This is a genomic window from Escherichia sp. KTE159, assembly GCF_000408805.1.
Classification (GTDB): Bacteria; Pseudomonadota; Gammaproteobacteria; order Enterobacterales; family Enterobacteriaceae; genus Escherichia; species Escherichia marmotae.
In genome coordinates, this window is sequence record NZ_KE137292.1 from 356,556 (window position 1) to 414,226 (window position 57,671).

Here is a 57,671-nt window from a genome sequence, read left to right on the forward strand (position 1 = left end):
GCCGCATCCGGTAGCTGTGCACTGATGCCTGATGCGACGCTTTGCGCGTCTTATCAGGCCTACGGTCTACGGGCAAAATGTAGGCCGGATAAGGCGTTTACGCCGCATCCGGCATGAACAACGCGCACAGAATGCCGCCCATCACTGCGCCTTCACCCACTCCATCACTTCCGCCCACTCACCGCGAAAGACAACTTTTTCCGCTTTTTTCTCAAGCTGATAGCGATACATCGGGTCGTAATACTCTTCAAGCAGCGGCACCAGCCAGGCCATATGACCGTCGGTGCTGCCGGTTGCGAGTTGCGTTGTCAGCGCCGCATCCAGCCGTGCTGCCAGTTCGTTATAGCGCTGTAATCCCAGCCGACGTTTAATTGCTGAAAGCCCATGATGCAGGTACTCGCAATACTCTTGCCAGCCCTGTTCTTCACCATATGCATGGGTAAAATCATGATGCATACGCAGGAAATACTCTTCGTTCAGGCGTTCAAGACGGATCTCAAACGGGTCTTCCACCACCGCAATCGCCGCCTGGGTCATTCGCTCGCGCAGACATTCCGGAAGGTGATTTGAACCAATCATCCGGCTTTCATCTTCCAGCACCCACAGGTGCAGATCCTGACGGGCGTCGGTTTTTAGCATTTCGGCGGCCAGCAGGTTTTCAAAACTCGCCTGGCTAAGTTGTGGTTGTAACGTGCGACCAAAAGCAGAACCACGATGGCGCGCCAGCCCTTCCAGATCAACACCGTTCGGTTGCTGTTGCACTAACAGCGTTTTGCCGCTGCCGGTACAACCGCCAATCAGCACTATCGGTTTTTTTGACAGTTCAATGGTCGCCTGAATCGCGGTTTGGCGCAGTGCCTTATAACCGCCTTCCACCAGCGGATAATCAATCCCTGCGTCATGCAGCCAGCGTTGCACAATATGTGAACGTTGACCGCCGCGGGCGCAGCAGAGAATACCTTGTGGATTTTGCAGGCACGCTGCCCGCCAGGCGTCCATGCGATGCTGACGAATTTCACCCGCCACCAGTTTATGCCCCAACGCCAGCGCCGCCTCTGATCCTTGCTGTTTATAGCAGGTGCCAACGGCGGCGCGTTCATCGTTATTCATTAACGGCAGGTTGATAGCGGCGGGCATTGCGCCTTGCTCAAACTCGATGGGGGCACGAACATCAATAATTGGCGTATCAGCAATCAGCAGGGCACGATAGTCCTGTTCCGTGTATCTCTCTTGCATAGTAAAAAGTGAACCTCAAATCAGCTTGCGCGCTATTTTACGCGCCAACGCGCAAGGAAACTTGATTTTTAACTACGTGGGTTGCCGAAAATTTCTAAAAAACCGCTGATTTCCGGCCTGCGCTGGGTAAACAAGGTCACAATATCTTCCACCGCTTTGCCGCTGCCAAACTTGCGCCATGCCAGACTTAATGGCGAAGGAGGGCGCATCGTCGGGATGACCCGGCTGACCAGTTGTTGATTATCAATCATCGACTGGCAAAGTGATTTTGGCAAAAAACCAATGCCAACGCCCGCCAGATGGGCGGCGATTTTCGTTTCCATATCAGGAACAATAATTTCCTTTTGTCCCGGCAAACGCCAGGCGACGCGTTTGGTTAAGGTTCGGGCGCTGTCTTCAATATTGACCGCCGGAAAGCGCCGTAACTGCGCTTCTGTTAGCGGCTCTTCAACGTTCGCCAGCGGATGATCCGCCGCGATAACAAAGCGCCATTGCACCGAACCTAAAGGATCAAGGCTAAAAGTATTTGCCAGTGCTTCGGTCCCCGTGACGCCGATAGCCAGGGAAAAGCCTTCGTACAATAGCGAATCCCAGACACCCATATAGATTTGTCGGGAGATGTGAAACTGGGTAAAGGGATAACGTTCATTCAGCCACGCCAGCAGTTGGGCGACGGCCTGGGGATTGTAGAGCAGGTTGTTGATGACGATATTCACCTGGCGTTCCACGCCATCATTCACCTGTTGCAGCTCGCTGGGCATACTTTCCAGCCAGCTCAGCCAGTCTCTGGCCTGACAAAGCAGATGCTCGCCTGCCGCTGTCAACGTCACGCTGCGAGTCGTGCGGAAAAACAACGCCACCCCGGTATTCTCTTCCAGAAGTTTAATGCGATAACTGATAGTCGCCGTGGTTTTACATAATCGTTCAGCCGCTTTTGAAAAACTTCCTGTTTCAGCAACAGCAATAAAAGTTCGCAAGGTTTCTGGATCAAACATCTTCAGGTATCCCATTTTAAATCAGCAAGTTGCATGATTTTCTTGTCCTTTGATTTACCTGTATTTTCACATGATAACCCTGCGTGATTTGTGGACTAAATCTTGTTTTGGAAAAATATTCCAACTTTTGTATTGATGTTGTTCTCTTAAGGTTTTAGATTGCCTGTTATTGAAACCTGGCTGACCGGTCGGCGGTGGTTGAACGGAATTATGTTACAAGGACAAAAAGATGAAACTTCAGGTATTACCGTTAAGTCAGGAAGCCTTCAGTGCTTATGGCGACGTTATCGAAACGCAGCAACGGGATTTTTTCCATATAAACAATGGACTGGTGGAGCGTTATCACGATTTGGCGCTCGTTGAGATTCTTGAGCAAGACCGGACGCTTATCAGCATTAACCGCGCGCAACCGGCGAATCTGCCGCTGACCATCCACGAACTCGAACGCCATCCGTTGGGCACCCAGGCATTTATTCCGTTGAAAGGGGAAGCGTTTGTGGTGGTCGTGGCGTCAGGTGATGAAACCCCAGATCTGTCAACGCTGCGGGCGTTTATCACCAACGGTGAGCAGGGGGTGAATTACCATCGTAATGTCTGGCACCATCCGCTTTTCGCCTGGCAGCAGGTTACCGATTTTCTGACCATCGATCGCGGCGGCAGTGACAACTGTGATGTCGAAAGTATTCCTGAACAGGAACTCTGTTTTGCGTGACGCCTGGAACCGACTTGCATAAGATAAACTAATTGTTCATTGTTTATGCTCACTTGTAGGTCGGAGTTAACGTAGGTATGACGGAAGTTAGACGGCGCGGCAGGCCAGGACAGGCAGAGCCTGTGGCACAGAAGGGCGCACAGGCGTTAGAACGGGGAATTGCGATCCTGCAATATCTGGAAAAAAGTGGGGGAAGTTCATCGGTTAGCGATATTTCTCTCAATCTGGATTTGCCGCTCTCAACGACCTTTCGCTTGCTGAAGGTTTTACAGGCAGCGGATTTTGTCTATCAGGACAGTCAGTTAGGCTGGTGGCATATAGGATTAGGTGTCTTTAACGTCGGCGCGGCGTATATCCATAACCGCGATGTCCTCTCCGTTGCCGGGCCGTTTATGCGCCGCCTGATGTTGCTTTCCGGCGAGACGGTCAATGTCGCAATTCGTAACGGCAATGAAGCGGTTTTAATTGGTCAGTTAGAGTGTAAATCGATGGTCAGGATGTGCGCGCCGCTGGGCAGTCGTCTGCCGTTACATGCTTCCGGCGCAGGCAAGGCGCTGCTTTATCCGCTGGCGGAAGAGGAGCTGATGAGCATCATCCTGCAAACCGGTTTGCAGCAGTTTACGCCAACGACGCTTGTGGATATGCCCACCTTGCTGAAGGACCTGGAACAAGCGCGTGAACTGGGCTATACCGTAGATAAAGAAGAGCATGTTGTAGGCCTGAATTGCATAGCTTCAGCAATTTACGACGATGTAGGTAGTGTTGTTGCCGCTATCTCTATCTCCGGGCCTTCATCACGACTGACAGAAGATCGTTTTGTCAGCCAGGGTGAGCTGGTCAGAGACACCGCCCGCGATATTAGTACGGCGTTGGGACTGAAAGCACATCCATAGTGTCTGTCGCATCCCGCTCTGCGGAGCGGGTTTTTTTGACAAAAAATGAAAGTTGGAAAATTTTTCCAATTAATAGAGGTAGGAATAAAATGGCAAAAATGAGAGCCGTTGACGCGGCAATGTATGTGCTGGAGAAAGAAGGTATCACCACCGCCTTCGGCGTTCCGGGAGCAGCAATCAACCCTTTCTATTCAGCGATGCGTAAGCACGGCGGTATTCGTCACATCCTGGCGCGTCACGTAGAAGGTGCGTCGCACATGGCTGAAGGCTATACCCGCGCAACGGCAGGGAATATCGGCGTTTGTTTGGGGACTTCCGGTCCGGCGGGCACTGATATGATCACCGCGCTCTATTCTGCTTCTGCTGATTCCATTCCTATTTTGTGCATTACCGGTCAGGCTCCGCGCGCTCGTCTGCATAAAGAAGATTTCCAGGCGGTGGATATCGAAGCTATCGCCAAACCGGTCAGTAAAATGGCGGTTACTGTACGTGAAGCGGCGCTGGTGCCTCGTGTGCTGCAACAGGCATTTCACCTGATGCGTTCTGGTCGTCCGGGTCCGGTACTGGTGGATTTACCGTTCGACGTTCAGGTTGCGGAAATCGAGTTTGATCCTGACATGTACGAACCGCTGCCGGCCTACAAACCTGCTGCCAGCCGTATGCAGATCGAAAAAGCGGTAGAAATGTTAATTCAGGCCGAACGTCCGGTGATTGTTGCCGGGGGCGGGGTAATCAACGCCGATGCCGCGGCGCTGTTACAACAGTTTGCTGAACTGACCAGTGTTCCGGTGATCCCAACGCTGATGGGCTGGGGCTGTATTCCGGACGATCACGAACTGATGGCCGGGATGGTGGGGCTGCAAACCGCGCATCGCTACGGTAACGCAACGTTGCTGGCGTCCGACATGGTGTTTGGTATTGGTAACCGTTTTGCCAACCGTCATACCGGTTCGGTAGAGAAATACACCGAAGGGCGCAAAATCGTCCACATCGATATTGAGCCGACACAAATTGGCCGCGTGCTGTGTCCGGATCTGGGTATTGTCTCTGACGCTAAAGCGGCGCTGATGCTGCTGGTTGAAGTGGCGCAGGAGATGCAAAAAGCCGGGCGTCTGCCTTGTCGTAAAGAGTGGGTTGCAGAGTGCCAGCAGCGCAAACGCACTCTGCTGCGCAAAACCCACTTCGACAACGTGCCGGTGAAACCGCAGCGCGTGTATGAAGAGATGAACAAAGCCTTTGGACGCGATGTTTGCTATGTCACCACTATTGGTCTGTCGCAAATTGCCGCTGCACAAATGCTGCATGTCTTTAAAGACCGTCACTGGATCAACTGTGGTCAGGCAGGCCCGCTGGGCTGGACCATTCCGGCGGCGCTGGGCGTGTGTGCGGCTGATCCAGAGCGTAATGTGGTGGCGATTTCCGGTGACTTCGACTTCCAGTTCCTGATTGAAGAGTTAGCCGTTGGCGCACAGTTCAACATTCCGTACATCCATGTGCTGGTCAATAACGCCTATCTCGGTCTGATTCGCCAGTCGCAGCGTGCATTTGATATGGATTACTGCGTACAGCTCGCGTTCGAAAATATTAACTCCAGTGATGTGAACGGTTATGGCGTTGACCACGTGAAAGTAGCGGAAGGTTTAGGTTGTAAAGCCATTCGCGTCTTCAAACCGGAAGATATTGCTCCGGCCTTTGAACAGGCGAAAGCCTTAATGAATCAGTACCGTGTTCCGGTGGTAGTGGAAATTATGCTGGAGCGTGTGACTAATATTTCGATGGGCAGTGAACTGGATAACGTCATGGAATTTGAAGATATTGCGGATAACGCAGTGGACGCACCGACGGAAACCTGTTTCATGCACTATGAATAAGGGAGATAAATAATGTTACGTTTCTCTGCTAATTTATCGATGTTATTTGGCGAATATGATTTTCTCAGCCGTTTTGAGAAAGCCGCTCAGTGTGGTTTTCGCGGTGTTGAATTTATGTTTCCTTATGACTACGACATTGAAGAATTAAAACAGGTACTGGCGAGTAATAAACTTGAACATACGCTGCATAATTTACCGGCGGGTGACTGGGCGGCAGGCGAGCGGGGTATTGCCTGTATTCCAGGACGTGAAGAAGAGTTTCGTGATGGCGTAGCAGCAGCGATTCGTTATGCCCGTGCGCTGGGTAATAAAAAAGTTAACTGTCTGGTCGGGAAAACACCAGCAGGCTTCAGCAGTGAACAGATTCACGCAACGCTTGTGGAAAATCTGCGTTATGCCGCGAATATGCTGATGAAAGAAGATATTTTATTATTGATTGAGCCAATCAACCATTTCGATATTCCTGGTTTTCATCTCACCGGAACTCAGCAGGCACTGAAACTGATTGAAGATGTTGGCTGCTGCAATGTAAAAATCCAGTATGACATTTATCATATGCAACGGATGGAAGGTGAATTAACCAATACCATAACCCAATGGGCCGATAAAATTGGTCATCTGCAAATCGCTGATAATCCACATCGCGGCGAACCAGGAACCGGAGAAATTAATTACGATTATCTCTTTACGGTAATTGAAAATTCTGACTACAACGGTTGGGTTGGGTGTGAATATAAACCCCAAACCACTACGGAAGCCGGTTTACGCTGGATGGAACCGTACCGTTAAAACGTAACGCTGTTCAGACAATGCTTTTTTAGGCCGCAACATCGGCAGGGGATCGTGTTGTCTGAATTCAGGAATGGCGACATTTAAAAGAGGTTAATTATGAAACTGGGATTTATTGGCTTAGGCATTATGGGCACCCCGATGGCCATTAATCTGGCGCGTGCCGGTCATCAATTACATGTCACAACCATTGGACCGGTTGCTGATGAATTACTGTCACTCGGTGCCGTTAATGTCGAAACCGCGCGCCAGGTAACGGACGCTGCCGACATCATTTTTATTATGGTGCCGGATACGCCGCACGTTGAAGAGGTTCTGTTTGGTGACAATGGCTGTACTAAAGCTGCGCTGAAGGGCAAAACCATTGTTGATATGAGTTCTATTTCACCGATTGAAACTAAACGTTTTGCTCGTCAGGTAAATGAACTGGGTGGTGATTATCTCGATGCGCCCGTTTCCGGCGGTGAAATTGGCGCGCGTGAAGGGACGTTGTCAATTATGGTTGGCGGTGACGAAGCGGTATTTGAACGCGTGAAACCGCTGTTTGAACTGCTCGGTAAAAATATCACCCTCGTGGGCGGTAACGGCGACGGTCAAACCTGCAAAGTGGCGAACCAGATTATCGTGGCGCTCAATATTGAAGCGGTTTCTGAAGCCCTGTTGTTTGCTTCGAAAGCCGGTGCTGATCCTGTGCGTGTGCGTCAGGCGTTGATGGGCGGCTTTGCCTCCTCGCGCATTCTGGAAGTTCACGGAGAGCGTATGATTAAACGCACCTTTAATCCGGGCTTCAAAATCGCTCTGCACCAGAAAGATCTCAACCTGGCGCTACAAAGTGCGAAAGCGCTGGCGCTGAATCTGCCAAACACCGCGACCTGCCAGGAATTATTTAATACCTGTGCAGCAAACGGCGGCAGCCAGTTGGATCACTCTGCGTTAGTGCAGGCGCTGGAATTAATGGCGAATCATAAACTGGCCTGATAAATGAGCATCATGGCTGATGAAGCTACGATGCCCGCAATAAATAATGGCCGATATCAAATAATTGATTCGGCCTGCAGTAAAAAAGAAAGCAGCCAACGATGTTGCTTCAGTATTAAATCTATTTTTTATTTTATTAGTTCCTCATAGCTAGATTAAAACAGCGTTATTCAATACGTGAAATTAAGAGGGATTTATGGAACATCAGAGAAAACTATTCCAGCAACGTGGCTATAGCGAAGATCTATTACCGAAAACGCAAAACCAGCGGACCTGGAAAACATTTAACTATTTTACCTTATGGATGGGGTCGGTACATAACGTTCCCAACTACGTAATGGTAGGTGGCTTTTTTATTCTCGGCTTGTCTACCTTTAGTATTATGCTGGCAATTATCCTTAGTGCCTTTTTTATTGCAGCGGTAATGGTATTAAACGGTGCGGCGGGCAGTAAATACGGCGTACCATTTGCCATGATCCTGCGTGCTTCTTACGGTGTACGTGGCGCACTGTTTCCCGGATTATTAAGAGGTGGTATTGCCGCTATCATGTGGTTTGGCCTGCAATGCTACGCGGGGTCACTGGCCTGCTTGATCCTGATTGGCAAAATCTGGCCGGGGTTTTTAACTCTCGGTGGTGATTTCACTCTGTTAGGACTTTCTCTACCCGGCCTGATTACCTTCTTGTTTTTTTGGCTGGTTAACGTTGGAATTGGCTTCGGTGGCGGCAAAGTTTTAAATAAATTCACCGCCATTCTTAACCCGTGCATCTATATCGTTTTCGGTGGCATGGCGATTTGGGCGATTTCGTTGGTTGGGATCGGTCCAATCCTCGACTACATCCCCAGTGGTGTACAGAAAGCAGAAAACAGTGGTTTCCTGTTCCTGGTGGTGATAAACGCGGTGGTTGCGGTCTGGGCAGCACCGGCGGTAAGCGCATCTGACTTTACGCAAAACGCCCACTCGTTTCGTGAGCAGGCGCTGGGGCAAACGCTGGGTCTGGTCGTGGCCTATATTCTGTTTGCGGTTGCTGGGGTAAGTATTATTGCCGGAGCCAGTATTCATTACGGCGCTGATACCTGGAACGTGCTGGATATTGTTCAACGTTGGGACAGCCTGTTCGCCTCATTCTTTGCGGTACTGGTTATTCTGATGACGACCATTTCGACTAACGCCACCGGTAATATTATTCCGGCCGGTTATCAGATTGCTGCTATTGCACCGACGAAACTGACCTATAAAAACGGCGTACTGATTGCCAGTATTATCAGCCTGCTGATCTGCCCGTGGAAATTAATGGAAAATCAGGACAGTATTTATCTGTTCCTCGATATTATCGGCGGAATGCTGGGGCCGGTAATTGGTGTGATGATGGCTCACTATTTCGTGGTCATGCGTGGGCAAATTAATCTTGATGAATTGTATACCGCATCCGGTGATTTTAAATACTACGATAACGGCTTTAACCTTACCGCGTTCTCAGTAACTCTGGTGGCGGTTATTTTATCTCTCGGCGGTAAATTTATTCCGCTCATGGAACCATTATCTCGAATTTCATGGTTTGTCGGCGTTATCGTCGCCTTTGCGGCTTACGCTTTATTAAAAAAACGCACAGCAATAGAAAAAACAGGAGAACAAAAAGTCACAGGTTAATTAATCCCGATATTGAACATTGAGTTAAAAAACCAATCTGTATTTCACAAGGAGTTTGTTATGTCTTTTGATTTAATTATTAAAAACGGCACTGTCATTTTAGAAAATGAAGCTCGCGTTGTAGATATCGCCGTTAAAGGCGGAAAAATTGCCGCTATCGGTCAGGAGCTGGGCGATGCAAAAGAAATTATGGATGCGTCTGGTCTGGTGGTCTCTCCGGGCATGGTTGATGCGCACACCCATATTTCTGAGCCAGGTCGCAGCCACTGGGAAGGTTATGAAACCGGCACTCGCGCAGCGGCAAAAGGCGGTATTACCACCATGATCGAAATGCCGCTCAACCAGTTGCCAGCTACCGTTGACCGCGCTTCTATTGAACTGAAGTTTGATGCCGCTAAAGGCAAGCTGACTATCGATGCGGCACAACTCGGTGGCCTGGTGTCTTACAACATCGACCGTCTGCATGAGCTGGATGAAGTGGGCGTTGTCGGCTTCAAATGCTTCGTCGCAACCTGTGGCGATCGCGGTATCGACAATGACTTCCGTGACGTCAATGACTGGCAGTTCTTCAAAGGCGCGCAGAAGCTGGGCGAACTGGGTCAGCCGGTGCTGGTGCACTGCGAAAACGCGCTGATCTGTGACGAACTGGGCGAAGAAGCGAAGCGTGAAGGCCGCGTAACCGCGCATGACTATGTCGCTTCGCGCCCGGTATTTACGGAAGTGGAAGCGATTCGCCGCGTACTGTATCTGGCAAAAGTTGCCGGTTGCCGTCTGCACGTTTGCCACATCAGCAGCCCGGAAGGTGTTGAAGAAGTGACTCGTGCGCGTCAGGAAGGTCAGGACGTTACCTGTGAATCCTGCCCGCATTACTTTGTGCTGGATACCGATCAGTTTGAAGAAATAGGCACTCTGGCGAAGTGTTCACCGCCGATCCGCGATTTGGAAAACCAGAACGGCATGTGGGAAAAACTGTTCAACGGTGAAATCGACTGCCTGGTTTCTGACCACTCTCCATGCCCTCCTGAAATGAAAGCCGGTAACATCATGAAAGCATGGGGCGGTATCGCTGGTCTGCAAAGCTGCATGGACGTGATGTTCGATGAAGCGGTACAGAAACGTGGTATGTCTCTGGCCATGTTCGGCAAATTAATGGCCACCAATGCGGCGGATATTTTCGGTTTGCAGCAAAAAGGTCGTATCGCCCCAGGAAAAGATGCCGACTTCGTCTTCATTCAGCCGAATAGCAGCTATGTTCTTACCAATGACGATTTGGAATATCGCCACAAAGTCAGCCCGTATGTTGGCCGTACCATTGGCGCGCGTATCACGAAAACCATCTTACGTGGTGATGTGATTTACGACATCGAACAGGGCTTCCCTGTTGCGCCTAAAGGTCAATTTATCCTTAAACATCAGCAGTAATCTGGCCCCTGCAATGCCCGCCGCGTGCGGGCATTCTCCGGTTAAGGTGTGTTTATGTTCAATTTTGTAGTCAGCCGCGAAAGCCTGTTATCAGGGTTTCAGTGGTTTTTCTTTATTTTTTGCAACACCGTTGTGGTTCCTCCTACGTTGCTTTCGGCTTTTCAGTTGCCGCAAAGTAGCCTGCTTACGCTCACCCAATATGCTTTTCTCTCTACCGCGCTGGCCTGCTTTGCTCAGGCATTCTGCGGTCATCGTCGCGCAATTATGGAAGGGCCGGGGGGCCTGTGGTGGGGAACCATCCTCACCATCACCCTCGGAGAAGCGTCGCGCGGTACACCGATCAACGATATCGCCACCAGTCTGGCGGTGGGAATTGCGCTCTCCGGCGTACTGACAATAATGATTGGTGTTAGTGGCTTAGGTCATCGCCTGGCGCGGTTATTTACCCCGACGGTGATGGTGCTGTTTATGCTGATGCTTGGCGCACAACTGACCAGCATCTTTTTTAAAGGTATGCTCGGGCTGCCGTTTGGCATAGCCGATCCTGATTTTAAAATTCAGTTACCGCCGTTCGCGCTCTCGGTGGCGGTAATGTGCCTGGTGTTGGCGATGATTATCTTTCTGCCGCAACGTTTTTCCCGTTACGGCTTGCTGGTCGGCACGATAACCGGGTGGTTGTTATGGCATTTTTGCTTTTCGTCCTCGCATTCGCTTTCCGGTGAGTTGCACTGGCAGTGGTTCCCGCTCGGCAGTGGTGGCACGTTGTCACCGGGAATTATTCTGACGGCGGTGATTACCGGTCTGGTTAATATCAGTAATACCTACGGTGCGATTCGCGGTACAGATGTTTTTTATCCGCAACAGGGCGCGGGGAATGCGCGTTATCGTCGCAGCTTTGTGGTGACCGGATTTATGACCTTGATAACCGTACCGTTGTCGGTAATTCCATTCTCGCCGTTTGTTTCATCAATTGGTTTATTAACCCAGACTGGCGATTACTCGCGACGCTCGTTTATTTATGGCAGCGTTATTTGTCTGCTGGTGGCGCTGATTCCTGCACTTACACGACTGTTCTGTAGTATTCCATTACCGGTGAGTAGCGCGGTTATGCTGGTTTCTTATCTACCGCTGCTCTTTTCTGCTCTGGTATTTAGCCAGCAAATAACTTTTACCGCTCGCAATATTTATCGCCTCGCATTGCCGTTATTTATCGGCATATTTTTAATGGCATTACCGCCTGTGTATCTGCAAGATCTTCCATTAACGCTTCGTCCTCTACTCAGTAACGGCCTACTGGTCGGAATTTTACTGGCTGTTCTTATGGATAATCTAATTCCGTGGGAACGCATCGAATAATTTGTTGAAAAAGGATTAATAATGAAAATTGTCATTGCGCCAGACTCTTTTAAAGAGAGCTTAAGTGCAGAAAAATGTTGTCAGGCAATTAAAGCTGGATTTTCGACCCTCTTTCCCGATGCGCACTATATCTGTTTGCCGATAGCGGATGGTGGAGAGGGGACGGTTGATGCGATGGTTGCTGCGACGGGCGGCAAAATCGTGACGCATGAAGTCTGTGGACCGATGGGCGAAAAAGTGAATGCTTTTTATGGCATTACTGGGGATGGGAAAACGGCGGTGATCGAGATGGCGGCGGCAAGTGGCCTGATGCTGGTCGCACCTGAAAAGCGTAATCCGCTACTGGCGTCAAGTTATGGCACCGGTGAGTTAATTCGCCATGCGCTTGATAACAGCATTCGTCATATTATTCTCGGCATTGGCGGCAGCGCGACGGTAGACGGCGGCATGGGCATGGCGCAGGCACTCGGTGTGCGTTTTCTCGATGCTGATGGTCTGGTGCTGGCGGCAAATGGCGGTAATTTAGCCCGTGTGGCAAGCATTGAGATAGAGGAGCGCGATCCGCGTCTGGTGAGCTGCCATATCGAAGTCGCGTGCGATGTCGATAACCCGCTGGTAGGGGCACGCGGTGCGGCTACGGTGTTTGGCCCACAAAAGGGGGCAACGCCGGAAATGGTCGAAGAGCTGGTGCAGGGGCTGCAAAATTACGCCCGTGTTTTACAACAGCAAACTGAAATTAACGTCTGCCAGATGGCAGGTGGCGGCGCAGCGGGCGGAATGGGCATTGCGGCGGCAGTGTTTCTCAATGCGGATATCAAACCGGGTATTGATATTGTGTTAAATGCGGTCAATCTTGCGCAGGCGGTGCAAGGTGCGGCGCTGGTGATCACCGGTGAGGGGCGCATTGACTCACAAACGGCAGGCGGTAAAGCGCCGCTGGGTGTGGCGTCAGTGGCGAAGAAATTAAATGTCCCGGTGATTGGGATTGCTGGCGTATTGGGTGATGGCGTGGAAGTGGTGCATCAATATGGTATCGATGCTGTTTTCAGTATACTGCCGCGGCTGGCACCTTTAGCCGAAGTGCTCGCCAGTGGTGAAACCAATCTCTTTAACAGCGCGCGGAATATTGCCTGTGCCATTAAAATAGGTCAGGGAATTAAACTCTGATTTTTACCTTAATAAAGTGGATGCGGTTCATATCGCATCCGTTCAGATTACTGACAACGTGCGTGTTGTGTATGCCGGTTCCGTCCTGGAAATCGCGAAAATTATCATGTAGGCCTGATAAGTGAAGCGCATCAGGTAATGTTGCGAAAAAAAAAAGCCACGGTATAAACCGTGGCGAAATCCAACATAGCTAAAATAAAAATCTCAGCGAGAGTGGTATTAATTAAATCTCAACGTCGCGGTTGCAATCTTTCGAATAAATATAACTAAACGCTTCACCGCGCCCTACGCCATAACCGGCTTGCAAGGAATATGCGCCCATAAAGATGTAATCGCCTTTTTTCACTGGGATCCAGTTATTGTCGAGGTTATAAACCCCCTGACCGGAAAGAATATAGGCACCGTGTTCCTGAACGTGGGTTTCGATATAACCGTGGCTGGCACCTGGCGCAAAAGAGAGGATATGCATGTTCATATCAAAGCCTAACTCTTTTGGCAGGAAGTCCAGCAGGATCACATCGTCCATACCTTCATAGTGAATACGTTCCAGTTCATTTGCATTGCCAGAAACCAGCCACGGCGCATGGCCTTCTACCGGAATATAACGGCGCTTATATAAGAAGATTTGGCTGTCTTCGGTCTGGGAATTAACAAACGTCATTAAGGAACCTGGGGGGCAATACAGATACCCACCTTCGCTTAAGTCAAATTTTTTCCCTTCAGCTTCGGCAGTGATATTTCCAGAAATCACATACAGGAAAGTTTCTATCCCATCGCCGCCGAAACCCTGCTGATTACCGCCGTTTTGATGCAGCGTGACCAGATAATCGACAAACGTAGCGCCCAGCTTTGGTGTAGACAGGATCGTCGAGTCACAATTTTCAAAGCCCGGAATAATATTTTTCACCAGGCCGTCTGGGGTTAACAGTGCGAAATTACCGTGTTTCACAATCGCGCGGTTAGCCAGTAAATCATCGCGGTAACCCGTGACGTTATTTAAATATCCCATTTATGACTCCTTATTTCTGCCAGGCAAGTTGATAAAGCATGAGTGCCAACGTTTTGACCCCTTCGGCAAGGTCGTTAATATTGGTGCGTTCCGCCGGGTTATGGCTGATCCCGTTAATGCTGGGAATGAAAATCATGCAGGTCGGCACGCGAGGCGCGAAAATTTGCGCGTCGTGTCCGGCACCGCTGTGCATTACCCGATAGTTCAGGGCTTCCTTCTTGCACAGCTCCGTCAGGGTGGCGACCAGTTCTTTGTTCATTGGCACGGGTTCTTCATCCATCCATAAATCGATATCAATACCGATATCCATTTCATCGCAAATCGCCCGCATGTCGTTTTCTAACCGTTGGGTGAAATCACGCAACACGGCGGCGTCAGTATGGCGACAATCAATAGTGAAAGTGGTTTTCCCCGGCACCACATTCACCGTATTCGGGCGCGGCTCCACCTTGCCAAAGGTGAGCACCAGCGGATCGCCCATCTTTTTCGCTTTTTCAACCGCTTGATTGCAAATGCGACTGAACGCGTAGACCGTATCACGACGATAGCCCATCGGCGTGGTGCCTGCATGGTTTGATTCGCCGTTCAGCGTCACCGTGTAGCGACGTTGCCCGACAATTGCATTCACGATGCCAATTGATTGACCATTACTTTCCAGCACACAGCCTTGTTCAATATGCAGTTCGACAAAGGCTTTGATGTCCTCGCGTGGTGGTAGCGGCGCGTTCGGCAGGGCAAATCCGCAGGCGAGCATCGCATCAAGGAAGCTGTTGCCTTTGGCATCACAGATATTCCGCACATCGTCAGGATTCGCCAGACCGAAAATGTTTTTACTGCCCCAGAAGACATATGGGAAGCGGCTGCCTTCTTCTTCTGCCATCGCCACCACTTCGACTGTACGCAGCGGCGCGCCGTATTGCGTTTTCAGCCAGTCAATTGCCAGCCACGCCGCCAGTGCGCCGAATTGCCCGTCAAGGTTACCGCCGTTAACAACGGTATCGATATGCGAACCGCTCAGAACCACTTCCTGTGGGTATTCGGTGCCGCTCAGGCGGCCGTATAAATTCCCCACTTTGTCGAAATGTGTTTCCAGCCCGCTGACGGCCATTCTTTTTTTGAATTGTTGCTGGGTTTCCAGCCATTCCGGCGAATAAAGTAAACGGGTCATTCCACCCGTTGGGTCTGCGCCAAAAGAGGAAAGCCAGGGCAGCGTTTCTTCTATGGCCTGGCGAAAATGTGTGATCATAGGAAAGTCCTGTCTCAATTATTATTGTGCAAAGGGATTTTTCGTTTCATATGACGTGTTATAAAGCGCGTCGGAAATTAAATACTGGTAAATATCATCAACAATCTCGATACCTTCGACGGCGGCTTTGCGTTGTTTAATATCTTGATCCTGTCCGGGATAATAAACCTGGCTAAAACCGGGCGCGGGGGTAATGGCATTTAATTCGCACATGGTCTGGCTAAGATGTTGTCGGAATAATTCGCTGGAGGAGAAAAAGTCAGGATTAATTACCAGATGTAATTGCCCCAAATTACGTCCGGCGTGTAAATCGTCATACATTGAACTGACCTGACGCCCGAACGGTAAACCGAGTAACACGCCTGAAAGCAGATCAATCATCATCATCAGGCCATAACCTTTCGGTCCGGCAGCGGGCAGCAGGGCGTTAACCGAGAATGGATCGGCTGTTGGTGCTCCGTTTTTATCGACCGCCCAGGTCTCCGGAATAGACATATTGCGCGAGCGCGCGTCGAGTACTTTCCCCCATGCCTGTACGGTAGTCGCCATATCAAAGGTAAGGATCTCGTCACTTTCTCCCGGCGCGGCAAAGGCCAGTGGGTTAGTACCGTAGTAAATTTCCGCCCCACCAAATGGCACCACCATGGGATCGGACTGACACATCGAAATGCCAATTAATCCGGCGTGAGCTGCCTGCTGCACAAAATAAGAGATTGCACCGCTGTGCCCCATCCGGCTAATGCCGACCACGGCAACGCCATTTTGTTGGGCGGTTTTGATGGCATGTTCCATAGCCATTTTTGCGGCAACCTGCCCGGCGGCGTTGTCGGCATGTAAAATTGCCGAGCACGGCCCTGTCTCCTCAAGACGGAATGCCGGTTCGCGGTTAGTGCCGCCTTTTGAAATGCGTTCTGCGTAGTATTCCACGCGTACCGCGCCATGAGAGTGGATCCCTCTGGCATCGGCGTAAACCAATACTTCAGCAACGGTTGCAGCGTGCTCACGTTTTAACCCAGCCAGGCAGAGTTTATTCTCAATTAGCTGGTGGAGTGTTTCCCGACTGATTTTCATCTGTCTTCCTTTTTAACGACGGTGTGAAGCATGACTGCAATTAACATACAGGGAAAATATCTGGATTATGTGATCCAGACAGGCAAAAAAATATAGTTAGAATTTATTTGATAATCCGCCTGTTTTTAATCTGATTTTTAAAATTACGTCGCTTGTTAAAAAATAACACGTAATGCTCTGGCGGTTATTTGATTTATTTTACTAATAATCTCTGTGTGATGTTTATCACCTTATTTACCATCGACCGACGATACCGTAATTGACACATTAATACTGCTCGTGCAATTGCCATGGGCGCAATTTTTAAGGAGTTGTTATGATCCACGCCTTTATTAAAAAAGGGTGTTTTCAGGATTCGGTCAGTTTAATGATTATTTCACGAAAACTCAGCGAATCAGAAAATGTTGATGATGTTTCCGTAATGATGGGTACGCCCGCTAATAAAGCGTTATTAGAGACTACAGGTTTCTGGCATGACGATTTTAATAACGCCACGCCGAACGATATTTGCGTGGCAATTCGTAGCGAAGCGGCGGATGCGGGGATCGCGCAGGCGATTATGCAGCAGCTTGAAGAGGCGTTAAAGCAACTGGCGCAGGGGACGGTCAGCAGCGAGGCGTTAACGCAGGTGCGCCGCTGGGATAGCGCCTGTCAGAAATTACCCGACGCTAATCTGGCGCTGATTTCAGTGGCGGGTGAGTACGCGGCGGAACTGGCTAATCAGGCGCTGGATCGCAACCTCAACGTGATGATGTTCTCCGATAACGTCACGCTGGAAGACGAAATCCAACTCAAAACTCATGCGCGGGAAAAAGACTTGCTGGTGATGGGGCCGGATTGCGGTACGTCGATGATTGCCTCTACGCCGCTGGCTTTCGCTAATGTGATGCCGGAAGGCAATATTGGTGTCATTGGCGCTTCTGGTACAGGGATCCAGGAATTGTGCTCGCAGATTGCGCTGGCAGGGGAGGGGATCTCCCACGCAATTGGTCTGGGCGGGCGCGATCTCAGCCGTGAAGTGGGCGGCATCAGTGCGCTGACGGCGCTGGAAATGCTCAGTGCAGACGAGAAAAGCGAAGTGCTGGCGTTTGTCTCAAAACCGCCAGCCGAAGCCGTGCGCCTGAAAATTGTTAATGCCATGAAAGTAACCGGCAAACCGACGGTGGCGCTGTTTTTAGGTTATACCCCGACGGCGACTCGTGACGAGAATGTGTGGTTTGCCTCCTCGCTGGATGATGCCGCGCGTCTGGCTTGCCTGCTTTCACGCGTTACAGCGCGACGTAACGCGATAGCTCCGGCCAGCAGTGGATTTATTTGCGGCTTGTATACCGGCGGTACGCTGGCAGCCGAAGCGGCGGGATTACTCGCCGGACATCTGGGCGTGCCAGCCGACGATGCCCATCATCACGGCATGATGCTGGACGCTGATGGTCACCAGATCCTCGATCTGGGCGATGATTTCTACACCGTCGGGCGTCCCCATCCGATGATCGACCCGACGTTACGTAATCTGTTGATTGCCGATCTCGGTGCTAAACCACAAGTGCGTGTATTGCTACTCGATGTGGTGATTGGTTTTGGTGCGACTGCCGATCCTGCCGCATCGCTGGTAAGCGCATGGCAACAAGCCTGTGACGCCCGTCCAGATAGTCAACCTCTGTATGCCATTGCCACGGTGACGGGTACTGAACGTGACCCGCAATGCCGTTCGCAACAAATTGCCACACTGGAAGATGCGGGGATCGCGGTGGTCAGTTCACTGCCTGAAGCCACGTTGCTGGCGGCGGCGCTGATTCATCCGCTTTCGCCAGCCACGCATAAATACACTCCATCATTACTGAAAAACGTCGCTGTGATTAACGCCGGGTTACGCAGTTTTGCGCTGGATCTTCAAAGTGCCAGCAAACCGGTAGTGCATTACCAATGGGTGCCAGTCGCTGGCGGCAATAAAAAACTGGCTCGTTTATTAGAACGTTTGCAATAAGGGGTTCCCATGTTTACATCAGTGGCGCAAGCCAATACTGCGGTTATCGAACAAATTCGTCGCGCTCGTCCACACTGGCTGGATGTGCAACCGGCTTCTTCACTCATTAGCGCGTTAAATCAGGGTAAAACACTGCTTCACGCCGGGCCACCGATGCGCTGGCAGGAGATGACCGGGCCAATGAAAGGAGCGTGCGTGGGCGCATGTCTGTTTGAAGGCTGGGCAAAAGATGAAGCGCAGGCTTTGGCGATGCTGGAGCAGGGGGAAGTGAACTTCATTCCTTGCCACCATGTGAATGCTGTCGGGCCAATGGGCGGTATTACCTCTGCCAGTATGCCGATGCTGGTGGTTGAGAATGTGACCGACGGTAACCGGGCGTATTGCAACCTCAACGAAGGTATCGGCAAAGTGATGCGTTTCGGTGCCTATGGCGAAGATGTTCTGACTCGCCATCGCTGGATGCGCGATGTGTTGATGCCAGTATTAAGCGCCGCGCTGGGGCGCATAGAGCATGGTATCGATCTCACCACGATGATGGCGCAGGGCATTACGATGGGCGATGAGTTCCATCAACGCAACATTGCTTCCTCAGCACTGTTGATGCGTGCGCTGGCACCGCAAATCGCCCGTCTCGATCACGATAAACAGCAAATCGCGGAGGTGATGGACTTCCTTAGCGTGACCGATCAGTTCTTCCTCAATCTCGCGATGGCCTATTGCAAGGTGGCGATGGATGCAGGTGCGATGATCCGCGCGGGCAGCATCGTTACGGCAATGACCCGCAACGGCAATATGTTTGGGATTCGGGTAAGCGGTCTGGGCGATCGCTGGTTTACTGCGCCAGTTAACACTCCACAAGGTCTGTTTTTCTCCGGCTTCTCGCAGGAGCAGGCGAATCCGGATATGGGCGATAGCGCGATTACCGAAACCTTTGGTATCGGTGGAGCGGCAATGATCGCCGCCCCAGGCGTAACGCGTTTTGTCGGTGCGGGTGGCGTGGAGGCTGCAAGAACGGTATCTGAAGAGATGGCGGAAATCTTCCTTGAACGCAATATGCAGTTGCCGATCCCCGGCTGGGATTTCCAGGGCGCATGTCTGGGGCTGGATATTCGTCGCGTTGTGGAAACCGGCATTACGCCGCTCATCAATACTGGTATCGCCCATAAAGAAGCGGGGATCGGGCAGATAGGGGCAGGCACTGTACGGGCACCGCTGGCCTGCTTTGAACAGGCGCTGGAAGCCCTGGCTGAAAGTATGGGTATTGGTTGAGGAACGCGCGATGACGATCATCCATCCTCTGCTTGCCAGTCGTAGCGCACCAGACTATCGCCAGTCCTGGCGGTTAGCGGGCGTCTGGCGGCGGGCGATTAATCTGCTGACGGAAAGCGGCGAACTGTTAACGCTGCATCGTCAGGGAAGTGGTTTCGGCCCCGGAGGATGGGTGCTTCGCCGCGCGCAATTCGATGCGTTATGCGGTGGATTACGTGGCAATGAACGACCGCAAGTTGTGGCTCAAGGGATTTGCCTCGGGCGTTTTACGGTTAAACAGCCACAGCGTTATTGTTTGCTACGTATTACGCCGCCTGCGCATCCTCAACCGCTTGCCGCTGCATGGATGCAACGCGCGGAGGAAACCGGGCTTTTTGGGCCACTGGTGTTGGCGCTAAGCGATCCGCTACCCGCTGAATTGCGCCAGTTTCGTCACTGTTTTCAGACCGCACTCAATGGCGTTAAGACCGACTGGCGGCACTGGCTGGGCAAAGGTCCGGGATTAACGCCAAGTCATGATGACACGCTGAGCGGAATGCTGCTGGCGGCCTGGTATTATGGCGCTTTAGATGCGCGCTCCGGTCGCCCGTTTTTTGCCTGTTCCGACAATCTTCAACGCGTTACCACGGCGGTGAGCGTTAGTTATTTGCGTTACGCCGCCCAAGGCTATTTCGCCTCGCCACTCCTGCACTTTGTTCATGCTCTGAGTTGCCCGAAACGTATCGAAGCAGCAATTGATTCGCTGTTGGCGCTGGGGCATACGTCAGGGGCAGATACGCTGCTGGGGTTCTGGCTTGGTCAACAATTATTACAAGGAACACCATGAAAACACTGGTTGTAGCTCTTGGGGGCAACGCCTTACTCCAGCGCGGTGAGGCGCTGACGGCAGAAAATCAATATCGCAATATTGCCAGTGCTGTACCCGCGCTGGCACGTCTGGCGCGTTCTTATCGGCTGGCGATTGTTCACGGCAACGGGCCGCAGGTGGGGCTGCTGGCGTTACAGAATCTGGCGTGGAAAGAGGTGGAACCGTATCCGCTGGATGTGCTGGTGGCGGAAAGCCAGGGGATGATTGGCTATATGCTGGCGCAGAGTTTGAGCGCACAGCCGCAGATGCCACCGGTGACGACGGTGCTGACGCGCATTGAAGTTTCACCTGATGATCCGGCATTTTCGCAGCCAGAGAAGTTTATCGGTCCGGTTTATCAGCCGGAAGAGCAAGAGTCGCTGGAAACGGCATATGGCTGGCAGATGAAACGCGACGGTAAATACTTGCGCCGGGTGGTGGCATCTCCACAACCGCGTAAAATTCTCGACAGCGAAGCCATTGAGTTGTTGCTCAAAGAGGGGCATGTGGTGATTTGTAGTGGCGGCGGCGGTGTTCCGGTGACGGATGACGGAGCTGGGAGTGAAGCGGTGATTGATAAAGATCTCGCCGCTGCGTTGCTCGCCAGGCAGATTAATGCCGATGGGCTGGTGATCCTCACCGATGCTGATGCGGTATATGAAAACTGGGGAACGCCACAGCAACGCGCCATTCGCCATGCCACACCGGATGAGTTAGCGCCATTTGCCAAAGCCGATGGTTCGATGGGGCCGAAGGTGACGGCGGTGAGTGGTTATGTCAGAAGCCGTGGTAAACCCGCGTGGATTGGTGCGTTATCGCGAATTGAAGAGACGCTGGCGGGCGAGGCGGGAACCTGTATTTCGTTGTCGTCGTAGGCATTTGTGCCTGATGCGATGCTTGGCGCATCTTATCAGGCCTACAATTGGTGCCGGATCGGTAGGCCGGATAAGGCGTTCACGCCGCATCCGGCAAGAATATGAGCACCAGGTTAACTGAACTTACTCTGCGCCCAAATCACGCCGCTGGCATACTCCGGCGGCAGCAGTGGGATTAATGCTTCCAGCGTCGCGGTCAGACGCGATGTGTCGCTGTCGGTCAAATTCAGATGCCCCACTTTACGACCTGGGCGTACTTCTTTGTCGTACCAGTGCAGATGCACCAGCGGCAGTTTCAGCCAGTCATAGTTCACATCGCTACCAATCAGGTTGATCATCACCGACGGGCTATTAACCACCGGTTGCGGTAACGGCAGAGCGGTAATCGCCCGCAGGTGCAGCTCAAACTGGCTGATGCTGGCACCGTTTTGCGTCCAGTGACCGCTGTTATGCACACGCGGAGCCAGTTCGTTGATCAACAGACCTTGCGGGGTGACAAAACACTCCATCGCCATCACACCGACATAACCCAGTTCCTGCATAATCGCTGACAGCATTTCTTCGGCCTGCGCCTGCTGCGGTGCATTGGCCTGCGGGAAAGCCACGCTGGTGCGTAAAATACCGTCCTGATGCAGGTTGTGCGTCAGCGGATAAAACACTGTGCTGCCATCAAAGCCGCGCGCGCCAACCAGTGACACTTCGCCAGAGAAGTTAATGCCCTGCTCGACAATACATTCGCCGTAGCATTCAGCCGGTAACTGTTCAGTTTCATCGGCGCGTAAACGCCATTGACCGCGACCGTCATAGCCACCAATACGACGCTTAACAATCGCCAGCTCACCTAAACGATCAAACACCGCAGGCCACTCGCTGCGATCGGCAAGTAACTGCCACGGCGCGGTCGGTAGGTGAAGTTTGTCGAAAAGCTGCTTCTGAGTCAGGCGATCGGCAATAATCGGGAATACATCGCGGTTCACAAAGGCCGGATGGCGCGCCAGCTCGCGAGTTAATGCAGTTTCTGGCCAGCGTTCGATCTCAGCGGTAATCACGCTTTGTTGAAAGGGCACCGCCGCCGGTTCAGCGTCCAGCCCGACCGGCCAGACAGCAATGCCTAACGGTTCGCCTGCCTGGCGCAACATACGGCCTAACTGCCCGTTACCGAGGACGCAAACCTGTTTCATGCCGCACCTCGCGGGTCCGGGTTTTCCAGTACTTCGTCGGTCTGGGCTTTGCGCCAGTCATTCAGACGCTGGTGCAGTTCTTTATCATGAGTAGCAAGAATTTGTGCTGCCAGTAACGCCGCGTTTGCCGCGCCCGCTTTACCAATCGCCAGCGTACCCACCGGAATGCCGCGCGGCATTTGCACGATGGAGTAGAGGCTATCGACACCGCTCAGTGCGGCGCTCTGTACTGGTACGCCCAGCACCGGCACCAGCGTTTTTGCGGCAATCATGCCTGGCAGGTGCGCTGCGCCGCCAGCGCCCGCAATAATCACCTGATAACCGTTCTCTTCGGCGCTTTCAGCGAAGCTGAACAGTTTATCAGGGGTGCGGTGAGCAGATACCACTTCTACGTGGTGCGGGACATTCAGGATTTCGAAGATTTCGGCGGCGAACTGCATGGTAGCCCAGTCGCTTTTGGACCCCATCACGATGGCGACACGCGCCGGATTATTGCGGGAAGACATGCGTCTTAAAACTCCTGTGGTGCACAACTCTCGGCTTTAGAGGGCACAGAGAATAGCACGGAAAGAGAGCAAGGAAAACGGTTGCGTAGGCGGGATTAACCGTTATTTGTTGAGTTTTTAATCTGATCTGCGTGTTGATTATGCGCTCTGGATGAACTGGCAAAGAATGCCCATATCAGCACAATGCTCCACGGAAAAAAGCAAATACCGACAATCAATACAAATCTTTCGACAAAACGTTGGTTATGGGGGCGGGTGAGTACTAAGTAAATGAGCCAGAAATAGACTATCCACGAAATGACCGCTGCAACTACCAGTGACAATACGCCAAAATAGAAGCCGACAAGGCCAAACCAGCTAATACACAGAGGCGCTCCTGCCGTAAGGGCGATGCCAGAAATCAAAAATCCGTTGCAGCGTCGCATAATAATATTCCCTGTTGTTATTTCACTCAGGGACTTATTACCTTGCTGACTCAGAAAAAGATATACAGGTTGCGGTAGTCTGGCGCTTTTTCAGAATCTGTTCATTCGCGGTCAGAAAGGAAAATGGATTAGCTCAACGTCATCTGCCGTGACTTTCACCATCGAACCTTCGGTATGCCAGGCTCCCAGCACGACGCGGAAAGCAGGTTGCGCATTGGCGATGAGTTCATGCACCGCCGGGCGATGCGTATGCCCGTGGATCAGCCATTGCACCTGATGCTTTTCCATCGCACTGACCACCGCGTTTTGGTTAACGTCCATGATCGCCAGCGATTTACTGCTGTTGGCTTCTTTACTGTTTGCGCGCATTCGCGCAGCAATACGTTTACGTAAAAACAGCGGCAGGGCGAGGAATAGCGTTTGCAACCAGGGCTTGTGGACTTTGGCGCGAAAAGCCTGATAACCGACGTCATCGGTGCACAGCGTGTCGCCATGCATAATCAGCACCCGACGACCATAAAGTTCGAGCACTTTTTCTTCTGGCAATAACGTCATACCGCTTTCACGGGCAAAGCGTTTGCCGAGCAGAAAATCACGGTTGCCATGAATGAAATAACAGGGAACGCCGGAGTCGGATACCGCTTTGATCGCCGCCGCCATCTGGCGATGAAACGGGCTGGGATCATCGTCGCCAATCCATGCTTCAAACAGATCGCCAAGAATATACAGCGCGTCGGCCTTGCGGGCTTCTCCCGCTAAAAAACGCAGAAAACCGGCGGTGATCGCCGGTTCTTCCACGCAGAGATGAAGATCTGCAATAAAGAGTGTCGCCACGATTACTCGCTAACGGTCACGCTTTCAATGATAACGTCTTCTTTTGGCACGTCCTGGTGCATACCGCTACGACCGGTTGCGACACCTTTGATTTTGTCGACTACGTCCATGCCTTCAACCACTTCGGCAAATACGCAGTAACCCCAACCTTGCAGGCTCTCGCCGGAGAAGTTCAGGAAGTCGTTATCAACCACGTTGATGAAGAACTGGGCAGTTGCAGAGTGCGGAGCCTGAGTACGAGCCATTGCCAGCGTACCACGGGTGTTTTTCAGACCGTTGTTGGCTTCGTTTTTGATTGGCTCTTTGGTGGCTTTTTGCTTCATGCCCGGTTCAAAACCGCCGCCCTGAATCATAAAGCCGTTGATAACACGGTGGAAAATGGTGTTGTTGTAAAAACCTTCGCGGCAGTAGTCCAGGAAGTTTTTAACTGTTTCAGGTGCTTTATCGTCAAAAGTTTTGATGACAATATCGCCGTGATTGGTGTGGAAAGTAACCATTTTTGCATCCTGTTCCGTTTGATTGGTGCTTCAACCCGGTTCGGGTCATATATAGGGTGGTGTTATAGCATAACCGCACGATCGGATCATCTCGCAATGTATGCTGATTCGCGCGGGAAATATGGGTATTATACGCAACTCAATTACCCACACATGTCTAAACGGAATCTTCGATGCTAAAAATCTTCAATACTCTGACACGCCAAAAAGAGGAATTTAAGCCTATTCACGCCGGGGAAGTCGGCATGTACGTGTGTGGAATCACCGTTTACGATCTCTGTCATATTGGTCATGGGCGTACTTTTGTCGCCTTTGACGTAGTTGCGCGTTACCTGCGTTTCCTCGGTTATAAGCTGAAGTATGTGCGCAACATTACCGATATCGACGACAAAATCATCAAACGCGCCAATGAAAACGGCGAAAGCTTTGTGGCACTGGTGGATCGCATGATCGCTGAAATGCACAAAGATTTCGATGCTTTGAATATCCTGCGCCCGGACATGGAGCCGCGTGCAACGCACCATATCGCAGAAATTATTGAACTCACTGAACAACTGATTGCTAAAGGTCACGCCTATGTGGCGGACAACGGCGACGTGATGTTCGACGTACCGACCGATCCAACTTACGGCGTGCTCTCGCGTCAGGATCTCGACCAGTTGCAGGCAGGCGCGCGCGTTGACGTGGTCGATGACAAACGCAACCCGATGGACTTCGTGCTGTGGAAGATGTCGAAAGAGGGCGAACCGAGCTGGCCTTCTCCGTGGGGCGCGGGGCGTCCTGGCTGGCACATTGAATGTTCGGCAATGAACTGCAAACAGTTGGGTAATCACTTTGATATCCACGGCGGCGGTTCTGATCTGATGTTCCCGCACCACGAGAACGAAATTGCCCAGTCCACCTGTGCGCACGATGGTCAATACGTCAACTACTGGATGCACTCCGGCATGGTGATGGTTGACCGCGAGAAGATGTCCAAATCGCTGGGTAACTTCTTCACCGTGCGCGATGTGCTGAAATACTACGACGCCGAAACCGTGCGTTACTTCCTGATGTCGGGTCACTATCGCAGCCAGTTGAACTACAGTGAAGAGAACCTGAAACAGGCGCGTGCGGCGCTGGAACGTCTCTACACTGCGCTGCGTGGCACAGACAAAACCGTTGCTCCTGCGGGTGGCGAAGCGTTTGAAGCGCGCTTTATCGAGGCGATGAATGACGACTTCAACACGCCGGAAGCCTATTCCGTGTTGTTTGATATGGCGCGTGAAGTGAACCGTCTGAAAGCAGAAGATATGGCAGCGGCGAACGCAATGGCGTCTCACCTGCGTAAACTCTCTGCCGTGCTGGGTCTGCTGGAGCAAGAACCGGAGGTGTTCCTGCAAAGCGGCGCACAGGCAGACGACAGCGAAGTGGCTGAGATTGAAGCGTTAATTCAACAGCGTCTGGATGCTCGTAAAGCCAAAGACTGGGCGGCAGCGGATGCGGCGCGTGATCGTCTTAACGAGATGGGGATCGTGCTGGAAGATGGTCCGCAAGGAACCACCTGGCGTCGTAAGTAACACCCTCACTCTTATCCTCTCCCGCAAGGGAGAGGATACGCTCAGCGCAATTTACGCCTGCTCCACCACAATATTCCCATCACTATTATTCCTGGTAGCCATACCCACATTAGCTCTGAAATAATCACCTGATGCCCATATGGCGTGGTGTAACGCGATAACGCAAACGGCGCGACTTTAATCACCTGCCAGGGGGCGAAAAATCGTTCCTCTGACCACGGCCACAACCAGCCAACACCTTTGCCGCCAGTGGTTACCGAATCCAGCAAGCTGTGTGATAGCAGCGATACGGTTAAAAATAGCCAGCAGCGAATCAGCCCCGTCCTGAACCATCGATGCCCAATAAGCACGCATAACAGCGGGACAACAAACGCAAATACCAGCGAATGAGTAAAACCGCGATGGCCAAAAACATTGCCGTAGGCAACGCCAAATTTAAACGACAATACGTCGGCGTTTGGCAGCATCGCCAGGATGATTCCGGCAAATAACAGACGCGGCGGGATGATTTTCGACCCCAACCCTAAACCAATACAAAGGGGGACGGCGGCGTGGGTAATAACGGTTGGCATGATGATTGCTTCGGCAAAATGTTGATGCTAACAGCATGAATGAAAGCAACGAAGAGGGCAAAGGTCTGAAAAGAGAATCGGCCTGCATACAGGCAGGCCGGAATGGGGTCAGGCAACAACCTGTACGCTGTGACCTGCAAAACTCACTGTCTGACCGGCGACGATTTTGCAACGTTTGCGCGTTTCAACTGCGCCGTCGACTTTCACCTGGCCTTCAGCAATCGCGATTTTCGCCTGCGCGCCGCTTTCGCTCCAGCCTTCCAGTTTCAGCAAGTCGCACAGCTCAACGTGCGGATGTTTACCTAAAGAAAATGTCGCCATGTTACTCACCCTGTGGATCATGATATTCAACGCACGCCTGTAGCGTGTTTTCAATCAGCGTGGCAACCGTCATTGGGCCAACGCCGCCGGGAACAGGCGTAATGTATGAGGCGCGCTTAGCCGCTTCTTCAAACACGACGTCGCCCACAACTTTGCCATTTTCCAGACGGTTGATACCGACATCAATCACAATTGCGCCTTCTTTGATCCAGTCACCGGGAATAAAGCCTGGCTTGCCGACGGCGACGATCAACAAATCGGCGTTTTCCACATGATGACGCAGATTTTTGGTGAAGCGGTGAGTCACGGTGGTGGTGCAACCTGCCAGTAGCAGTTCCATGCTCATCGGGCGACCGACGATATTCGATGCACCAATCACCACAGCATTAAGGCCAAAGGTATCAATGTTGTAACGCTCAAGCAGCGTGACGATACCGCGCGGGGTGCAAGGACGCAGGCGCGGCGCACGCTGGCACAGACGACCAACGTTATAAGGATGGAAACCGTCTACGTCTTTGTCCGGGTGAATACGTTCCAGTACTTTTACGTAGTCAATTCCCGCCGGAAGCGGCAACTGCACCAGAATACCATCGATGGTATTGTCGGCATTCAGCGCATCGATAAGCTCAAGCAGTTCTGCTTCGCTGGTGGTTTCAGGAAGGTCATAGGAGCGGGAGACGAACCCGACTTCTTCGCAAGCTTTGCGTTTGCTTGCGACATAAATTTGCGATGCAGGGTTGCTGCCGACCAGCACAACGGCCAGTCCTGGCGCCCGCAGTCCGGCCGCAACGCGTGCCTGAACTTTTTGAGCAACTTCAGAGCGCACCTGCTGCGCAATCGTTTTACCGTCAATAATCTTTGCTGCCATCAGAGAGAGGATTCCATCTGTTACGTAGGTCGAAGGGGATGCGTCTATTTTGTCAGAAGCGTAGCGCGCTGTCAGTTTTCGTTTTCTGAAAAGTAAAACCTTCTGTACCAGGCAGATTAACGCCGATAATGATAACCGCCGTTGGTTTGCCGTCGTAGTGAGATAAATCAGACACGACCGTACACTTGTTCAGCAACCAGTTCAAAAGCCATTGACTCAGCAAGGGTTGACCGTATAATTCACGCGATTACAGCACATCGTGGTATCAATGCGCCCTTAGCTCAGTTGGATAGAGCAACGACCTTCTAAGTCGTGGGCCGCAGGTTCGAATCCTGCAGGGCGCGCCATTACAATTCAACCAGTTACACCTTCTTTACCACCTTCATAATTTCAGAGTGGACGTATTTGGGGCATCATTACCAAAAATATCGTCTATTTTCCTCGCGTGCTCTGTCAAATGATTAGACGTAAGGTGAGCATATCTACGCACCATTTCTATGGATCCCCATCCGCCCATTCCCTGAAGCACTGATGAAGAGCATCAATGAATGCACCAGGGGGAACCAGTGAGTTAAGTTCGAACTGTAGTACAATTCTCTCCGGTATTAACAGGAATGAATATGCTATGAACCCTTATATTTATCTTGGTGGTGCAATACTTGCAGAGGTTATTGGTACAACCTTAATGAAGTTTTCAGAGGGTTTTACACGGTTATGGCCCTCTGTTGGTACAATTATTTGTTACTGTACATCATTCTGGTTATTAGCTCAGACGCTGGCTTATATTCCTACAGGGATTGCTTATGCTATCTGGTCAGGAGTCGGTATCGTCCTGATTAGTTTACTGTCCTGGGGATTTTTCGGCCAACGGCTGGATCTTCCAGCCATTATAGGCATGATGTTGATTTGTGCCGGAGTGTTGGTAATTAACTTATTGTCACGAAGCGCACCACATTAAAAATAGTTTCGTTCGAGTTTAATGAAATACGTCAGCTCGTATGTTTATACGGGCTGCTTTTTTATACTGCAGGTAAATGTTTTTTGGCAAGTGGAGCAGGGGATTGCCATATTTGTGTTTTGAATAGCAATAACAAAGTTGTAGGCAAGAAATACTGTCGGCATTTTGTGATTAAATGGTTTATAGCAATATAACAAGAAACTCTTAAGTCTGTTTGTTTTTTAAACTTCATCCACATCGTGGATAAATATGAGAACCACCCGCTGAACGGGTGGTTTTACGTAAGTTAAATTTTATAATTTCAGTGAATGTTTACGCTACAATAATACAAATGATAGTGGACAAAAACACAATCAGGCGATGGATTCACCGTAGGATGCAACTGCCTGAGCGGTGAAACCCACGCTCAATTCCTGTCTGACCCCATCATTTTTAAGCCAATAATAAATATTATCTTCTTTATTAAAAGCGTAAATTCTACAAATGCCCGCACATTCACTATTTGTTTTCCATCCACTATTAGCTACATCGCCCCATTCCTGGTAAAGTCCTGCGTTAACTTCTCGCTTAATAATATGCCCTGAATCATGATCATTATAATCGTAACTATCGATATCCTGCGCTTCGGGAAATTCTCCGTTCATTTTTTTAACCCACGGTAAAATATCTTTAACTGAATCATAAGCTTCAATGCTGTATTTGAAAAAACGCTTCACGGTAAAAATATAAATACCGGCAGATTTGTTCGTTGATTTATCAGTAGCGAAAATGGCAAAAATATTCCCGATGCACTTTTCGTCAACGTCAGGAAAAGTTACTGTGCCATCCTGACTGATCGCCAGAACATTATTGTCTGCATCAGTGCTACAGCTCCATTTTACCTTGCCATTATTAACCGGGTCATTATCAATGACCATCTTAAAGGTGGCACCTGGAAACAAGCAGTTAGGGAAATGGTAACCATTCGTCATATCATTTTTAATATCATAGATATGGTTGTCAACTAAAACGCCTGTAATTTTACTCATCATTGACTCTCTTTGTTTATTAAATAAAAGGTTTTATTCCTGTGTAAAGGAATATGCTGATATTAATGCGCTTGATGAATAATTGTTCTTATTTAAAAGTTATATAGCGGTATAAATATGATTATATAATCCCTCTGAGTAGTGGTTACGCCGCTTATTTGTGTTATGTACGGGAATATCTGGAAAGTGCCAAATCGTCGCAAGCGTAATCCTGAGCCGAAGCATTGCAAGATCTGATGGCAACTATCATGTGGTGACAAATGGTAAAGCGGGTAATGATGTTTATTGTGAATATAATGGTGTAACCGCTGATAAGAATATTTGACTGGAGGGCAGATAATTAAAAGATAACGTATGAAAGAATGAGCTTTGAAGTTTCATGACAAACAGCAGTTTAAAACCTTCCGGTTATCTATTGACCGGTAGGAGAATGAAGACCTCCAGAACAAACAGTTAGTCGATGAAATTAGTTTCACCTATATTCTTCCTTTAACGCCTCCTCTTTCGCAAATTACACTATCACTTTTTGATCGCGGTTTGGTTAAATAATTGAAAAACGTCAGACGCATAAAATGCGTTGAAAACTGAGAATTAATACAGACAGGATTCTGATCAGGCAAGTGAAAAGGAAGGGAGCAAGCAAAGTTGCTCCCTTAAACAATTAATACTCGAGGATGCCACGCGCGACGGGCAAATAGCGCAGAGAGAAATAGAGTGCGTCTTTGCCACAGGCGGAACGTTTTGCTAGTAGCGAGGCGATCTCCGCATTCGGTTTTGGTTTAGCTGCAAACGTTTTACCTTTGCCCGCGACAAACAACTCATAAACAATGCCGCTGGCGGGTGAGGCAGTTTGGCAATCTGCGCTGGCTTGCAGATAACGGTCACGCTGTTCGGCGGTGAGTTTATCAACGCCGCCGCCATCCTGTACCCAGACATTAACGCCTGTCGCTCTAACTTGTTCCAGCAGTTGCCGATAGCCATCGGGCGACATATTGCCAGCGAAAAAGCTACTGATATAAACCGGTTTTGCTGAAACATCGCTAATCAGTCGCTGCGTATTGTTTAACCATTTTAGTAAAGGTTGTCGGGCGGCTTCACTGCGCCAGTTCAGATCGTCAATTTCCGCACTGATGTACCAGCCATCCGGCGTTACGCCAGGCGTGGCACGCCATAATCTGGCTTGCTGGAGATCGGCGGCCAGCAGGCGATTAAGGTAGCTTTCCAGCGCTGCAGATGACTGCTTCTGATGCAGAAAAAATTCCGGATCGGCGTTCAGACCAACAATCAGCTTCAGACCAGCCTGTTGCGCTGCTGCGGCACGCTTAAACAATAACGCGCGCTGTTCTGGCTGGGTGAATGCATCGCCATAACGAGTCCATTGCAGAATCAGGGTGTCGAAGCCCTGGAGACGCAACTGACTCATCAGTCCCTGCCACTGGGCGTCGGTGACCTGACTGTCACGGTTTTGCGGTTGCCAGATAATACCTTTCATTGCAAAGGAAAAAGGGCTGACCAGGAGCAGTGTCAGCAATACGAAAATGAACTTACGCATTTACCAGTGCACTCCAATGGTGAGAAACGCGTTGTTGCGCTCCCCGCTACGTTGATTAATCACCTTAAAGGTATGCTGATATTCGACGCCGAGACTGACTTTGTGCGGCCAGGCATCGTAATGCGTCTCGCCGGTCCAGATATTCCAGCGCACGCCGACGCCACCAAGCTGTGCGCCCTGAGTGCCTTTATCACGATAGCCGTTATCCTGTATGTGAGCGTAAGGTTCGATTGTCTGCCCGTTCGCGACTTTCTGATGCCAGCTCACACGGTAATCAGCCGTCCACGCCTGAATATCCTGGCGGACATATTGCGCCGCATCGAGATACAGATTTTGGGCAAACCAGCCTGAACCGTTCGGGTGCCACTCATCGCTGTATTTACCGCCGTTAAAGAACGAGGCGCTGGCACGCAGCATGGTGTCGGAGGTGCCATTTTGCCCATTCAGTGGGAACTGCTGTTCAACGGCAAGGAAAAAGATCTGATCGCGCAGCGGCTTCCAGCGCAGGCCGGTGCCGGACATCGGATTTTTCACCGGCATCACCACACTGTTTTCTCCGGTATCGGCAAACACACGGCTGTAAACCGAAAGCAGGTCGCCTTCCAGCAGTATATTGCGCCCGATGCGGTATTCGGCTTCCAGTTGTCCGTAGCTACGATAGCTTTTACCTGGCGCAGCGCCACCGACGTTATTGCTAGCTGAACTCATCGCGCCGGAACGCAAGCCGATGGAGGAATCGAAACTGAACGTCCAGCGGCGACCAACGTCCTCATGCAGACGACGGAAATTGAAGCGTTGCTGATTTTGTTCCGGTGTCAGCGGTGTAATCAGCGCCTGGTTATCAATGTCATCAATCACCAGCCGGGCGTAGTGTTGCGTCGCAGGCATATCATCCAGACGCTGATTCACGTAAGCCAGTTGTCTGATGAGTGCCGGATCGTCCGGTAGCCCTTTATGCGCCTGTTCCAGCATCTCCCGCGACTGCGCGATATCGCCGCTATCCCACAAGGCGTAACCGAGCGCCGCCTGGGTATTGCTGTTATTCGGTTCCAGTTCCAGAGCGGCGCGCAAATCGCTCACTGCCGCTGAGACATTATGACGTTGCCGATAAATCGTCGCCCGCGCAACGTAAGCGTTAGCTGAAGGCGCAATGTTAATTGATCGAGTGAGATCGTTCAGTGCAAGTTCTGGCTGAGCAGGAATATAACGTTGTGCATGTAGCCACCAATACTGAGCATTGTTGCCCAGCCCGCGTTGTTCTGCCTGCTGAAGCCAGCGATCGCGAGCCGTGCCATTTCCAGCCGCCTGGGCGGTATTGGCGGCAGCGAGCAGATCTTCATTGCTCATGTCGTGAAGACTGATTTTCTGCCAGGCCGCCAGTGCGGTGGCGTAGTCTTCAACCTGATACGCCTGATAGGCCACCGCGCGATGTTGCCACGCGTTCGGTTGCCGTTTTTCTGCCTGAAGCCATGCATACAACGCCACACCAGGTAGCGTCTCCCGATAACACTTCGCCAGACGGTTCCAGGCGGCTGCATCGTAAGTCGGTGACATATCGCCCAGTAAACGGACGATTGCCGGGCAATTGTCAGCAATACCCGGCAACTGGCTTTGCCACTGGCGTTGCGCCGCCAGCGGCAACGGTTTCGATAAAATCGCCACTTTCGCTGGCGTTGCCAGGTAAGGATGACTTTCCAACAGAGACGCCAGCCGCGTCATTAACGTATGGCTGGCGCTTGCATCGCCCTGGAAAGGGTAGCGTTGCAGTAACAAATCGGCAGCTTCACGTGACTGTCCGTTCTGCATCAGTTGCCAGGTCAGTTGATCCAGGCGCGTAAGATTTGCTGGTTCTCGCTGATACAGCAACCGCGCCAGACGTAGTGCTTCAACTCTGTTGTGGGTTGCCACACTGACGGCATAACGCTCTTCAAGCATTTCATTGGCGGGGAGGGTGGCGAGCAGTTTTTGCGCCGCGTCGTACTGACCCTCTTTTAACAGCTCCGGAAGCGTTGCGCCAATAACGTACTGGCGGTTATCGGCAAACTGTACCGTGTAATTCGCCAACGCTTGCACCGGAGTGTCACTGTATTTTGATAACAGATAGAGCCAGCTTTTCTCTTGTAAGTCCGTAGTGAACAGAGGTTTGTTTTCAGCGAGATAACGCTGGAGGCGTGCTTTTTCGCCACGATAAGCCAGTGCGGTCGCGTAAGTAATATACGACTGTGGATCGGTGAAGATCCCCACTGATTGCAGCGCCAGGATCCGATCATCCAGATGCCCGGCAAGAAGCACGTCAAACCACTGACGGCGCTCTGCTGCGCTTAATGTATTCTGCTGGCGTGCTTCATTGTATAGCGTATCCGCCTGGGACCATTGTTTCAGGTAGATTGCGCGTTGCAGCAGAGCGGTTCGTAACGTTTTTCCTTCCGGCGATGCGGCAAACGTCGCATCGTTCAGTTGCGCTTTGGCAACAGATAACTGTGCCAGCCGCAGCGCATTCTGCCCAACTTCACTGCGGCAACGCAGAGTCGGCGCAGCATCGCACGCTTTTTGCTGGGCCAGCAGTTCCTCGACGGTATTCACTGTTTTGACTTCCACAGGAATTGCCGCAAGGCTACGTTGAAGCCGGGCATCGCCGGGAGTTCGTTTAAGCTGATCCTCAAGCAACAGCCGCGCGCGGTCATCATGACCAAAATGGCGATAGGCTTCTGCCAGATATAAAGTCAGCGGAATATTATCCGGCACCTGCTGATGAATATATTCAAATTCACGGATGGCGGTTGCTTCGTCGTTATTTTTCTGTGCTTTCAGCGCCTTATCGAGGCGGGGATAAATAACAAAATGGCGATAGTCGCTAAGCCCCAGCTCTTTGGCGCTGGTGCCAATATTGTCTGCGAGTGCGCCAGTACTCAATAAAGACGTCAGCAGTAAACCAGACCATCCGATGATGCGATTAAGGTTATTTTCCTTCATTTTCGGACTCCAGTTGCGCAACCTGTTCTGTGGTTAAACCTGCTTTGAGTAATAGAGATTGCATCGAAACTTGTAATTCGCGTTGAATTGTCAGTACGCGATCCAGCGTTTCCTGGCTGATGACACCTTCAGTAACCAAAAATTTGCCGAGCGGCAGAGAGCTGCGTTCATGACGCAGTAGCAGCACATTAATCGCTGAACGATTAATATGGCCGAGTGTGGTCAGTATTTCGGCAAACAGGAACTGATGCGGCACATATTGCTGCCAAATATCGCTGGCCTGTTGTTCCGTGAGCCACTGATGCTGAACCGCATTGTACAACATTGCCCGCGGATCGTGACCGCGGCGGCGTGCATACCAGTGGCGTAATCCGGTGACAATTTGCCCGCGCAGAACAATGACGTAGCGCACTTTACGTCCAACCTTGCGCGTCAGTGCCGCCAGTGACACCGGATCAATGCCGTCTTCACTACCGACAATTAACTCATCATTTTCCAGACGCAGCGGCAGCACCGCATAATGCAGTGCTACGGAAGCCGGCATTTCGGCAATCAGCGAGGAAGGGATCTGCCAGGCATCGATTGATTCCCATGCCACGCCGTTTTGCTCAGCCAGCGCCTGCGCCAGTTGCTCTGCGCTGATCAACCCTTGCATCAGCATCGAACCGCCGAGACGCAGACCTTCGACGCGATTACGCAGTGCTGTATCGAGTTGTTCTTCGGTGATGACCTGATTTTCCAGCAGAATTTGACCTAACGGGCGCAACGAACGGGTATCGCCAGTCACGCTGGGGAAATCGTGCGTCGTTTTATCCCACGCTACGCGACGCGGATCGCCATGTTGAAGCACCTGTTTCAACGCGCGCCAGTTAGCCATAAAGTTAATCAGGTTGCCCCAGAATAGCCGCAGGACGGATAGCAGGCCCTGCGTCAGGCCGTAGTAACCAGTGACAAAAATCACCCGTTGCACAATACGGTTAACCATCAAGCCAAAGTTTAGCCATAGCAGGGTCATTAACCATGCGCTGCCGCTGAAAATAGAAAGAAAATGCCAGGCATCAGGGCATAAACTTTCATACGCCAGTAACAGCAAAAGTTGGATCATCACCAGCATCGCGAGGAAACTAACAAAGTTGCTGATTGCCCCTTTGCGGTCACGCCAGAGAAAGTAGTTGAGTGTCAGGCTGGAAGTCCATTTATGGGTTTTAAATCCCTGGAAAACAATGCCGATGATCCAGCGAGACTTTTGACGCACTGCGGTGGAAAAGGTATCGGGGAAATATTCGCGCACGCAGATCATGTTTGACGTCCGCGCGTGCTGTAAAAATTTACGCTGCTCGCGTTCTTTAGCTTCGTCCACCACCGGAAAACGGACAAAAATCTCCGTCATTCCTTTCTCTTTCAGGCGGAAACCAATGTCGTAATCTTCGGTGAGACTTTGCACGTCAAAAGCAATGCCGTCACCGTCAGCCAACAGCGCGGTCACGGCGCGGCGGCTGAAACAGGTGCCAACACCTGCGCTGGGCACCTGTCCGGCGAGGGCTTCACGCACCGGAACATCTTTGCCATGCAGTTCGGAAAACTCATCGATATAGGTCATGCTGGTGAAGTGCGTCCATTCGCGTTCGAACGGATACACCGGGATCTGAATCAGATCCTTACGCTCGACAAGGTAGTTGAACAGACGCAGTTCCATTGGCGAAATCACATCTTCGGCGTCATGCAGAATAAAACCCGCAAAGGCGAAATTGGCGCTTCGCTCAAACTGGGTGATGGCGTCCAGCACATTGTTCAGACAATCTGCTTTGCTGGTGGGGCCAGGACGTGCGCAGACCACCTTATGCACGTTCGGGAAGCGAGCACACACTTCGTCAACATCACGCTGAGTATCGGGGTCGTTCGGGTAAGTGCCGACAAAGATATGATAGTTTTCATAGTCGAGCGTGGTTGCCGCCAGCTCGGCCATATTGCCGATGACGCCAGTTTCATTCCACGCCGGAACCATAATCGCTAACGGTTTTTCATCTGGTTTGTACAGTTCGCGGTAACTCATTCGTGGGTAGCGCCGATAAACACTCAACTTGCGCTTAATGCGACGAACCCAGTAGACGACATCAATGAAAAAATCGTCCAGTCCGCTGATGAACATTATGACCGCTAACGTTATCGCGATTACTTTTAAGCCATAAAGCCAGGTAGCAAAAACATCAAGAAGCCAGTCCACGCCAAAACCTTACATTAACGCTGCTTATGTTTAGGGTGGCGTATATTAAGGTTTTTTATGAATTGTGACAGCTTTTTACCATTAATAGGTATGACTATTGCGGCACGTTATTTTTACACTGGTGATAAAAGTTGCTGTTTGCTGAATGATTAAGCGGGTAATGAGATCACAAACCTTGTCCCACGCGCATCTGACGTTACCGCAACCGTGCCTTTATGCGCGACAACAATCGATTTCACAATCGCCAGGCCAATGCCGCTACCTTCACCTTTTCGTTGGCGGGAGGGGTCAACGCGGTAGAAGCGGTCGAACAATCGCGGTAAGTGTTCGGGCGGAATGGGCGTACCGGGGTTTTCGACGGTAACCTGTACCTGGCGATCGGTAGTCTGGCAACGCACTACAATTGCCTCTCCGGGCGGCGTATAACGCAGGGCGTTAGAAAGCAGGTTGCTTAACGCCCGACGCAACATCAGCGGATCGCCCGCGACCTGACACTTGTCGCCAACAAATCGCAGTTCCACGCCGCGATCTTCCGCTAACGCCTCGAAAAAATCGAAAACTTTGCTGACTTCATCTGCCAGATTGAGCATTTTCTTTTCCGGGATTAGCTGGTTGTTATCGGCCTGGGCGAGAAACAGCATATCGCTGACCATTTTCGCCATTCGCGTCAACTCTTCCAGATTAGAGTAGAGCACATCTTCCAGTTCCTTCTGGCTGCGCGACTGACTCAGGGCAATTTCCGTTTGCGTCACCAGATTCGTAATTGGCGTGCGAATTTCGTGGGCGATATCTGCCGAGAAGTTGGACTGGCGGGTAAAGACATCTTCAATACGTTCAATCATATGATTAAACGACAGCACCAGTTGCTCCAGCTCAATCGGCACGGTCTGCGGGTCCAGGCGAACGTCGAGATCTTTCGAAGTGATATTCTGGATCTGGCGGCTGACGCTGCGGATCGGCGCGTGACCTTTATGTACCGCCAGCAGCACGATAAAGACGATCAGGATGCTGATGATCGATGCAGTCATTACAAGTTTATTCATCAAATCATTTATGTAATGAAGATGAAAATCGATCGACAGCGCAATGTAGAGCGTATAAGCCGGTTTGCCGTCCACCAGCGGGCCAACCGACAAGTTAATCATCCGCCAGTTGCTGTGTTCCCTATGCCCGTGACCGTGGCCCGGCATCATAATCGTCGGGCCGGAGAGGAGATACACCTCACCACCACGTGCGTCTTTATCGGGTATGGCATCGCGTGCAAACTCGCGGATATCCGGCGCGCCTGGGGAGTGATATACCGTTTTACCGTGGCTATCTGCCAGGGAAATCAAGACGTTGGAATAACCACTGACGATATCTTCCAGCGTCATTAAGCGTCGGGCTTGTGTCTCGTCAGGGTGATTAAGTACCCGTTCAAGGGTGGTGCTAATCTCTTTTAAATCATTAATATCCTGCTCAGCAAAATGGACTTTTACCGAGTGGATCATGATCCATGCAAAGGCGAAAAATGCCGCGATGGTGGCAAGGCTGATAAAAAAGGTCAGGCGGGTTGCCAGCGAAAACGGGCGCTGAAATGGCTTATTGGCCATCCGGCACCTCAAGCATGTAACCCACGCCACGCACGGTTTGAATCAGCTTTGGCTCAAAATCATTGTCGATTTTGCCGCGCAGTCGCTTCACCGCCACATCAATGGCGTTGGTGTCGCTGTCAAAATTCATGTCCCATACCTGTGAAGCGATAAGCGAGCGGGGCAGTACTTCGCCCTGATGACGGAGGAAAAACTCCAGCAGGGTAAATTCTTTACTGGTCAAAGTGATACGCGTGCCGCTACGGGTGACTTTGCGGCTGACAAGATCGACCATCAGGTCGGCAACCTGAAACTGGCTTTCGATAATCACCGCCGCTCCGCGCCGCAGTAAGGTGCGCACCCGCGCCAGTAGTTCAGCAAAAGCGAATGGCTTCACCAGATAATCATCCGCTCCCAGCTCCAGCCCCTTGACGCGATGTTCAATCGTACCCAGCGCGCTGAGCAGCAGAATCGGCATCCCTTTGTTGGCAGAACGCAACATGCGCACGATATCCCAGCCGTTCACGTCTGGCAGCATAATATCGAGGATTATCAGGTCGTAATCTCCAGTCATCGCCAGATGGTAGCCGTTAAGTCCGTTATCGGCCAAATCGACCACAAAACCGGCTTCGGTTAACCCTTTGGTCAGATATTCGCCGGTTTTCTTTTCATCTTCGACAATCAACAGTTTCATGTTTCCTCCGCATACTGCCCGGCCAATTCTAGAGGAGCGCGATCAGATGGCAATCGCTTATTGGCAAAATGACAATTTTGTCATTTTCCTGTCACCGGAAAATCAGAGCCTGGCGGGTAAAGTTGGCGGCATAAAATCACCAGAAATTATGCGCCTATGTCTCATTGTAAACTCCTGACACTTTGTGTGGCCCTCGCGCTAAGTGGTTGCTCACTGGCACCGGATTATCAGCGCCCGGCAATGCCCGTGCCGCAGCAGTTTTCGTTAAGCCAGAACAGCCTGATCAACCCGGTCGATAATTACCAGAGTGCGGGCTGGCGCACCTTTTTTGTTGATAATCAGGTGAAGACGCTGATTAGCGAGGCGCTGGCGAATAACCGGGATTTGCGTATGGCGGCGCTAAAAGTGCAGGAGGCGCGGGCGCAATATCGACTGACCGATGCCGATCGCTACCCGCAACTCAACGGCGAGGGTAGCGGCAACTGGAGCGGTAATCTTAAAGGCAATACCGCCACGACACGGGAGTTCTCGACTGGCCTTAACGCCAGTTTTGACCTCGATTTTTTCGGTCGCTTAAAGAACATGAGCGAAGCCGAGCGACAAAATTATTTAGCTACTGAGGAAGCCCGGCGCGCGGTGCATATTCTGCTGGTTTCGAATGTCGCGCAAAGCTATTACAACCAGCAACTGGCTTATGCGCAATTGCAAATAGCCGAAGAAACGCTGCGTAATTATCAACAGTCATATGCGTTTGTCGAAAAACAACTGTTAACCGGTAGCAGCAATGTTCTGGCGCTGGAACAGGCTCGCGGGGTGATTGAAAGTACCCGTAGCGATATTGCTAAACGTCAGGGGGAACTGGCGCAGGCGAATAATGCGTTGCAACTGTTATTGGGACGCTACGGCAAGCTGCCGCAAGCGCAGGCAGCAAACAGCGACAGCTTGCAAAGCGTTAAATTACCGGCGGGTTTGTCATCGCAAATCTTATTGCAACGCCCGGATATTATGGAAGCCGAACATGCATTAATGGCGGCCAATGCCAATATTGGTGCTGCACGCGCGGCATTTTTTCCGTCTATAAGCCTGACCAGCGGAATATCAACCGCCAGCAGCGATCTGTCGTCATTATTTAACGCCAGCAGCGGGATGTGGAATTTTATCCCCAAAATTGAGATCCCCATTTTTAATGCCGGACGTAACCAGGCCAATCTGGATATCGCTGAAATTCGCCAGCAGCAGTCGGTGGTGAATTATGAACAGAAAATCCAGAACGCCTTTAAAGAAGTGGCCGATGCGCTGGCGTTACGCCAAAGCCTGAATGATCAAATCAGCGCTCAGCAGCGTTATCTGGCGTCGTTGCAAATTACCCTGCAACGGGCGCGGACGTTATATCAGCACGGCGCGGTAAGTTATCTGGAAGTGCTGGATGCCGAACGTTCTTTATTTGCTACCCGACAAACCTTACTCGACCTGAATTATGCCCGTCAGGTTAACGAAGTTTCCTTATATACCGCTCTGGGTGGCGGTTGGCAGCAATAATTTTTTAACTCCAGGAGATATAAAATGAAAAAGACACTGCAAGTCGCAATGTTCAGTCTGTTTACCGTTATTGGCTTTAATGCGCAGGCTAACGAACATCATCATGAAACGATGAGCGAAGCACAACCGCAGGTAATTAGCGCCACCGGTGTGGTAAAAGGTGTTGATCTGGAAAGCAAAAAAATCACTATCCATCACGATCCGATTGCTGCCGTGAACTGGCCGGAGATGACCATGCGTTTTACCATCACCCCGCAGACGAAAATGAGCGAAATTAAAACCGGTGACAAAGTGGCGTTTAATTTTGTCCAGCAGGGCAACCTTTCTTTATTACAGGATATTAAAGTCAGCCAGTAACCCAGGTTTAATGAAATGAAAAAAATCGCGCTTATTATCGGCAGCATGATCGCGGGCGGTATTATTTCCGCGGCAGGTTTTACCTGGTTTTCCCAGGCGGAACAGCCAGCAGAAAAAACACCAACCGCAGAACGTAAAATTTTATTCTGGTATGACCCGATGTATCCCAATACGCGGTTCGATAAACCGGGTAAATCGCCGTTTATGGATATGGATCTGGTGCCGAAATATGCCGATGAAGAGAATTCTGCGTCTGGTGTGCGTATTGACCCGACCCAGACGCAGAATCTGGGGGTGAAAACGGCCACCGTCACGCGCGGGTCGTTGACGTTTGCCCAGAGTTTCCCGGCAAACGTCAGTTACAACGAGTATCAGTTTGCTATTGTGCAGGCCCGCGCCGCCGGGTTTATCGACAAGGTTTATCCGCTTACCGTGGGCGATAAAGTGAAAAAGGGCGCGCCGCTTCTCGAGCTGACTATTCCCGACTGGGTGGAAGCGCAGAGTGAGTATTTACTGCTACGTGAAACCGGCGGTACGGCGACCCAGATCGAAGGCATTCTTGAGCGGCTGCGACTGGCGGGAATGCCGGAGGCCGATATTCGCCGCTTGATCGCCACGCAAAAAATCCAGACTCGCTTTACGCTCAAAGCGCCCATTGATGGCGTGATCACCGCGTTTGATCTGCGCGCGGGAATGAATATCGCCAAAGATAACGTGGTAGCGAAAATTCAGGGTATGAACCCGGTGTGGGTCACTGCCGCGATCCCGGAGTCCATCGCCTGGCTGGTGAAAGATGCCTCGCAGTTTACGCTCACCGTTCCGGCGCGACCCGATAAAACGCTCACCATTCGCAAATGGACGCTGCTACCCGGCGTGGATGCCGCGACCCGCACGCTGCAACTGCGTCTGGAAGTCGACAACGCCGAAGAGGCGCTAAAACCGGGAATGAACGCCTGGTTGCAACTCAATACCGCCAGCGAACCGATGCTGCTGATTCCGTCACAGGCGCTGATCGACACCGGCAGCGAACAGCGGGTGATTACCGTTGATGCCGACGGGCGTTTTGTTCCGAAACGCGTTTCCGTTTTCCAGGCATCACAAGGTATCACCGCGCTACGCTCTGGTCTGGCGGAAGGTGAAAAGGTGGTTTCCAGCGGGCTGTTTCTGATTGATTCCGAAGCCAATATTTCTGGTGCGCTGGAGCGGATGCGCTCTGAAAGCGCTACCCATGCGCATTGAGGGAATAACCAATGATTGAATGGATTATTCGTCGCTCGGTGGCGAACCGTTTTCTGGTGCTGATGGGCGCATTGTTTCTGAGTATCTGGGGCACTTGGACCATTATTAACACGCCAGTGGATGCACTGCCGGATCTCTCCGATGTGCAGGTGATTATTAAAACCAGTTACCCCGGTCAGGCACCACAAATCGTTGAAAATCAGGTCACTTATCCGCTAACCACTACCATGCTGTCGGTGCCGGGCGCGAAGACAGTGCGCGGTTTCTCGCAGTTTGGCGACTCTTATGTGTATGTCATTTTCGAAGATGGCACCGATCCGTACTGGGCGCGCTCGCGGGTGCTGGAGTACCTCAACCAGGTGCAGGGTAAGCTGCCTGCGGGTGTCAGTGCCGAGTTGGGGCCAGATGCCACGGGCGTTGGCTGGATTTATGAATACGCGCTGGTGGATCGCAGCGGGAAGCACGATCTGGCTGATTTACGCTCATTGCAGGACTGGTTTCTTAAATATGAGCTAAAAACCATCCCCAATGTTGCGGAAGTGGCATCGGTGGGCGGTGTGGTAAAAGAGTATCAGGTAGTTATCGATCCTCAGCGCCTGGCGCAATATGGCATCAGTCTCGCAGAAGTGAAAAGTGCGCTGGATGCCTCAAACCAGGAAGCAGGCGGTTCGTCGATTGAACTGGCGGAAGCAGAGTATATGGTACGTGCCAGTGGCTATCTGCAAACGCTCGACGACTTTAATCACATCGTTTTAAAAGCCAGTGAAAATGGTGTTCCCGTTTATCTGCGTGATGTAGCGAAGGTTCAGGTTGGGCCGGAAATGCGCCGGGGTATTGCGGAGCTGAACGGCGAAGGCGAAGTGGCGGGTGGGGTCGTTATCCTGCGCTCCGGCAAAAACGCCCGTGAAGTTATTGCCGCCGTGAAGGACAAACTGGAAACGCTGAAAAGCAGCCTGCCGGAAGGCGTGGAGATAGTTACAACATACGATCGCAGCCAGCTTATTGACCGCGCTATCGACAATCTCAGCGGCAAGCTGCTGGAAGAGTTTATTGTGGTGGCGGTAGTCTGTGCGCTGTTCCTCTGGCATGTGCGCTCGGCGCTGGTGGCGATTATTTCGTTGCCGCTGGGGTTGTGTATTGCTTTTATTGTCATGCACTTTCAGGGGCTGAACGCCAATATTATGTCGCTGGGCGGTATTGCGATTGCCGTCGGGGCGATGGTCGATGCCGCTATCGTCATGATCGAGAATGCCCATAAACGGTTGGAAGAGTGGCAGCATCAGCATCCTGACGCCCCGCTGGATAATAAAACACGCTGGCAGGTGATCACCGATGCTTCTGTTGAAGTAGGGCCAGCGCTGTTTATCAGCTTGCTGATTATTACGTTGTCGTTTATCCCGATCTTCACCCTTGAAGGACAGGAAGGGCGTTTGTTTGGTCCACTGGCGTTCACTAAAACCTATGCGATGGCGGGGGCTGCGCTGCTGGCGATCGTGGTGATCCCGATCCTGATGGGTTACTGGATCCGTGGCAAAATTCCGCCAGAAAGTAGTAATCCGCTCAACCGCTTTTTGATTCGGATTTACCATCCGCTGTTGCTGAAAGTATTGCACTGGCCAAAAACCACACTGCTGGTGGCGGCGCTTTCGGTGCTGACGGTAATCTGGCCGCTCAATAAAGTTGGCGGCGAATTTTTACCGCAGATCAATGAAGGGGACTTGCTGTATATGCCTTCGACGCTACCGGGGATTTCCGCGGCGGAAGCGGCGAGTATGCTGCAAAAAACTGACAAGCTGATCATGAGCGTGCCGGAAGTGGCGCGGGTATTTGGCAAGACCGGGAAAGCGGAAACGGCAACTGATTCTGCTCCGCTGGAGATGGTAGAAACGACCATTCAACTTAAGCCGCAGGATCAGTGGCGGCCAGGTATGACGATGGACAAAATCATCGAAGAGCTGGATAACACAGTGCGGCTGCCGGGGCTGGCAAATCTGTGGGTGCCGCCAATCCGTAACCGTATCGATATGCTCTCGACCGGCATTAAAAGTCCCATCGGGATTAAGGTTTCCGGCAACGTGCTGGCGGATATCGACGCGATGGCGGAACAAATCGAAGAAGTGGCGCGAACGGTGCCTGGCGTGGCTTCTGCGCTTGCCGAACGCCTGGAAGGTGGGCGCTATATCAACGTTGAGATTAACCGCGAAAAAGCCGCGCGTTACGGTATGACGGTGGCGGATGTGCAGTTGTTTGTGACATCCGCAGTGGGCGGAGCGATGGTTGGCGAAACGGTGGAAGGGATTGCTCGTTACCCGATTAATCTGCGTTATCCACAAAGCTGGCGCGACAGCCCGCAGGCGCTGCGACAGCTACCGATTCTGACGCCGATGAAACAGCAAATCACCCTTGCTGACGTTGCTGACGTCAAAGTCTCTGGCGGACCGTCAATGCTGAAAACCGAGAATGCGCGACCGACGAGCTGGATTTATATCGACGCTCGCGACCGTGACATGGTGTCGGTGGTTCACGATCTGCAAAAAGCGATTGCCGAGAAAGTGCAGTTGAAACCGGGCACTAGTGTGGCGTTCTCCGGGCAGTTCGAGTTACTGGAGCGCGCGAACCATAAGCTGAAACTCATGGTGCCGATGACGTTGATGATCATTTTCGTGCTGTTATATCTGGCGTTCCGTCGCGTAGGCGAAGCGTTGTTGATTATCAGCAGTGTACCGTTTGCGCTGGTGGGCGGTATCTGGTTCCTGTGGTGGATGGGCTTTCATCTTTCCGTGGCAACGGGCACCGGTTTTATCGCTCTCGCCGGAGTCGCTGCCGAGTTTGGTGTGGTGATGTTGATGTATTTACGTCACGCCATAGAGGCAGAGCCGTCGCTGGATAATCCGCAAACCTTTAGTGAACAGAAGCTGGATGAGGCGTTGTATCACGGCGCGGTACTGCGCGTGCGCCCGAAAGCGATGACGGTGGCGGTGATTATCGCTGGTCTGCTGCCGATTCTGTGGGGAACAGGGGCGGGTTCCGAAGTGATGAGTCGCATCGCTGCGCCGATGATTGGCGGTATGATCACCGCACCGTTGCTGTCGCTGTTTATTATCCCGGCGGCGTATAAGTTGATGTGGCTGCACCGTCATCGGGTTTAGGCAAAATTGCCTGATGCGCTATGCCTTATCAGGCCTACAGCGTGAATTATAATTTATTGAATTTGCACGTTTCTGTAGGCCAAATAAGGCGTTAACATCTTATTTGGCAATAACAGAGTACTTTTTGTCGGCAATTTGCATAAGAAAAGGATACCCGGTTTAACTGTGTGGATTGTGTCTTGCGACGACCAGCACTAAATGTTAAAAGATGCCCCTCATTAAAAAAGACACACAGGGGAAAGGCGTGAAAAACGCGTCAACCGTATCGGAAGATACCGCGTCGAATCAAGAGCCGACGCTTCATCGGGGATTACATAACCGTCATATTCAACTGATTGCGCTGGGCGGTGCAATTGGTACTGGTCTGTTTCTTGGCATTGGCCCGGCGATTCAGATGGCGGGGCCGGCCGTGTTGCTGGGCTACGGCGTCGCCGGGATCATCGCTTTCCTGATTATGCGCCAGCTTGGCGAGATGGTGGTTGAGGAGCCGGTTTCCGGTTCGTTTGCCCACTTTGCTTATAAATACTGGGGACCGTTTGCAGGCTTCCTTTCCGGCTGGAACTATTGGGTAATGTTCGTGCTGGTGGGAATGGCAGAGCTGACCGCTGCGGGCATCTATATGCAGTACTGGTTCCCGGATGTTCCTACGTGGGTCTGGGCCGCCGCCTTCTTTATTATCATCAACGCCGTTAACCTGGTGAACGTGCGCTTGTATGGCGAAACCGAGTTCTGGTTTGCGCTGATTAAAGTGCTGGCGATTATCGGCATGATCGGTTTTGGTCTGTGGCTGCTGTTTTCTGGTCACGGTGGCGAGAAAGCCAGTATCGATAACCTCTGGCGCTTTGGTGGTTTCTTTGCCACTGGCTGGAACGGGCTGATTTTGTCGCTGGCGGTGATCATGTTCTCCTTCGGCGGCCTGGAGCTGATTGGGATCACAGCCGCTGAAGCGCGCGATCCGGAAAAAAGCATCCCGAAGGCGGTAAATCAGGTGGTTTATCGTATCTTGCTGTTTTATATCGGTTCGCTGGTGGTATTACTGGCGCTCTACCCGTGGGTGGAAGTGAAATCTAACAGTAGCCCGTTTGTGATGATTTTCCATAACCTCGACAGCAACGTGGTGGCTTCTGCGCTGAACTTCGTCATTCTGGTGGCATCGCTGTCAGTGTATAACAGCGGGGTTTACTCTAACAGCCGGATGCTGTTTGGCCTTTCCGTCCAGGGTAACGCACCGAAGTTCCTTACCCGTGTTAGCCGTCGCGGCGTGCCGATCAACTCGCTGATGCTTTCCGGGGCGATCACCTCACTGGTGGTGTTGATCAACTATCTGTTGCCGCAAAAAGCGTTTGGTTTGCTGATGGCACTGGTGGTGGCAACCTTGCTGTTGAACTGGATTATGATCTGCCTGGCGCATTTGCGTTTTCGTGCAGCGATGCGACGTCAGGGGCGTGAAACACAGTTTAAGGCGCTGCTCTATCCGTTTGGCAACTATCTTTGCATTGCCTTCCTCGGCATGATTTTGCTGTTGATGTGCACGATGGATGATATGCGCTTGTCGGCAATTTTGCTGCCGGTGTGGATTGTGTTCCTGTTTGTGGCGTTTAAAACACTGCGCCGGAAAGCGAAATAATAGTGTAGGTCGGATAAGGCGTTCACGCCGCATCCGACAAAATGATGTCAACAATTTGAAGCCGCTCTCATCCATTCGATGAGAGCGGTTTTTTAATTACTGCTTAAATGCTTCTGCCAGGGAGCGAATATCATTGCTGGTTGGTGACTGATGAAGTCGCAGACCAAACTCTTCGACGATGGCAAATATGTGGTCGAATATATCAGCCTGAATGCTTTCATATTCCAGCCACACCACAGTATTAGTAAACGCATAGATCTCAAGCGGTAAACCATTATCGCCGGGAGCTAACTGGCGCACCATTAAGGTCATATCTTTACGAATCCGCGGATGATTGCGTAGATATTCGTTCAGATAGGCGCGAAACGTTCCAATATTGGTCATTCGGCGCAGGTTTAATACTGACTCCGTAGAACCTTGCTGGCGATTCCACTCGTTAATTTCCTGATGGCGGCTGGTTAAATAGGGTTTCAACAAATGCGCTTTATTCAGCCGCTGCATTTCGGTTTCATCAAGAAAACGAATACTGGTGACATCAATGCTGATACTGCGTTTAATACGTCGACCGCCAGAGGCTGACATCCCGCTCCAGTTTTTAAAGGAGTCGGATACTAACGACCAGGTGGGAATAGTGGTAATGGTATTATCCCAGTTACGCACTTTGACGGTAGTTAAGCCGATATCGATCACTGAGCCATCCGCGCCGTATTTTGGCATCTCCAGCCAGTCGCCCAGTTTCAACATATCGTTCGCGGAAAGCTGAATCCCTGCAACCAGACCAAGAATCGGATCTTTAAACACCAACATCAGTACGGCAGCCATCGCGCCAAGACCACTGATCAGAATTGCCGGTGACTGACCAATCAGCAGTGAGATCATTAATATGCCGACCAGAATCGCGCCGATCAGTTTGATCCCCTGAAATATCCCTTTTAACGGCAACTGTTTTGCTGCCGGGAATTTCTGAGCCAGATTTAAAATAACATCCAGCAGGGAGAAGACTGAAAGCAGCGCATACATCATGATCCACAACTGCGCACAGGTGGTCAGGATATCAGCCGCTTCGGTGCCTTTTTGCAGCCAGAATACCGCCTGAATATTGACGATAATCCCCTGCAGGGTAAAAGCTAAACGGTGGAAGAGTTTATTCTGGGTAATGATTTGCAACCACAGCCGTGAGCTGGCGATGGCGCGTTTTTCGAAGGTACGCAGTACCACCCAGTGCAAAATAATATGCACTATTACGGCGGTCAGAAAAATAATACCGAAAATCATCACCATTGAGGTGGTGTGATCGATCTCAATACCCGCTAAATCTTCAACCTGGGATATTAAATCCTGCATAACGTCTCCTTTATACAACAGCGGCCTATGATGACGGGTGAAAGGGGGTTATGCAAATAAGTAAAATCTGAGGATAAATAGCCGGGCGGATGCCCGGCAAGGGAGAATTACACTTCGGTTAAAGTGATACTTTGTGGCAGACGAGATTTCGGCAGGGTAGCGTTAAAATCTTCGACGCTATGATGACCCACCGGAACGATCACCAGACTGGTGTAGCCTTTCTCTTTCAGACCAAATTCTTCATCGAGGATCGCGGCGTCAAAACCTTCGATTGGCACCGCGTCCAGACCCAGTGCCGCAACGCCCAGCAGGAAATTACCGACGTTGAGATATACCTGTTTTGCCATCCACTCTGCATCATCTTGCAGATCTTTACGGTGCATATCCGCGAAGAATTTGCGGCCTTTATCGTTCGCGGCTTTCGCTTCCGGCGTGGCAAAGCGGCCATCAGCATCTTCCTGGTCAACAACCAGCTTCAGCCAGGCATCGTCCATTGCGGTTTTCGCGCAGAACACCACGACGTGCGAGGCATCAAGTATTTTACGTTCGTTGAACACGTAATTATCGGCAGCGGATTTGGCGACACGCGCTTTGCCTTCTTCAGTGCTGGCAACGATAAAATGCCACGGCTGGGAGTTGGTGCTGGAAGGGCTGTATTGCAGCAGGGTTTTGATCTGCTCCGCCTGTTCTGGGGTAAGTTTTTTGTTGGCATCGAATGCCTTAGTGGAATGACGCTTTAAGGCGACAGAAATAATATCCATAAAGACTCCTTGTGAAAGACATTTGTGTGCCAGCAGATTACAAGGATCGAAGTAAAATGGTAAGCGAGAAAAATGCTCTATAGATTTACGTTTTAGCCTGGGCGCAGTCTTTTTTGATCGCGTTTGGCTAAGCCATCAACCACTAAATTCCATGAATCGTTGATCAGATCGCGAAGTAACGCTTCGGAGATTTCCTTGCCGGGATACACCGAAATCCAGTGCTTTTTATTCATGTGATATCCAGGCTTAATGTTCGGATATATCTGCTGATTTAACAGGGATTTTTGTGGATCGGACTTCAGATTTATGAAGGGGACGCCGCGCAGTTCTGACGACAGCATAAAAATCTTGCCGCCAATTTTAAAAACATCAAACTCCGGGCCAAACGGCCAGCAAAGCTCGACGAAAGGCAGCTCAAGCGCCAGGCGTTTCGCCGTTTCAAGCAGTGATTGCTTATCCATAAACTTTCCTTAAGGCGAAGGAGAATAAGCAAAGTATGCCGCGAACCGCGGCGATAATCGATGTTTAATCCGCCAGCGAGAACCAGCGTCGCCAGATAAATCTAAGAATAAAATATTCAATAGCGCCCAGCACTAAAAACCACAGACAAAATAACAAAGTGTAAAGCTGACTCAGATCCATCAGATGGAACGTGGCCATCAGTTTCTGTGCCAGCGTCAGCCCCAGCGCGGGGGCGGGCAGCAGCAGGCAAGAGAGGAAAGCCATCAACAAAATGCCTGCTGCGGCGGTCAAGGTTTCTAAAGGATGTTTCATAACATTGTTAAATGTAAGTTAAAACACCATTGTCAGGGATATTCTTCTGTAAGGCAATTCCCGACTTAGTCTCCGGCCCAAATCTCACAATGCTTTTTCACCAGCCCAATCAGCGAGCCGCCATCGGCAACGAAATCACGCATCAACTGTGCTTCATTCAGACCGCTGGCGACCTGGCGATGCAGAGCCTCAACCGCACTCGACGCACCAATTTTATGCGCAGAAGGGGCGATTTTTTCCAGCAATCGTAAGGTGTCTTCTGTTAGTGGCCGACGATCGCCGGTGTGTGGATCGGTAACAACGCCTTCCAGACCATAGCGGCAGGCCTGGAAACGGTTGAACTTATACAGCAGATAATCCTTTTCCTGATGCTTAAAAGGGCGTTCCGTCAGCAGCCAGTGAGCGGTGGACTGAATCAATCCCGCCATATTTATCGCATGGCTAAGGGTTAACGGGGTATCCATCACCCGAACTTCTACTGTGCCAAAATGAGGGCTGGGGCGAATATCCCAGTGCAAATCTTTAATGCTGTCGATCATCGTGGTGTAGCTCAGGCAGCGAAACAGGGTTTCGAATTGCTGCCAGTTACTGACCCACGGCATCGGACCATTATCGGGAAAGGCGGAAAAGATATTTGGCCGTGAGGAGACAAAATGGGTATCTGTTCCCTGCATATACGGCGACGCGGCAGAAAGGGCGATAAAGTGCGGCACAAAGCGCGATAAGCCGTGTAGCAAATAAATGGCGTCATCGCCACTGGCGCAGCCAACGTGAACATGCTGACCAAAAACAGTCGCCTGCTGAATGAGATAACCAAAGTGTTCCAGCGTCCGCTGATAGCGTGCGTTATCGCACACCTCCTGACGCTGCCATTTCTGAAATGGGTGCGTACCGCCACCGCAAATTTCCAGATGATTCTCCGCCGCAGCTTGCAGAACGACTTTCTGCATCGCTGAAAATTGCCCGGCAGCCTGGTTGATATCACGGCAAACACCAGTTGCCAGTTCCAGCATACTTTCGGTGATATCGTGCTTCACTTCCCCGGCGCTAATCTCACTTTTTACCGCATCAATTAGCGTTGAAGAGTCCTGACTAAGATCATAGCCCGGCGGATTAACCACCTGCATTTCCAGCTCAATACCGAGGGTAAAAGGTTCAGAAATATGAAAATCGGGTAATGACATAGGTTTCTCTTATGTGGGCGTTTTCGTTTCAGTATAGAAGTGGGCGCGGCTGGGCGAGACGCGGAAGTTCTGGAATGTTTCTTTTTTTGGTGATGATGAACCGATTGCTACTGAAGCAATTTGGCTACTTTTGCAATGTGACAAGTTATGGCTGAGCTGGCTGGTGGCGAAGAATTTTGACGATTGGGGCGTACAGAAAAACTGGCTCAGCTTCAGTTGATCTGATGAATTGTGGAAAGCCCGAAACAGGATTTACTGTATAAATAAACAGTTATTTTGCTAAGGAAGGGTAAGATAACCGCGGGTGCCTGAAGCTTTCCGGTTTCAGGTTTACTCTGAGGTCTGGAAAGATGAAGCCCAGGAGATATTTCTATCAACCCTGGGGCTACCTACCCAAACCTGAACAATTTGGATGCTAGTCCCTTCTTCGCATGGAGGCAATATAAACACGCTGACGAAATATGCCCTTGTGGCAGTCATAGTACTGTGTTTGACGGTACTGGGATTTACGCTTCTGGTCGGAGACTCGCTGTGTGAGTTCACCGTAAAGGAACGTAATATTGAGTTTAAGGCTGTTCTCGCTTACGAACCGAAGAAATCGCCGCTGTGCGGGGAGAAATCCCTGCATATCCGGTTGTCAGGTCAGGAATGGTAGGGCACCTGCTTTACACTTTCGCCCGCGCTCAGTGATGGCTGCGGGCGAGCCACAGCAAGAGTTATCCATTAATCGTGTTGGCACAGCGTTATGATGTGTTTTCCTCTTATCTGCCAGTGCACAGCAAACATCTCGTCCTCCCAACGAATAATGATTCGCTGTTTATTCCAGTTAACCACCTGATAATTTAGAAATCCTGCGTCGGTCTGTATCTTGCTTGCCTTAAATGCACTCTCTTTTGCTGAAAATGCCAGTGTAAGTGCCACAGGGAAAGGTAAATTGCAGCCTGTAATAAACTCGCGTTCAGTGGGGGTAATGATGTTATCTGTCAATTCTCTGGCTGTGTGTGCAGAAAAAATTTCTTCGATATCCACACCAATCGGTTGGTGAGAGACGATTGCTATAGCCGTAGCCCCGCAGTGACTAATACTGCCGTATAAGCCCGTAGGCCAAAGTGGTTGGCGATGTTCACCGATTGCGGGCACACATTTATAGCCATATCCCCGCAACGCATGAACAGCAGCAATCCGTCCGGCTAAATGTTCGGCTTTGCGTTTACGTCCGGCATGTTGCAGTTGTGCGTAATGCGGCAGCCAGAACAAATCCTGCTCGTGAAAACTTGCAGGATCGAACTCAACAATGTGCAGCGTATGTCCGGCAAAGGGAAGGGAGGTATGCGTGGTTTTCATTTCGCCCATATTAGAGACTGATGACAAACGCAAAACTGCTTGATGCGCTACGCTTATCAGGCCTACGTGGTTCTGCAATATATTTGAATTGGCAAGATTTTGTAGGCCGGATAAGTCGTTCACGCCGCATCCGGCATGAACGACACGCCCTTTGTCAACAATCTGACGTTAGTATCAGAAGTGAGTATTAATGCTCATATACCATGTCCGTCCTGGTTCGTTATAGGTATACGCGCCAGCACCTGCGATATAGTTCGCACCGGCAAGATCACCCGTGGTCTGGGCATTCCCTTCACGCCACAAACGCTTGTCGAACAGGTTATCCACGCCGCCAGTCAGACTGACGTTCTTCGTCACGTCCCAGGTCGCACTCAGGCCAACAATACTGTACGGGCTAATCTCTTTGGTTTCCGGGCCAACCGCTGGCTGGCCTTTGTAGTTATATTTCTTCGGCTGCTGTTTGCCATACCAGGTGAAGGTGGTTTGCATCGACAAATCTTCCCGCGCCTGCCAGCTCAGCGTTGAGTTCAACGTATATTCCGGGATGATCGACAAACGGTCTCCCGTGGTTTTGTTTTCACTCTTCAGCATATAAGTGATGTTGTTGGTCCACATCACCGTCTCGCTAACCGGCACGTTTAACGATCCTTCCAGACCTTCAACCACCGCTTTCGGCACGTTATCCCACTGATAGAGATCGGTGCCTGCCGCATTTTTCCCTACAGCCACATAGCCCGCTTCAATCTTGTTGCGATAGTCGTTACGGAACCAGGTCACGCCCGCCAGCCAGCCGTCGCGTTTGAATTCCAGACCAATCTCTTTGTTGATGCTGGTTTCTGCTTTCAGGTCATCGTTACCTTGTAGATAGCAGCCGCCTGCGCTGGCATAGCAGCCCTGACCTTTACTGTAGAGAATGTAGTTCGGGTTAGTCTGATACAGGCTCGGCGCTTTATAGGCGCGTGCGATACCCATTTTCAGCGTGAAGTCATCGCCTAAGCCTTGCGATACGTTTAACGCCGGGCTCCAGTTATTACCGACAATGCTGTGATGATCGAAACGCAGCCCCGGCGTTACGATGGTGCTGTCGGTCAGTTCTATATTGTCTTCTGCAAACAGCGAGAAAATTTCTGCTTTTGAATATGGGCTACGGTCGGTGGCACTCACACCATCAATAGCACCGCCGGTATTCGTTCCGGTCAGCGCCTGGGTATTGGAACTCAAGTCCTTCATCCGCTGCTGATTCCACTCCGTACCCAGCGTCAGCGTCTGGTTAACGAAGAAATCAATCGGCAGGTTAACTTCGCTATGCAGCATCACGTCATCGAGATCGATATCGACGAAATCCTGCGTCGCTTTTTCGTTAAATTTTCCTTCGGTGCCGCCCGCCAGACCTTCCGGGATACGCGAGTTACGGGTGTGTTCATACTGCACCCAGTTGCTGGTGGTCACGCCGTTATCCCAGCCGCCGTTCCAGGTCAGCGAGTAGTTCTGGCGATAGAGACGGTTGGTTTCATCGCCGTATTTAGAGCGAGTGTAAGCGTCAGAGTTGGTGTTCTGGGTATCGCCCGCATACAGGTTGCCCTGGCGGCTGTAACCTGCTTCCAGTTCCAGCGATTGCAGCGGTGCGAAGTCCCAGCGAACTACGCCGTTAATGTCTTTGTTGATCACCCCTTCGCGCCCGGCTGGTAGGGTAGTTGCATAGGTTCCTGCACGTGCGGACTGATGACCTTTGTTAATATCCCACGCGTCGGCCTGCGTTTTGTCGAGGTTGCCGTACAAACGGAAGCTGAACTCGTCGCCCAGTGGACCGGTGAGGCTGAAGTTGGTGCGTTTGGTGGCACCTTCCTCTTTATGTTCAGGGGCATTGAAATAAGCATCCCAGGAACCGTGCCACTCGCCACTGCCTTTTTTGGTGATGATGTTAACCACGCCACCTGCCGCACCGTTACCGTAACGGGCCGCCGCCGGACCACGCAAAACTTCAATACGTTCGATCATCTCAGGTGGCACCCAGGAGGTATCGCCACGGGTATCACGCTCACCGCGCCAGCCCTGACGCACCGAGTTGCGGCTGCTGACCGGTTTACCGTCAATCAAAATCAGGGTGTTTTCCGGACCCATGCCGCGAATATCAATCTGGCGGTTATTACCGCGCTGACCGCTGGTGGAGTTACCCGTCAGGTTTACGCCTGGCATGGTACGGATGATTTCCGATACATCGCGGGCCACCGGGTTTTTGCGGATTTCATCTGCGGTGATGGTCGAAACGCCGGGAGCCTGCAAGTTCTGCTCGGCGGCGGTCACGACAATGGTATCGTCCTGTGAAACAGGGGTATCGGTTGGCTCTTGTGCCTGCGCTACTCCATAAATCCCCAGATTGACCAACAAGGCCAGGGAATGAATCTTCTTGTTCATTGTTTTTTTTCCTGCATTTTTGCCACGAATTCCAACGGTCTAAAGAGACGTAAGCTGGATTGATGTCGCCCGTCACTGCGAAAACCTTTGATTCCTGAAAGACACGCAGTGCAGTTGGTTAATTAATGCCCGCGCTTGACATAGCGCGCCAATACGCTATTGCAAATGCAAATAGTTATCAATAATATTATCAATATATTTCTGTAATCAATGAAAAAATTCACAATAAACATAAGGTTATGATGTGACGGCGTTAAAGGTGGGAAGTGATAGCTGGTGGCAGTCGAAACATGGCCCGCAATGGCAGCGTCTTAATGACGAAATGTATCAGGTCACTTTCTGGTGGCGTGACCCACAAGGTTCTGAAGAACGCTCAGCGATAAAGCGCGTATGGGTCTATATCACTGGTGTTACCGATCATCATCAGAACAGCCAGCCCCAGTCGATGCAACGCATAGCAGGCACCGATGTCTGGCAGTGGACGACACAACTTAATGCCAACTGGCGCGGCAGCTACTGTTTTATTCCCACCGAACGTGCTGACATTTTTTCTACACCATCACCAGATCGCCTCGAATTACGCGAGGGATGGCAAAAATTACTCCCTCAGGCGATAGCCGATCCGCTGAATCCGCAAAGCTGGAAAGGAGGGCGAGGGCACGCTGTTTCCGCACTCGAAATGCCGCAAGCGCCCCTGCAACCTGGTTGGGATTGCCGGCAAACGCCAGAAAATTCAGCCAGGGAAATTACCTGGAGAAGTGAACGGCTGGGAAATTCACGCCGTGTATGGATTTTTACCACCGGCGATGTACCAGCCGAAGAGCGTCCGTTAGCCATTCTGCTCGATGGTGAATTTTGGGCGCAAAGCATGCCCGTCTGGTCGCCGCTGACTTCGTTGACCCGCCGTCAGCAACTTCCACCTGCTGTGTATGTGTTGATCGATGCCATCGACACCGCGCATCGTGCACGCGAACTTCCGTGTAATGCTGATTTCTGGCTGGCAGTACAGCAAGAGTTATTACCCCTGGTGAAAGCCATTACCCCTTTCAGCGATCGTGCTGATCGTACCGTGGTTGCCGGGCAAAGTTTTGGCGGCCTTTCAGCACTGTATGCCGGACTGCACTGGCCTGAACGTTTTGGCTGTGTATTAAGCCAGTCGGGATCGTACTGGTGGCCGCATCGGAGTGGGCAGCCGGAGGGGCAACTGATCGAACAGCTTAAATCAGGCGATGTTAGTGCTGAAGGCTTGCGCATAGTGCTGGAGGCCGGGATTCGCGAACCGGTGATTATGCGAGCTAACCAGGCGCTGTATGCACAATTACAGACCACACAACAATCCATTTTCTGGCGTCAGGTTGACGGCGGACATGATGCGCTTTGTTGGCGCGGCGGTTTGATGCAGGGGCTAATCGACCTCTGGCAACCGCTTTTCCATGACAGGAGTTGAATATGGCATTCAGTAATCCCTTCGATGATCCACAGGGAGCGTTTTACGTTTTGCGCAATGCGCAGGGGCAATTCAGTCTGTGGCCGCAACCGTGCGCGTTACCGGCGGGTTGGGACGTTGTTTGTGAACCGCAGTCGCAGCAAGCTTGCCAGCAGTGGCTGGAAGCTAACTGGCATACTCTGACACCCGCGAATTTCACCCAGCCGCAGGAGGCGCAATGAGTCAGCATTTACCTTTGGTTGCAGCGCAATCTGGCATCTGGATGGCAGAAAAACTGTCTGATTTACCTTCCGCCTGGAGCGTGGCGCATTACGTTGAATTAACCGGAGATATTGATGCGCCATTACTGGCCCGCGCGGTGGTTGCCGGGGTAGCACAGGCTGATACGCTGCGGATGCGTTTTACGGAAGATAACGGCGAAGTCTGGCAATGGGTCGATGACGCGATGACGTTCGAACAGCCAGAAATTATCGACCTGCGTACCAACATTGATCCTCACGGCACTGCGCTGGCATTGATGCAGGCTGATTTACACCAAAACCTGCGCGTCGATAGCGGTAAACCGCTGGTGTTTCATCAGCTCATTCAGATTGCGGATAACCGCTGGTACTGGTATCAACGTTATCACCATTTGCTGGTTGATGGCTTCAGTTTCCCGGCGATTACCCGCCAAATTGCCAACATTTACTGCACATGGCTGCGGGGCGAACCAACGCCTGTTTCGCCGTTTACTCCTTTTGCTGAAGTGGTGGAAGAGTACCAGCAGTACCGCGAAAGCGACGCCTGGCAGCGTGATGCAGCATTCTGGGCAGAACAGCGCTGTCAGTTGCCGCCGCCAGCTTCACTCTCTTCCGCACCTTTGCCTGGGCGTAACGCTTCGGCGGATATTCTGCGCCTGAAACTGGAATTTACTGACGGTGAATTCCGCCAACTGGCTACGCAATTACCAGATGTACAACGTACCGATCTGGCTCTTGCACTGGCAGCCTTGTGGCTGGGGCGATTATGCAACCGCATGGACTATGCCGCCGGATTTATTTTTATGCGTCGCCTGGGATCGGCGGCGTTGACGGCAACCGGACCTGTGCTCAACGTTTTGCCATTGGGTATTCACATTGCAGCGCAAGAAACGCTGCCGCAACTGGCAATCCGGCTGGCAGGGCAGTTGAAAAAGATGCGCCGCCATCAACGTTATGATGCGGAACAAATTGTGCGTGACAGCGGACGTGCGGCGGGAGAGGAACCGCTTTTCGGCCCGGTACTCAATATCAAGGTATTTGATTATCAACTGGATATTCCTGGCGTGCAGTCGCAAACTCACACCCTGGCAACCGGTCCGGTTAATGACCTTGAACTG

50 protein-coding genes, 1 tRNA gene and 3 pseudogenes (1 of these 54 only partly in view) are annotated in these 57,671 nt (G+C 51.3%); 25 read left to right on the plus strand and 29 right to left on the minus strand.

Features of this window, described 5'->3' with window-relative positions; all coding sequences use genetic code 11:
- Window positions 1-141: 141 nt before the first annotated feature.
- Together mnmH and allS are read right to left on the minus strand one after the other, a co-directional pair.
- Window positions 142-1,236 (minus strand): tRNA 2-selenouridine(34) synthase MnmH, encoded by a 1,095-nt coding sequence (gene mnmH, locus A31E_RS19655; RefSeq protein ID WP_001158163.1) that lies wholly within the window; start codon window positions 1,234-1,236, stop codon window positions 142-144.
- A gap of 68 nt (window positions 1,237-1,304) precedes the next feature.
- Window positions 1,305-2,231 carry an HTH-type transcriptional activator AllS gene (gene allS, locus A31E_RS19650; RefSeq protein ID WP_000460115.1) on the minus strand — a complete coding sequence of 309 codons (927 nt, stop codon included), beginning with the start codon at window positions 2,229-2,231 and terminating at the stop codon, window positions 1,305-1,307.
- A gap of 229 nt (window positions 2,232-2,460) precedes the next feature.
- On the opposite strand from allS, the gene allA reads away from it, so the two are divergent.
- From allA to glxK, 9 genes are all read left to right on the plus strand, one after another.
- Window positions 2,461-2,943, plus strand: a complete 483-nt coding sequence (gene allA, locus A31E_RS19645) for an ureidoglycolate lyase (RefSeq protein ID WP_000776381.1) — start codon at window positions 2,461-2,463, stop codon at window positions 2,941-2,943.
- 77 nt (window positions 2,944-3,020) lie between these two features.
- The gene (gene allR, locus A31E_RS19640) at window positions 3,021-3,836 is read left to right on the plus strand and encodes an HTH-type transcriptional repressor AllR (protein WP_000141275.1); all 816 of its coding nucleotides are present in this window, start codon (window positions 3,021-3,023) and stop codon (window positions 3,834-3,836) included.
- An 89-nt stretch (window positions 3,837-3,925) separates the two neighbouring features.
- On the plus strand, window positions 3,926-5,707 hold the full coding sequence (gene gcl, locus A31E_RS19635; protein WP_001515920.1) for a glyoxylate carboligase: 1,782 nt from the start codon (window positions 3,926-3,928) through the stop codon (window positions 5,705-5,707).
- Between the two features lie 12 nt (window positions 5,708-5,719).
- Entirely contained in the window at window positions 5,720-6,496 is a 777-nt protein-coding gene (gene hyi, locus A31E_RS19630; protein WP_000943579.1) for a hydroxypyruvate isomerase, read from the plus strand.
- Between the two features lie 99 nt (window positions 6,497-6,595).
- On the plus strand, window positions 6,596-7,474 hold the full coding sequence (gene glxR, locus A31E_RS19625) for a 2-hydroxy-3-oxopropionate reductase (protein WP_016248432.1): 879 nt from the start codon (window positions 6,596-6,598) through the stop codon (window positions 7,472-7,474).
- A gap of 196 nt (window positions 7,475-7,670) precedes the next feature.
- The gene (locus A31E_RS19620) at window positions 7,671-9,125 is read left to right on the plus strand and encodes an allantoin transporter (protein ID WP_000401079.1); all 1,455 of its coding nucleotides are present in this window, start codon (window positions 7,671-7,673) and stop codon (window positions 9,123-9,125) included.
- A gap of 60 nt (window positions 9,126-9,185) precedes the next feature.
- Window positions 9,186-10,547 (plus strand): allantoinase AllB, encoded by a 1,362-nt coding sequence (allB, locus tag A31E_RS19615; RefSeq protein WP_000006909.1) that lies wholly within the window; start codon window positions 9,186-9,188, stop codon window positions 10,545-10,547.
- Window positions 10,548-10,601: 54 nt separating this feature from the next.
- A complete protein-coding gene (locus A31E_RS19610) occupies window positions 10,602-11,903 on the plus strand; it encodes a uracil/xanthine transporter (protein ID WP_016248433.1) in 1,302 nt (433 codons plus the stop codon).
- A 21-nt stretch (window positions 11,904-11,924) separates the two neighbouring features.
- The gene (gene glxK / locus A31E_RS19605) at window positions 11,925-13,070 is read left to right on the plus strand and encodes a glycerate 3-kinase (RefSeq protein ID WP_016248434.1); all 1,146 of its coding nucleotides are present in this window, start codon (window positions 11,925-11,927) and stop codon (window positions 13,068-13,070) included.
- Window positions 13,071-13,293: 223 nt separating this feature from the next.
- Here the strand turns inward: glxK and allE are convergent, their stop codons facing one another.
- From allE to allD, 3 genes are read right to left on the minus strand one after another with little or no spacing between them, the layout of a single operon-like run.
- The gene (allE, locus tag A31E_RS19600) at window positions 13,294-14,079 is read right to left on the minus strand and encodes a (S)-ureidoglycine aminohydrolase (protein ID WP_000540973.1); all 786 of its coding nucleotides are present in this window, start codon (window positions 14,077-14,079) and stop codon (window positions 13,294-13,296) included.
- Window positions 14,080-14,089: 10 nt separating this feature from the next.
- Window positions 14,090-15,325, minus strand: coding sequence for an allantoate deiminase (gene allC, locus A31E_RS19595; RefSeq protein ID WP_010380095.1), 1,236 nt, complete (start codon window positions 15,323-15,325; stop codon window positions 14,090-14,092).
- Between the two features lie 21 nt (window positions 15,326-15,346).
- Window positions 15,347-16,396 carry an ureidoglycolate dehydrogenase gene (allD, locus tag A31E_RS19590; protein ID WP_001515927.1) on the minus strand — a complete coding sequence of 350 codons (1,050 nt, stop codon included), beginning with the start codon at window positions 16,394-16,396 and terminating at the stop codon, window positions 15,347-15,349.
- Window positions 16,397-16,712: 316 nt separating this feature from the next.
- Between allD and A31E_RS19585 the strand changes: the two genes are divergently transcribed.
- Genes A31E_RS19585 through A31E_RS19570 form a run of 4 tightly spaced genes read left to right on the plus strand, consistent with a single transcriptional unit; the run spans window position 16,713 to window position 21,371 of the window.
- Window positions 16,713-18,380: an acyl-CoA synthetase FdrA gene (locus A31E_RS19585; RefSeq protein ID WP_016248435.1), complete on the plus strand. Its 1,668-nt coding sequence runs from the start codon at window positions 16,713-16,715 to the stop codon at window positions 18,378-18,380.
- A 9-nt stretch (window positions 18,381-18,389) separates the two neighbouring features.
- Window positions 18,390-19,649 (plus strand): YlbE family protein, encoded by a 1,260-nt coding sequence (locus A31E_RS19580; protein ID WP_016248436.1) that lies wholly within the window; start codon window positions 18,390-18,392, stop codon window positions 19,647-19,649.
- A 10-nt stretch (window positions 19,650-19,659) separates the two neighbouring features.
- Window positions 19,660-20,475, plus strand: a complete 816-nt coding sequence (locus A31E_RS19575) for an oxamate carbamoyltransferase subunit AllH family protein (RefSeq protein WP_001515929.1) — start codon at window positions 19,660-19,662, stop codon at window positions 20,473-20,475.
- A complete protein-coding gene (locus A31E_RS19570; RefSeq protein WP_000855393.1) occupies window positions 20,472-21,371 on the plus strand; it encodes a carbamate kinase in 900 nt (299 codons plus the stop codon). Before A31E_RS19575 ends, A31E_RS19570 begins: the two co-directional genes overlap by 4 nt.
- 113 nt (window positions 21,372-21,484) lie before the next feature.
- On the opposite strand, the gene purK is transcribed toward A31E_RS19570, so the two are convergent.
- From purK to ppiB, 5 genes are all read right to left on the minus strand, one after another.
- The gene (purK, locus tag A31E_RS19565) at window positions 21,485-22,552 is read right to left on the minus strand and encodes a 5-(carboxyamino)imidazole ribonucleotide synthase (protein ID WP_016248437.1); all 1,068 of its coding nucleotides are present in this window, start codon (window positions 22,550-22,552) and stop codon (window positions 21,485-21,487) included.
- Window positions 22,549-23,058, minus strand: a complete 510-nt coding sequence (purE, locus tag A31E_RS19560) for a 5-(carboxyamino)imidazole ribonucleotide mutase (protein WP_001295318.1) — start codon at window positions 23,056-23,058, stop codon at window positions 22,549-22,551. The genes purK and purE overlap by 4 nt, the downstream gene beginning before the upstream one ends.
- Window positions 23,059-23,153: 95 nt before the next feature.
- On the minus strand, window positions 23,154-23,483 hold the full coding sequence (locus A31E_RS19555; protein WP_016248438.1) for a hypothetical protein: 330 nt from the start codon (window positions 23,481-23,483) through the stop codon (window positions 23,154-23,156).
- 111 nt (window positions 23,484-23,594) lie between these two features.
- Window positions 23,595-24,317, minus strand: coding sequence for a UDP-2,3-diacylglucosamine diphosphatase (gene lpxH, locus A31E_RS19550; protein WP_000212261.1), 723 nt, complete (start codon window positions 24,315-24,317; stop codon window positions 23,595-23,597).
- Between the two features lie 2 nt (window positions 24,318-24,319).
- Entirely contained in the window at window positions 24,320-24,814 is a 495-nt protein-coding gene (ppiB, locus tag A31E_RS19545) for a peptidylprolyl isomerase B (protein ID WP_000256002.1), read from the minus strand.
- 173 nt (window positions 24,815-24,987) lie between these two features.
- Here ppiB and cysS point away from each other — a divergent pair, with 173 nt between their 5' ends.
- A complete protein-coding gene (cysS, locus tag A31E_RS19540) occupies window positions 24,988-26,373 on the plus strand; it encodes a cysteine--tRNA ligase (protein WP_016248439.1) in 1,386 nt (461 codons plus the stop codon).
- A gap of 41 nt (window positions 26,374-26,414) precedes the next feature.
- Here cysS and A31E_RS19535 read toward each other — a convergent pair whose 3' ends face one another.
- The 4 genes from A31E_RS19535 to A31E_RS26360 form a co-directional block, all read right to left on the minus strand.
- Window positions 26,415-26,945 carry a metal-dependent hydrolase gene (locus A31E_RS19535; RefSeq protein ID WP_016248440.1) on the minus strand — a complete coding sequence of 177 codons (531 nt, stop codon included), beginning with the start codon at window positions 26,943-26,945 and terminating at the stop codon, window positions 26,415-26,417.
- 108 nt (window positions 26,946-27,053) lie between these two features.
- Window positions 27,054-27,266 (minus strand): ribosome-associated protein YbcJ, encoded by a 213-nt coding sequence (gene ybcJ / locus A31E_RS19530; protein ID WP_000190288.1) that lies wholly within the window; start codon window positions 27,264-27,266, stop codon window positions 27,054-27,056.
- A 1-nt stretch (window position 27,267) separates the two neighbouring features.
- Entirely contained in the window at window positions 27,268-28,134 is an 867-nt protein-coding gene (folD, locus tag A31E_RS19525; protein ID WP_000729173.1) for a bifunctional methylenetetrahydrofolate dehydrogenase/methenyltetrahydrofolate cyclohydrolase FolD, read from the minus strand.
- Window positions 28,135-28,186: 52 nt separating this feature from the next.
- Window positions 28,187-28,309 carry a hypothetical protein gene (locus tag A31E_RS26360; protein ID WP_256734171.1) on the minus strand — a complete coding sequence of 41 codons (123 nt, stop codon included), beginning with the start codon at window positions 28,307-28,309 and terminating at the stop codon, window positions 28,187-28,189.
- A 95-nt stretch (window positions 28,310-28,404) separates the two neighbouring features.
- Here A31E_RS26360 and A31E_RS19520 point away from each other — a divergent pair.
- Window positions 28,405-28,481 (plus strand) — tRNA-Arg (locus tag A31E_RS19520).
- Window positions 28,482-28,496: 15 nt separating this feature from the next.
- Here A31E_RS19520 and A31E_RS0122185 read toward each other — a convergent pair.
- Window positions 28,497-28,666: pseudogene (locus tag A31E_RS0122185) on the minus strand (integrase); the annotation flags it as partial.
- A gap of 93 nt (window positions 28,667-28,759) precedes the next feature.
- Between A31E_RS0122185 and emrE the strand changes: the two are divergent.
- Window positions 28,760-29,092: a multidrug efflux SMR transporter EmrE gene (emrE, locus tag A31E_RS19515; RefSeq protein ID WP_001070455.1), complete on the plus strand. Its 333-nt coding sequence runs from the start codon at window positions 28,760-28,762 to the stop codon at window positions 29,090-29,092.
- Between the two features lie 353 nt (window positions 29,093-29,445).
- On the opposite strand, the gene A31E_RS19510 is transcribed toward emrE, so the two are convergent.
- The 6 genes from A31E_RS19510 to cusR form a co-directional block, all read right to left on the minus strand.
- The gene (locus A31E_RS19510; protein ID WP_016248441.1) at window positions 29,446-30,123 is read right to left on the minus strand and encodes a hypothetical protein; all 678 of its coding nucleotides are present in this window, start codon (window positions 30,121-30,123) and stop codon (window positions 29,446-29,448) included.
- Between the two features lie 658 nt (window positions 30,124-30,781).
- Window positions 30,782-31,672, minus strand: coding sequence for a DUF4434 family protein (locus A31E_RS19505; protein ID WP_016248442.1), 891 nt, complete (start codon window positions 31,670-31,672; stop codon window positions 30,782-30,784).
- A complete protein-coding gene (nfrA, locus tag A31E_RS19500) occupies window positions 31,673-34,645 on the minus strand; it encodes a bacteriophage adsorption protein NfrA (RefSeq protein WP_016248443.1) in 2,973 nt (990 codons plus the stop codon).
- Window positions 34,632-36,869 carry a cyclic di-3',5'-guanylate-activated glycosyltransferase NfrB gene (gene nrfB, locus A31E_RS19495; protein WP_016248444.1) on the minus strand — a complete coding sequence of 746 codons (2,238 nt, stop codon included), beginning with the start codon at window positions 36,867-36,869 and terminating at the stop codon, window positions 34,632-34,634. The genes nfrA and nrfB overlap by 14 nt, the downstream gene beginning before the upstream one ends.
- Window positions 36,870-37,018: 149 nt before the next feature.
- A complete protein-coding gene (cusS, locus tag A31E_RS19490) occupies window positions 37,019-38,461 on the minus strand; it encodes a Cu(+)/Ag(+) sensor histidine kinase CusS (protein WP_001284605.1) in 1,443 nt (480 codons plus the stop codon).
- Window positions 38,451-39,134: a copper response regulator transcription factor CusR gene (gene cusR, locus A31E_RS19485; RefSeq protein WP_000770938.1), complete on the minus strand. Its 684-nt coding sequence runs from the start codon at window positions 39,132-39,134 to the stop codon at window positions 38,451-38,453. Before cusR ends, cusS begins: the two co-directional genes overlap by 11 nt.
- Window positions 39,135-39,290: 156 nt before the next feature.
- Here cusR and cusC point away from each other — a divergent pair, with 156 nt between their 5' ends.
- The 5 genes from cusC to pheP all read left to right on the plus strand — a co-directional run bounded on the left by cusC (window position 39,291) and on the right by pheP (window position 47,045).
- Entirely contained in the window at window positions 39,291-40,673 is a 1,383-nt protein-coding gene (cusC, locus tag A31E_RS19475; RefSeq protein WP_001515936.1) for a Cu(+)/Ag(+) efflux RND transporter outer membrane channel CusC, read from the plus strand.
- A gap of 24 nt (window positions 40,674-40,697) precedes the next feature.
- On the plus strand, window positions 40,698-41,030 hold the full coding sequence (gene cusF / locus A31E_RS19470; RefSeq protein WP_000753226.1) for a Cu(+)/Ag(+) efflux RND transporter periplasmic metallochaperone CusF: 333 nt from the start codon (window positions 40,698-40,700) through the stop codon (window positions 41,028-41,030).
- A 15-nt stretch (window positions 41,031-41,045) separates the two neighbouring features.
- Window positions 41,046-42,269 carry a Cu(+)/Ag(+) efflux RND transporter periplasmic adaptor subunit CusB gene (cusB, locus tag A31E_RS19465; RefSeq protein WP_016248445.1) on the plus strand — a complete coding sequence of 408 codons (1,224 nt, stop codon included), beginning with the start codon at window positions 41,046-41,048 and terminating at the stop codon, window positions 42,267-42,269.
- Window positions 42,270-42,280: 11 nt separating this feature from the next.
- Window positions 42,281-45,418, plus strand: a complete 3,138-nt coding sequence (gene cusA, locus A31E_RS19460) for a Cu(+)/Ag(+) efflux RND transporter permease subunit CusA (RefSeq protein ID WP_016248446.1) — start codon at window positions 42,281-42,283, stop codon at window positions 45,416-45,418.
- A 244-nt stretch (window positions 45,419-45,662) separates the two neighbouring features.
- On the plus strand, window positions 45,663-47,045 hold the full coding sequence (gene pheP, locus A31E_RS19455) for a phenylalanine transporter (RefSeq protein WP_000786335.1): 1,383 nt from the start codon (window positions 45,663-45,665) through the stop codon (window positions 47,043-47,045).
- Window positions 47,046-47,141: 96 nt separating this feature from the next.
- Here pheP and ybdG read toward each other — a convergent pair whose 3' ends face one another.
- The 6 genes and pseudogenes from ybdG to A31E_RS26570 form a co-directional block, all read right to left on the minus strand.
- A complete protein-coding gene (gene ybdG / locus A31E_RS19450) occupies window positions 47,142-48,389 on the minus strand; it encodes a mechanosensitive ion channel YbdG (protein WP_001153127.1) in 1,248 nt (415 codons plus the stop codon).
- 107 nt (window positions 48,390-48,496) lie between these two features.
- Window positions 48,497-49,150: an oxygen-insensitive NAD(P)H nitroreductase gene (nfsB, locus tag A31E_RS19445; protein WP_001515940.1), complete on the minus strand. Its 654-nt coding sequence runs from the start codon at window positions 49,148-49,150 to the stop codon at window positions 48,497-48,499.
- Between the two features lie 92 nt (window positions 49,151-49,242).
- The gene (locus A31E_RS19440) at window positions 49,243-49,611 is read right to left on the minus strand and encodes an MmcQ/YjbR family DNA-binding protein (RefSeq protein WP_000360970.1); all 369 of its coding nucleotides are present in this window, start codon (window positions 49,609-49,611) and stop codon (window positions 49,243-49,245) included.
- A 64-nt stretch (window positions 49,612-49,675) separates the two neighbouring features.
- Window positions 49,676-49,924 carry a DUF1158 domain-containing protein gene (locus A31E_RS19435; protein ID WP_000682506.1) on the minus strand — a complete coding sequence of 83 codons (249 nt, stop codon included), beginning with the start codon at window positions 49,922-49,924 and terminating at the stop codon, window positions 49,676-49,678.
- A gap of 65 nt (window positions 49,925-49,989) precedes the next feature.
- A complete protein-coding gene (locus tag A31E_RS19430) occupies window positions 49,990-51,108 on the minus strand; it encodes a YbdK family carboxylate-amine ligase (RefSeq protein WP_016248447.1) in 1,119 nt (372 codons plus the stop codon).
- A 212-nt stretch (window positions 51,109-51,320) separates the two neighbouring features.
- A pseudogene (locus A31E_RS26570) lies at window positions 51,321-51,588 on the minus strand (hypothetical protein).
- Between A31E_RS26570 and A31E_RS23510 the strand changes: the two are divergent.
- Window positions 51,521-51,706, plus strand: a pseudogene (locus A31E_RS23510) (Hok/Gef family protein); the annotation flags it as partial. The pseudogenes A31E_RS26570 and A31E_RS23510 overlap by 68 nt on opposite strands.
- Before the next feature lie 125 nt (window positions 51,707-51,831).
- Here A31E_RS23510 and entD read toward each other — a convergent pair.
- On the minus strand, window positions 51,832-52,452 hold the full coding sequence (entD, locus tag A31E_RS19425) for an enterobactin synthase subunit EntD (RefSeq protein WP_077688177.1): 621 nt from the start codon (window positions 52,450-52,452) through the stop codon (window positions 51,832-51,834).
- A 174-nt stretch (window positions 52,453-52,626) separates the two neighbouring features.
- Window positions 52,627-54,867 carry a siderophore enterobactin receptor FepA gene (gene fepA, locus A31E_RS19420; protein WP_001034945.1) on the minus strand — a complete coding sequence of 747 codons (2,241 nt, stop codon included), beginning with the start codon at window positions 54,865-54,867 and terminating at the stop codon, window positions 52,627-52,629.
- Window positions 54,868-55,111: 244 nt separating this feature from the next.
- Here fepA and fes point away from each other — a divergent pair, with 244 nt between their 5' ends.
- The 3 genes in view from fes to entF are tightly spaced (at most 2 nt apart) and all read left to right on the plus strand, a layout consistent with a single transcriptional unit that may run on beyond the window.
- Complete coding sequence (gene fes, locus A31E_RS19415) at window positions 55,112-56,314, plus strand: enterochelin esterase (RefSeq protein ID WP_001515944.1); 1,203 nt, start codon at window positions 55,112-55,114, stop codon at window positions 56,312-56,314.
- A 2-nt stretch (window positions 56,315-56,316) separates the two neighbouring features.
- On the plus strand, window positions 56,317-56,535 hold the full coding sequence (locus A31E_RS19410; RefSeq protein WP_000885802.1) for an MbtH family protein: 219 nt from the start codon (window positions 56,317-56,319) through the stop codon (window positions 56,533-56,535).
- On the plus strand, window positions 56,532-57,671 hold the 5' portion of the coding sequence (entF, locus tag A31E_RS19405; protein ID WP_016248449.1) for an enterobactin non-ribosomal peptide synthetase EntF. 2,742 nt of this gene lie beyond the right edge of the window; only the first 1,140 of its 3,882 coding nucleotides appear in the window; the start codon lies at window positions 56,532-56,534; its stop codon lies beyond the right edge, outside the window. The genes A31E_RS19410 and entF overlap by 4 nt, the downstream gene beginning before the upstream one ends.

Excerpts from the sequence above, each read along its gene's own strand:
- A31E_RS19570 (WP_000855393.1), top strand. The coding sequence starts at position 20,472 with ATGAAAACACTGGTTGTAGCTCTTGGGGGCAACGCCTTACTCCAGCGC.
- emrE (WP_001070455.1), top strand. The coding sequence starts at position 28,760 with ATGAACCCTTATATTTATCTTGGTGGTGCAATACTTGCAGAGGTTATT.
- cusF (WP_000753226.1), top strand. The coding sequence starts at position 40,698 with ATGAAAAAGACACTGCAAGTCGCAATGTTCAGTCTGTTTACCGTTATT.
- cusR (WP_000770938.1), bottom strand. The coding sequence starts at position 39,134 with ATGAAACTGTTGATTGTCGAAGATGAAAAGAAAACCGGCGAATATCTG.
- glxK (WP_016248434.1), top strand. The coding sequence starts at position 11,925 with ATGAAAATTGTCATTGCGCCAGACTCTTTTAAAGAGAGCTTAAGTGCA.
- A31E_RS19535 (WP_016248440.1), bottom strand. The coding sequence starts at position 26,945 with ATGCCAACCGTTATTACCCACGCCGCCGTCCCCCTTTGTATTGGTTTA.
- mnmH (WP_001158163.1), bottom strand. The coding sequence starts at position 1,236 with ATGCAAGAGAGATACACGGAACAGGACTATCGTGCCCTGCTGATTGCT.
- gcl (WP_001515920.1), top strand. The coding sequence starts at position 3,926 with ATGGCAAAAATGAGAGCCGTTGACGCGGCAATGTATGTGCTGGAGAAA.
- A31E_RS19580 (WP_016248436.1), top strand. The coding sequence starts at position 18,390 with ATGTTTACATCAGTGGCGCAAGCCAATACTGCGGTTATCGAACAAATT.
- nfsB (WP_001515940.1), bottom strand. The coding sequence starts at position 49,150 with ATGGATATTATTTCTGTCGCCTTAAAGCGTCATTCCACTAAGGCATTC.
- purE (WP_001295318.1), bottom strand. The coding sequence starts at position 23,058 with ATGTCTTCCCGCAATAATCCGGCGCGTGTCGCCATCGTGATGGGGTCC.
- allC (WP_010380095.1), bottom strand. The coding sequence starts at position 15,325 with ATGATCACACATTTTCGCCAGGCCATAGAAGAAACGCTGCCCTGGCTT.
- cusS (WP_001284605.1), bottom strand. The coding sequence starts at position 38,461 with ATGGCCAATAAGCCATTTCAGCGCCCGTTTTCGCTGGCAACCCGCCTG.
- A31E_RS19620 (WP_000401079.1), top strand. The coding sequence starts at position 7,671 with ATGGAACATCAGAGAAAACTATTCCAGCAACGTGGCTATAGCGAAGAT.
- cusB (WP_016248445.1), top strand. The coding sequence starts at position 41,046 with ATGAAAAAAATCGCGCTTATTATCGGCAGCATGATCGCGGGCGGTATT.
- cysS (WP_016248439.1), top strand. The coding sequence starts at position 24,988 with ATGCTAAAAATCTTCAATACTCTGACACGCCAAAAAGAGGAATTTAAG.
- ybdG (WP_001153127.1), bottom strand. The coding sequence starts at position 48,389 with ATGCAGGATTTAATATCCCAGGTTGAAGATTTAGCGGGTATTGAGATC.
- cusC (WP_001515936.1), top strand. The coding sequence starts at position 39,291 with ATGTCTCATTGTAAACTCCTGACACTTTGTGTGGCCCTCGCGCTAAGT.
- hyi (WP_000943579.1), top strand. The coding sequence starts at position 5,720 with ATGTTACGTTTCTCTGCTAATTTATCGATGTTATTTGGCGAATATGAT.
- A31E_RS19505 (WP_016248442.1), bottom strand. The coding sequence starts at position 31,672 with ATGCGTAAGTTCATTTTCGTATTGCTGACACTGCTCCTGGTCAGCCCT.
- A31E_RS19510 (WP_016248441.1), bottom strand. The coding sequence starts at position 30,123 with ATGATGAGTAAAATTACAGGCGTTTTAGTTGACAACCATATCTATGAT.
- ybcJ (WP_000190288.1), bottom strand. The coding sequence starts at position 27,266 with ATGGCGACATTTTCTTTAGGTAAACATCCGCACGTTGAGCTGTGCGAC.
- A31E_RS19440 (WP_000360970.1), bottom strand. The coding sequence starts at position 49,611 with ATGGATAAGCAATCACTGCTTGAAACGGCGAAACGCCTGGCGCTTGAG.
- allD (WP_001515927.1), bottom strand. The coding sequence starts at position 16,396 with ATGAAAATCAGTCGGGAAACACTCCACCAGCTAATTGAGAATAAACTC.
- ppiB (WP_000256002.1), bottom strand. The coding sequence starts at position 24,814 with ATGGTTACTTTCCACACCAATCACGGCGATATTGTCATCAAAACTTTT.
- allS (WP_000460115.1), bottom strand. The coding sequence starts at position 2,231 with ATGTTTGATCCAGAAACCTTGCGAACTTTTATTGCTGTTGCTGAAACA.
- A31E_RS19410 (WP_000885802.1), top strand. The coding sequence starts at position 56,317 with ATGGCATTCAGTAATCCCTTCGATGATCCACAGGGAGCGTTTTACGTT.
- A31E_RS19435 (WP_000682506.1), bottom strand. The coding sequence starts at position 49,924 with ATGAAACATCCTTTAGAAACCTTGACCGCCGCAGCAGGCATTTTGTTG.
- A31E_RS19555 (WP_016248438.1), bottom strand. The coding sequence starts at position 23,483 with ATGCGACGCTGCAACGGATTTTTGATTTCTGGCATCGCCCTTACGGCA.
- A31E_RS19610 (WP_016248433.1), top strand. The coding sequence starts at position 10,602 with ATGTTCAATTTTGTAGTCAGCCGCGAAAGCCTGTTATCAGGGTTTCAG.
- entD (WP_077688177.1), bottom strand. The coding sequence starts at position 52,452 with ATGAAAACCACGCATACCTCCCTTCCCTTTGCCGGACATACGCTGCAC.
- allE (WP_000540973.1), bottom strand. The coding sequence starts at position 14,079 with ATGGGATATTTAAATAACGTCACGGGTTACCGCGATGATTTACTGGCT.
- fepA (WP_001034945.1), bottom strand. The coding sequence starts at position 54,867 with ATGAACAAGAAGATTCATTCCCTGGCCTTGTTGGTCAATCTGGGGATT.
- A31E_RS19575 (WP_001515929.1), top strand. The coding sequence starts at position 19,660 with ATGACGATCATCCATCCTCTGCTTGCCAGTCGTAGCGCACCAGACTAT.
- A31E_RS19430 (WP_016248447.1), bottom strand. The coding sequence starts at position 51,108 with ATGTCATTACCCGATTTTCATATTTCTGAACCTTTTACCCTCGGTATT.
- purK (WP_016248437.1), bottom strand. The coding sequence starts at position 22,552 with ATGAAACAGGTTTGCGTCCTCGGTAACGGGCAGTTAGGCCGTATGTTG.
- cusA (WP_016248446.1), top strand. The coding sequence starts at position 42,281 with ATGATTGAATGGATTATTCGTCGCTCGGTGGCGAACCGTTTTCTGGTG.
- allA (WP_000776381.1), top strand. The coding sequence starts at position 2,461 with ATGAAACTTCAGGTATTACCGTTAAGTCAGGAAGCCTTCAGTGCTTAT.
- allB (WP_000006909.1), top strand. The coding sequence starts at position 9,186 with ATGTCTTTTGATTTAATTATTAAAAACGGCACTGTCATTTTAGAAAAT.
- allR (WP_000141275.1), top strand. The coding sequence starts at position 3,021 with ATGACGGAAGTTAGACGGCGCGGCAGGCCAGGACAGGCAGAGCCTGTG.
- nfrA (WP_016248443.1), bottom strand. The coding sequence starts at position 34,645 with ATGAAGGAAAATAACCTTAATCGCATCATCGGATGGTCTGGTTTACTG.
- A31E_RS19585 (WP_016248435.1), top strand. The coding sequence starts at position 16,713 with ATGATCCACGCCTTTATTAAAAAAGGGTGTTTTCAGGATTCGGTCAGT.
- folD (WP_000729173.1), bottom strand. The coding sequence starts at position 28,134 with ATGGCAGCAAAGATTATTGACGGTAAAACGATTGCGCAGCAGGTGCGC.
- glxR (WP_016248432.1), top strand. The coding sequence starts at position 6,596 with ATGAAACTGGGATTTATTGGCTTAGGCATTATGGGCACCCCGATGGCC.